Annotated in this window: 52 protein-coding genes and 2 pseudogenes (2 of these 54 running past the window's edge); 33 read left to right on the top strand and 21 right to left on the bottom strand. The window is 34.4% G+C overall.

From position 1 onward, the window contains the following. From OOK82_RS07260 to OOK82_RS07210, 11 genes and pseudogenes are all read right to left on the bottom strand, one after another. Positions 1–58 carry the 5' portion of a phage tail protein gene (locus OOK82_RS07260; RefSeq protein ID WP_262986492.1) on the bottom strand. 290 nt of this gene lie to the left of the window's left edge, so 58 of the gene's 348 nt are visible here — the first part of the coding sequence; it begins with the start codon at positions 56–58; the stop codon falls past the left edge of the window. After that, positions 58–2,361, bottom strand: coding sequence for a phage tail tape measure protein (locus OOK82_RS07255; protein WP_264704639.1), 2,304 nt, complete (start codon positions 2,359–2,361; stop codon positions 58–60). The genes OOK82_RS07260 and OOK82_RS07255 overlap by 1 nt, the downstream gene beginning before the upstream one ends. A 115-nt stretch (positions 2,362–2,476) precedes the next feature. Next, complete coding sequence (locus tag OOK82_RS07250; RefSeq protein WP_052264941.1) at positions 2,477–2,731, bottom strand: phage tail assembly protein; 255 nt, start codon at positions 2,729–2,731, stop codon at positions 2,477–2,479. 34 nt (positions 2,732–2,765) lie between these two features. Beyond that, positions 2,766–3,272, bottom strand: a complete 507-nt coding sequence (locus OOK82_RS07245; protein ID WP_052264942.1) for a phage major tail tube protein — start codon at positions 3,270–3,272, stop codon at positions 2,766–2,768. A 15-nt stretch (positions 3,273–3,287) separates the two neighbouring features. Continuing rightward, a pseudogene (locus OOK82_RS07240) lies at positions 3,288–4,468 on the bottom strand (phage tail sheath subtilisin-like domain-containing protein). A 9-nt stretch (positions 4,469–4,477) separates the two neighbouring features. After that, positions 4,478–5,035 (bottom strand): hypothetical protein, encoded by a 558-nt coding sequence (locus OOK82_RS07235; protein ID WP_230609035.1) that lies wholly within the window; start codon positions 5,033–5,035, stop codon positions 4,478–4,480. A gap of 6 nt (positions 5,036–5,041) precedes the next feature. After that, positions 5,042–6,313 (bottom strand): hypothetical protein, encoded by a 1,272-nt coding sequence (locus OOK82_RS07230; RefSeq protein WP_230609034.1) that lies wholly within the window; start codon positions 6,311–6,313, stop codon positions 5,042–5,044. Next, a complete protein-coding gene (locus tag OOK82_RS07225) occupies positions 6,310–6,513 on the bottom strand; it encodes a hypothetical protein (RefSeq protein WP_230609283.1) in 204 nt (67 codons plus the stop codon). The genes OOK82_RS07230 and OOK82_RS07225 overlap by 4 nt, the downstream gene beginning before the upstream one ends. 4 nt (positions 6,514–6,517) lie before the next feature. Further along, positions 6,518–7,699 (bottom strand): hypothetical protein, encoded by a 1,182-nt coding sequence (locus OOK82_RS07220; RefSeq protein WP_230609033.1) that lies wholly within the window; start codon positions 7,697–7,699, stop codon positions 6,518–6,520. A gap of 11 nt (positions 7,700–7,710) precedes the next feature. Next, positions 7,711–9,642, bottom strand: a complete 1,932-nt coding sequence (locus tag OOK82_RS07215; protein WP_052265016.1) for a DUF4815 domain-containing protein — start codon at positions 9,640–9,642, stop codon at positions 7,711–7,713. Between the two features lie 15 nt (positions 9,643–9,657). Further along, on the bottom strand, positions 9,658–10,341 hold the full coding sequence (locus OOK82_RS07210; protein ID WP_230609032.1) for a hypothetical protein: 684 nt from the start codon (positions 10,339–10,341) through the stop codon (positions 9,658–9,660). A gap of 251 nt (positions 10,342–10,592) precedes the next feature. Here OOK82_RS07210 and OOK82_RS07205 point away from each other — a divergent pair, with 251 nt between their 5' ends. The 7 genes from OOK82_RS07205 to OOK82_RS07175 all read left to right on the top strand — a co-directional run bounded on the left by OOK82_RS07205 (position 10,593) and on the right by OOK82_RS07175 (position 19,171). Beyond that, positions 10,593–11,081, top strand: a complete 489-nt coding sequence (locus OOK82_RS07205; RefSeq protein ID WP_017532023.1) for a sigma-70 family RNA polymerase sigma factor — start codon at positions 10,593–10,595, stop codon at positions 11,079–11,081. A gap of 52 nt (positions 11,082–11,133) precedes the next feature. After that, the gene (locus OOK82_RS07200) at positions 11,134–11,937 is read left to right on the top strand and encodes an ATP-binding protein (protein ID WP_230609031.1); all 804 of its coding nucleotides are present in this window, start codon (positions 11,134–11,136) and stop codon (positions 11,935–11,937) included. A 16-nt stretch (positions 11,938–11,953) separates the two neighbouring features. Then, on the top strand, positions 11,954–12,763 hold the full coding sequence (locus tag OOK82_RS07195; RefSeq protein ID WP_230609030.1) for an AAA family ATPase: 810 nt from the start codon (positions 11,954–11,956) through the stop codon (positions 12,761–12,763). A gap of 27 nt (positions 12,764–12,790) precedes the next feature. Next, positions 12,791–13,294, top strand: coding sequence for a hypothetical protein (locus tag OOK82_RS07190; RefSeq protein WP_230609029.1), 504 nt, complete (start codon positions 12,791–12,793; stop codon positions 13,292–13,294). Beyond that, entirely contained in the window at positions 13,291–14,475 is a 1,185-nt protein-coding gene (locus OOK82_RS07185) for a helicase RepA family protein (RefSeq protein ID WP_264704638.1), read from the top strand. Before OOK82_RS07190 ends, OOK82_RS07185 begins: the two co-directional genes overlap by 4 nt. Positions 14,476–14,510: 35 nt before the next feature. Next, positions 14,511–16,601, top strand: coding sequence for an AAA family ATPase (locus OOK82_RS07180; RefSeq protein WP_264374873.1), 2,091 nt, complete (start codon positions 14,511–14,513; stop codon positions 16,599–16,601). An 899-nt stretch (positions 16,602–17,500) separates the two neighbouring features. Next, on the top strand, positions 17,501–19,171 hold the full coding sequence (locus OOK82_RS07175; RefSeq protein ID WP_264704636.1) for a hypothetical protein: 1,671 nt from the start codon (positions 17,501–17,503) through the stop codon (positions 19,169–19,171). A gap of 963 nt (positions 19,172–20,134) precedes the next feature. Here the strand turns inward: OOK82_RS07175 and OOK82_RS07170 are convergent. Next, the gene (locus tag OOK82_RS07170; protein ID WP_264374875.1) at positions 20,135–20,584 is read right to left on the bottom strand and encodes a hypothetical protein; all 450 of its coding nucleotides are present in this window, start codon (positions 20,582–20,584) and stop codon (positions 20,135–20,137) included. 133 nt (positions 20,585–20,717) lie between these two features. Between OOK82_RS07170 and OOK82_RS07165 the strand changes: the two genes are divergently transcribed. The 24 genes from OOK82_RS07165 to OOK82_RS07050 all read left to right on the top strand — a co-directional run bounded on the left by OOK82_RS07165 (position 20,718) and on the right by OOK82_RS07050 (position 39,002). After that, positions 20,718–21,185, top strand: coding sequence for a crossover junction endodeoxyribonuclease RuvC (locus OOK82_RS07165; protein WP_264704635.1), 468 nt, complete (start codon positions 20,718–20,720; stop codon positions 21,183–21,185). 102 nt (positions 21,186–21,287) lie between these two features. Further along, positions 21,288–22,505 carry a DNA modification methylase gene (locus OOK82_RS07160; RefSeq protein ID WP_264704634.1) on the top strand — a complete coding sequence of 406 codons (1,218 nt, stop codon included), beginning with the start codon at positions 21,288–21,290 and terminating at the stop codon, positions 22,503–22,505. 13 nt (positions 22,506–22,518) lie between these two features. After that, positions 22,519–23,004, top strand: coding sequence for a hypothetical protein (locus OOK82_RS07155; RefSeq protein ID WP_264376378.1), 486 nt, complete (start codon positions 22,519–22,521; stop codon positions 23,002–23,004). A 14-nt stretch (positions 23,005–23,018) separates the two neighbouring features. Continuing rightward, positions 23,019–24,500: an ankyrin repeat domain-containing protein gene (locus OOK82_RS07150; RefSeq protein WP_406721605.1), complete on the top strand. Its 1,482-nt coding sequence runs from the start codon at positions 23,019–23,021 to the stop codon at positions 24,498–24,500. Continuing rightward, complete coding sequence (locus OOK82_RS07145; protein WP_264704632.1) at positions 24,497–26,323, top strand: phage terminase large subunit family protein; 1,827 nt, start codon at positions 24,497–24,499, stop codon at positions 26,321–26,323. Before OOK82_RS07150 ends, OOK82_RS07145 begins: the two co-directional genes overlap by 4 nt. Then, positions 26,316–26,540, top strand: coding sequence for a gpW family protein (locus OOK82_RS07140; RefSeq protein ID WP_264704631.1), 225 nt, complete (start codon positions 26,316–26,318; stop codon positions 26,538–26,540). The genes OOK82_RS07145 and OOK82_RS07140 overlap by 8 nt, the downstream gene beginning before the upstream one ends. Further along, positions 26,537–27,250 carry a glycoside hydrolase family 25 protein gene (locus tag OOK82_RS07135; protein WP_264687114.1) on the top strand — a complete coding sequence of 238 codons (714 nt, stop codon included), beginning with the start codon at positions 26,537–26,539 and terminating at the stop codon, positions 27,248–27,250. The genes OOK82_RS07140 and OOK82_RS07135 overlap by 4 nt, the downstream gene beginning before the upstream one ends. Next, positions 27,244–28,659 carry a phage portal protein gene (locus tag OOK82_RS07130; RefSeq protein WP_264704630.1) on the top strand — a complete coding sequence of 472 codons (1,416 nt, stop codon included), beginning with the start codon at positions 27,244–27,246 and terminating at the stop codon, positions 28,657–28,659. Before OOK82_RS07135 ends, OOK82_RS07130 begins: the two co-directional genes overlap by 7 nt. Continuing rightward, the gene (locus OOK82_RS07125; RefSeq protein WP_264704664.1) at positions 28,659–29,702 is read left to right on the top strand and encodes a S49 family peptidase; all 1,044 of its coding nucleotides are present in this window, start codon (positions 28,659–28,661) and stop codon (positions 29,700–29,702) included. Before OOK82_RS07130 ends, OOK82_RS07125 begins: the two co-directional genes overlap by 1 nt. A 74-nt stretch (positions 29,703–29,776) precedes the next feature. Continuing rightward, positions 29,777–30,145, top strand: coding sequence for a head decoration protein (locus OOK82_RS07120; protein WP_096097249.1), 369 nt, complete (start codon positions 29,777–29,779; stop codon positions 30,143–30,145). A 37-nt stretch (positions 30,146–30,182) separates the two neighbouring features. Further along, the gene (locus OOK82_RS07115) at positions 30,183–31,187 is read left to right on the top strand and encodes a major capsid protein (protein WP_264704629.1); all 1,005 of its coding nucleotides are present in this window, start codon (positions 30,183–30,185) and stop codon (positions 31,185–31,187) included. Beyond that, entirely contained in the window at positions 31,187–31,507 is a 321-nt protein-coding gene (locus OOK82_RS07110) for a head-tail joining protein (protein WP_264336602.1), read from the top strand. Before OOK82_RS07115 ends, OOK82_RS07110 begins: the two co-directional genes overlap by 1 nt. After that, on the top strand, positions 31,497–31,994 hold the full coding sequence (locus OOK82_RS07105) for a phage tail protein (RefSeq protein WP_264704628.1): 498 nt from the start codon (positions 31,497–31,499) through the stop codon (positions 31,992–31,994). The genes OOK82_RS07110 and OOK82_RS07105 overlap by 11 nt, the downstream gene beginning before the upstream one ends. After that, entirely contained in the window at positions 31,991–32,464 is a 474-nt protein-coding gene (locus tag OOK82_RS07100) for a hypothetical protein (protein ID WP_264704626.1), read from the top strand. Before OOK82_RS07105 ends, OOK82_RS07100 begins: the two co-directional genes overlap by 4 nt. Continuing rightward, positions 32,451–32,915, top strand: coding sequence for a phage baseplate assembly protein V (locus OOK82_RS07095; RefSeq protein WP_230609229.1), 465 nt, complete (start codon positions 32,451–32,453; stop codon positions 32,913–32,915). The genes OOK82_RS07100 and OOK82_RS07095 overlap by 14 nt, the downstream gene beginning before the upstream one ends. After that, a complete protein-coding gene (locus OOK82_RS07090) occupies positions 32,912–33,166 on the top strand; it encodes a PAAR domain-containing protein (RefSeq protein ID WP_012481797.1) in 255 nt (84 codons plus the stop codon). The genes OOK82_RS07095 and OOK82_RS07090 overlap by 4 nt, the downstream gene beginning before the upstream one ends. A gap of 2 nt (positions 33,167–33,168) precedes the next feature. After that, entirely contained in the window at positions 33,169–33,504 is a 336-nt protein-coding gene (locus OOK82_RS07085; RefSeq protein ID WP_264704625.1) for a GPW/gp25 family protein, read from the top strand. A 2-nt stretch (positions 33,505–33,506) separates the two neighbouring features. After that, complete coding sequence (locus tag OOK82_RS07080) at positions 33,507–34,292, top strand: baseplate assembly protein (protein ID WP_264704624.1); 786 nt, start codon at positions 33,507–33,509, stop codon at positions 34,290–34,292. Then, positions 34,292–35,452: a phage tail protein gene (locus tag OOK82_RS07075; RefSeq protein ID WP_264704623.1), complete on the top strand. Its 1,161-nt coding sequence runs from the start codon at positions 34,292–34,294 to the stop codon at positions 35,450–35,452. Before OOK82_RS07080 ends, OOK82_RS07075 begins: the two co-directional genes overlap by 1 nt. A gap of 168 nt (positions 35,453–35,620) precedes the next feature. Then, positions 35,621–36,316, top strand: a complete 696-nt coding sequence (locus OOK82_RS07070) for an ankyrin repeat domain-containing protein (protein ID WP_264704622.1) — start codon at positions 35,621–35,623, stop codon at positions 36,314–36,316. Positions 36,317–36,354: 38 nt separating this feature from the next. Continuing rightward, positions 36,355–36,819, top strand: a complete 465-nt coding sequence (locus OOK82_RS07065; RefSeq protein WP_264704621.1) for an ankyrin repeat domain-containing protein — start codon at positions 36,355–36,357, stop codon at positions 36,817–36,819. 4 nt (positions 36,820–36,823) lie between these two features. After that, on the top strand, positions 36,824–37,255 hold the full coding sequence (locus tag OOK82_RS07060; protein WP_264704620.1) for a DUF2924 domain-containing protein: 432 nt from the start codon (positions 36,824–36,826) through the stop codon (positions 37,253–37,255). 2 nt (positions 37,256–37,257) lie between these two features. Next, positions 37,258–38,745 carry a recombinase family protein gene (locus tag OOK82_RS07055; RefSeq protein WP_264704619.1) on the top strand — a complete coding sequence of 496 codons (1,488 nt, stop codon included), beginning with the start codon at positions 37,258–37,260 and terminating at the stop codon, positions 38,743–38,745. 131 nt (positions 38,746–38,876) lie between these two features. Next, the gene (locus OOK82_RS07050; protein WP_010405125.1) at positions 38,877–39,002 is read left to right on the top strand and encodes a hypothetical protein; all 126 of its coding nucleotides are present in this window, start codon (positions 38,877–38,879) and stop codon (positions 39,000–39,002) included. A 147-nt stretch (positions 39,003–39,149) separates the two neighbouring features. Here the strand turns inward: OOK82_RS07050 and OOK82_RS07045 are convergent, their stop codons facing one another. From OOK82_RS07045 to OOK82_RS07030, 4 genes are all read right to left on the bottom strand, one after another. Then, positions 39,150–41,108: an ankyrin repeat domain-containing protein gene (locus OOK82_RS07045; RefSeq protein ID WP_264704618.1), complete on the bottom strand. Its 1,959-nt coding sequence runs from the start codon at positions 41,106–41,108 to the stop codon at positions 39,150–39,152. Between the two features lie 657 nt (positions 41,109–41,765). After that, positions 41,766–42,107, bottom strand: a complete 342-nt coding sequence (locus OOK82_RS07040) for a hypothetical protein (protein WP_264376949.1) — start codon at positions 42,105–42,107, stop codon at positions 41,766–41,768. Next, positions 42,049–43,965 carry a hypothetical protein gene (locus OOK82_RS07035; RefSeq protein WP_264686240.1) on the bottom strand — a complete coding sequence of 639 codons (1,917 nt, stop codon included), beginning with the start codon at positions 43,963–43,965 and terminating at the stop codon, positions 42,049–42,051. The genes OOK82_RS07040 and OOK82_RS07035 overlap by 59 nt, the downstream gene beginning before the upstream one ends. Before the next feature lie 9 nt (positions 43,966–43,974). Next, positions 43,975–45,312: a hypothetical protein gene (locus tag OOK82_RS07030; RefSeq protein ID WP_264376947.1), complete on the bottom strand. Its 1,338-nt coding sequence runs from the start codon at positions 45,310–45,312 to the stop codon at positions 43,975–43,977. Between the two features lie 641 nt (positions 45,313–45,953). On the opposite strand from OOK82_RS07030, the gene OOK82_RS07025 reads away from it, so the two are divergent. Both OOK82_RS07025 and OOK82_RS07020 read left to right on the top strand, forming a co-directional pair. Next, positions 45,954–46,979, top strand: a complete 1,026-nt coding sequence (locus OOK82_RS07025; protein WP_264687122.1) for an ankyrin repeat domain-containing protein — start codon at positions 45,954–45,956, stop codon at positions 46,977–46,979. Between the two features lie 476 nt (positions 46,980–47,455). Beyond that, complete coding sequence (locus tag OOK82_RS07020) at positions 47,456–48,949, top strand: ankyrin repeat domain-containing protein (protein ID WP_264704617.1); 1,494 nt, start codon at positions 47,456–47,458, stop codon at positions 48,947–48,949. 500 nt (positions 48,950–49,449) lie between these two features. On the opposite strand, the gene ubiA is transcribed toward OOK82_RS07020, so the two are convergent. The 5 genes and pseudogenes from ubiA to OOK82_RS06995 all read right to left on the bottom strand — a co-directional run. Beyond that, complete coding sequence (gene ubiA, locus OOK82_RS07015; protein ID WP_007302787.1) at positions 49,450–50,337, bottom strand: 4-hydroxybenzoate octaprenyltransferase; 888 nt, start codon at positions 50,335–50,337, stop codon at positions 49,450–49,452. 3 nt (positions 50,338–50,340) lie between these two features. Further along, entirely contained in the window at positions 50,341–50,691 is a 351-nt protein-coding gene (locus OOK82_RS07010) for a ribosome-binding factor A (RefSeq protein ID WP_264704616.1), read from the bottom strand. Positions 50,692–50,700: 9 nt separating this feature from the next. Continuing rightward, positions 50,701–53,022, bottom strand: a complete 2,322-nt coding sequence (gene infB / locus OOK82_RS07005; RefSeq protein WP_264704615.1) for a translation initiation factor IF-2 — start codon at positions 53,020–53,022, stop codon at positions 50,701–50,703. A 7-nt stretch (positions 53,023–53,029) separates the two neighbouring features. Next, positions 53,030–54,583, bottom strand: a complete 1,554-nt coding sequence (nusA, locus tag OOK82_RS07000) for a transcription termination factor NusA (RefSeq protein WP_264687125.1) — start codon at positions 54,581–54,583, stop codon at positions 53,030–53,032. Positions 54,584–54,670: 87 nt separating this feature from the next. Then, positions 54,671–57,671, bottom strand: a pseudogene (locus tag OOK82_RS06995) (efflux RND transporter permease subunit); it runs 73 nt beyond the window's last position.

The raw sequence follows: 57,671 nt of genomic DNA, 5'->3' as shown, positions 1-57,671 counted from the left end.
TTTTTTCTTTACTGTATCTTAGGCTTATTGGTTCAAGCTTACATTTTCCAAGCAACATCAATGTAACTCTTCAACTATATCAAAAAGTGCCCCACGTGCTTGTTCTCTAAATCGTTCTATTACTGCATCAGCAACGCTGCGGACATCTTCAGACTTAATGTTGATATTAAACGTTTGATAGAATGCTTGGTTATATACTTTAGATTCCCTATTTTCATATCTACTTTTCTTGAATGCTTTCTCAATTTCTTCTTGTTCTATAGCTCTTTTTTCTTCTATAACACCTTTAACTTTAAAACTCTCAAAATTGCCTTTACTATTTTCTGAAAATTGTTTAATAGCACTATTACTTGTCAATGGGTTTCCGTTACTGAAAATGCTATTTTTAGAAAGCTTATTAACAAAATTTCCATTATTTTCAAATTTTCTAATCGGGTTATTCTCAGCAAATATGCTACTAACTGTATTTCCCATCCATGAAAAAGCTTTTCCTATAGGTTCAATGAGTGATTTCCAAAAGCTAGAGAAAAAGTCTTTCACTTTTTGCCAGTTAGTTAGAACATAAGCTGCACCAGAAACAAGACTCGCTATTAAAAGTCCAATTGGGTTAGTCATTACAGCTAGTGTTATTGCTCTTAGCCCTGTTATTACTGCAGGGAAAACTATAGCTGATAAAAATGAAAATGTTGCCAATATCGTTGCTTTAAGACCAAAAATTGTACTTCCTAATAAAGTAATTCCATAGCCTACTCCCACTACTAAGACTTTCAAACTTATCAAAGCTGCTAAAGTACTCATGATTACTGTAGTTAAAGTTGGATATTTTTCTGCAAAAGAAGCTATACGCTCTGTTATTGCTTTCAAACTTCCAGCTACATAATTTAAAGTAGGCAACATCACTGACCCTAGATTCATTCCAGCTTCAAATACTGCATTTTTAAGTAATTGTAATTTATTAGCTGTAGTGTTTGCCCGATTTTCAAATTCTTTCTGCATTGAGGAGCGGTACTTTCCTTTATCAGCTACCTGTTCAATAGCTTTCTTATAAATGTCTAAGCTTCCTACTAAAAGAGCAATGTCATCTTGAAACCCAGCGCCAAATAGATTCATAAGAATACCGGCACGCTCTTGATCGTCTATTCTTTTTAAAGTTTCAAGGAATTGTAATATTGCCTCTTGAGGATTTTTTTTAATGGTTTGTTCGAGCTCTTCTATACTTGTTCCCATCTCATCTAATGCATCGTGAAATTCAGGACTTTGCTCTCTTGCAGTCTGTAGTTTACTAAGAAAGTTATTTATAGCAGTTGCTGCTTTTTCAGGTTGTTTACCTAAACTTATGAACGTACTTGCTAAGCTACTTGCTTGATCAACTTCTAAACCAAACTGTTTAGCATTACCACCAATTCTATTTAATGTAAGAACCACTTCTTGTGCTTTAGCAGCGGTATTGTCTGAGAGATGGTTTATTATGTTACCTACATTTTCCATACCATCAACTTTAATTCCATAGACGTTGGATATTTTCGCAATAGCATTACCAGCTTCTTCTGCCGACATATCAAACGCTGTGGTCATTTTGGCAACTACTGTTGTAAACTTAATAAGATCATTTTTGTCAATACCAAGTTGACCACCACTTGCAGCTATTTGTGCTAATTCTGCAGCTGACAAGGGTATCTCCCGAGATAATTTCTTTAACTCTTTAGCAAACTTTAATGCTTCATCTTTAGTGTCATTTTGCACAAATTTTACTACTTTCTTTACATCAGCCATAGCCGATTCAAAATCAACAGCAACTTTAATTGGCGCTGCAAGCGTTAGCCCTAGCCCAATAGTCTCTATAATTTGTGATCTATAATGCGCTTTTTTTGCCAAAGCATTTTGCTGTTTTTGTATTACAGATCCTAATTTATTGTATTTCCCTTTGAGTACTTCAATAGATGAACCAAGTTTAGTTTGATCCCTCACTAAAGATTTAATATCCTTTCCACTTTTCCTTATTTCTTCATTTAATGTGTGAAGTGTATCTCTCTTTTTGATATAAGCCTCTTTTGCCTTTGATGCCGATGCTTTCAATTTTTCGAATTCATTTCTCAGTGCTTTGCTTGGTTCTTTTTTTTCCTTCTTCTCTTTAGCAATTACTGCAGCTGATTCTTTTGCTTTCTTCTCCGCTTCCTTCCAATTCTTCATGGCTTCAAGGGCATCATGATTTAGTTGCTTAAATTTGGAAACAGATTTCATTGACGAATCAAGCTGCTTTATACTATCACCCAACTTAGAAAGCTTTGCTGTACTACCTGTCATTGCACTATTAAAACTGCCATCTAACGTTGCACCGATCTTTATTGAAAGCATTGACATTTTTTTGTTACTCCTTCACTTACTTCTAACCACTTTAGAAACTCTTTTATACTCATATTAATAATTTGCTCAATTCCACTTCCTGTTGTTGAGCTAAGTTTTAAAATATTGAATCTTAACTCCTCTGTTCCAGCGGCGACAAAAAATCTTTTAGTACCTTTTGTATTTCTACATAATCTTTAATACATAAATCTTCAACTACTTCTTTTGGCACAGATGCTAGATTAGCAATTAAAGCTACCTCTTTCAAAGCTTCGCCTTCTATGCGTTCTATAGTAAGTAAATCTCTTACTTTAGGTTCACGCATCGATAACTCTGAGACAGAAATTCCATCAACTGTAATTGGGTTGTTTAGTGTTATAGTGTGCATTATTGCCTCCTTAAAATAAAATTTCGAAATCTTTTCATATGCCTAAAACCGTTTGTAGCAAAGCCATCTGATCAACACCATTTATCTTTCTAATCATATTTTCAGCATCGATTTCTATTAATTCATTACCACCTATAGTAAGTTTGTAGTAATGGGCAGCTACAGTACACTTTAGAGTTGCTTTTTCAGCAGGTTTCCAGCTACCAAAGTCAAATTCTTTAAAAATGCCTCTTAAATTGATTATTACTGCTTCAATATCATTACTTCCACTACCTTGCATTCCACCACGGAGCGTCAAAGCTACTGAATTTCCATTTATCAACCCAAATAGCCGAAAGAGCTCTGTATCGTATTCAGAAAAAGTAAAGTCTGCTTCTAACTTTTCCATACCCATGTCAATATTTATTGGGATATCCATACCACCAGCACGATATTCTTCGGTTTTTATGGTGAGCTTTGGTAACGTTATCTCATCAATTTTTCCTGCATAACCCCGACCATCTACGAATACATTAAAATTCTTTAAAATCTTCGGTAACATCTCTTTCTCCCATTTTTATAATATTGTACCACTCACAAGATGTGACCTGAAAGTAATCTGCTCTGCCGGATACGGTGGTGTAAATTCAAAGTCAAAATATACTTTTCCACTTGCAATATTTATTGGCGTATTGAGTTCAGTGTTGCATAACATTTTCCGCTGATAATAGCTCCTTGCGCTTTTAAATTGGCCAAATAAGAATTCACCCCCTCAATCACATCATCTATGTAAGTTTTGGTAATATTGCGATCAACTGCCCATAGATGAGCTCGAAGTAAACTATCGTTGATTAAATCTGCAGTTCTTCTTACTGATAGAAAAGCCCATTTTGAGTCATTTGAACATGTTCTATTTCCCCAAAGCCTATAGCCATTTTGATGAATTATCGTTGTTACTTCATTTTCATTTAAGTGGTTTGCTCTGCAATTTGTATTACCGAGCGTAAAATCAATAGGCCTGCTTGTTCCAACAATACCATTTATCTCTTTATTTGAAGGTGAGTGCCAAAATCCTTGTTCGCTATCTACTTTTGCTATTAAACCAGCTACAAATGGGCTTGCTGGCAAGGTTCCTTCTTTTCCTTCAATAAATACCTTAACCCATGGGTCAATCACGTAAACTCTTGAGCTGCCTACACTTTTTCTCCATTTTATTACTTCTTCATCATTAGTATTTGGTCCATCTGCTACTATTATGCTTCTCAGCTTTTCTGCTATAGGAATTAATGCTGCAACCACTGGATTTTTGCCATCTTCTGGTAGTTGATGAGTAAACTGAGGTGCAATTAATATTCTTGGAGCAACATGAATTATACTTTCACTGCTGAGGAATGCCTCTATCCCTTGATACTCTCCAGTTTCTTTATCAACACCGCCAATTATATTCTTCAGCGTCTCTTCTTCTTTTAATTTTGGATCGCTGTTTTCACTTTCCTCAACTCGAATAACTACTACTGTTGCACCAATCTGGGAAAATATTCCGTTTACTGCAGAAGGTAAACTGCCACTCTTTCCAAGTTTTGCTACTTCTTTTAAGCTTCCTTCTATCAGTACTGGTTTATTCAGTGGAAATTTTTGCTCATTGGCTTCAGGTGCATTACCAATTACACCTATCACTGATGATTTAGCTGTATGTACTGTTCTTGCCCCTGAGGTTATCTCAATAACATTTACTCCGTGTAAAAATTCTTCTGGCATTTTTTCTTTTTAACTTTCTTGCATTCTTTGTTTAAAATCATTGAGCAAAGCCTCTAGCTCTCCTTCGCTTTTGGCTTCTTTAATTTTCTTTTTGACCAAATCTTCAAGCTCTTCACATTTAATTATTTCTTTTACTGCTTTTTTTACTTTTTCTTCAATTATTCTTGCCATTTCAATAACTGTAATACCACGTACTTTTGCTAATGGCTCTATAATTTCCGCATCCTTTTCATTCATAGATTCTGGTGCTGCTAAAATGTTCTCTGCGGCTTTCGCTTGAATCTCATAAGATTTAGCTTTTTGGTGAGAATGCCCTGCGTATTGGTGAGTATAGTTATCATAATAAGCACGAAGATTAGAAAGTGCAGAAAACTTCGCATTTTGCAGTAACTCCAATTCAATGTCTTCTTGATTTCGCTGAGCAATTTTGCCTCCTTCTGTTAAACAATAGCTTTTTTGCCAATCAAAATCTTTTGGCGCTTCATACCAATTTTTACCTTTTGGCTTGCTTTCAAGTATTGTTGTTTCTACTTGTTTATCATTTTCAAATCTAATGTAGATAGACATTGTTTGTTACCTCCAAATCTCATGCGTGTTAGATAATCCTGGACATTGCCAAGCTTTTAGCGTTCTTTCCACATCTATCTCAAGCCCTGTAGTTAAAAAATTGCTCCGAAAGTTATAAATACTCCACCTCATAAACCAACTGTAATGGTGATAATCAGATGTGTAAAAATATGGCGATGCGTAAAATAAAATTGCTATTGTCTTATTTGCTGGCACAGTAATATTATTTGAACTACTAAATACTGCAGAATTAGTTGAGTAGTTGTAAATATTTGTCCAAGTTATTCCTGAGATTGCCGATTTATTAGTATTAACGTGACTAGGTGTTCCTACGAATAACCCTGCTCCTTCATATCCTGAACTCCAACGTGATGAACCACTAAAATGAAGCGTTCGCGTTTTATCGCTGTTTGTAGTGTTTTTTACAAATATTACTCCAAGTAGTGCATATGGGTAACTGTATTGATCTGAGCTGTGACTACGACGTAAAAATGCTTTTCTGTACAGAAATTTACCGTTACTTCCTTGTAAGAAGTACAACTGTGGTGGATGATAAAAACTAGAATACGTACAATCATAAGTATTACTACCTGCAAGGAGCTGCAGCATATAGTCGGTTTTTGCTGTATCTTTATACCACTGCCCTAATTCTGTTTTGAAATAGCCATTATCATCAGACCAACCATAGTCATTATATCGATTAAGAATGCCGAACAGAAAAGGTAATGATTCAGGTTCAACCATATTGCGCTTTCTTATCTCTTTTATAATTGATGACCCATTTGGCACATCATTAATCGAGTTAAATTTAGTTGTGAGTGTTTTTAATTGGTCTTCTCTGGTTTTTATTTCCTTCATAATTGATGAACCAGTTGGTATATCGCTTATGGCTTTAAGGCTATTTAATGTGTTTCTTATGCTATTTAAGTCTCCGGCATTATTGATGGTGGCAACATGTGAATCTTTTCTGCTATCAAGTAGTGATAAGTTTGTAATTCCTTTTTCATCTATTTTCTTTAACGACTTTCCCTCCAATTCAGAGATTGCCGCTAATGCATTGTTTTTACTACTATCTAATTTATTTAAATGACTTGTGCTACTGTCAAGAAGCTCTTTTAATTTTGCATCAGTCATCTGTACAATATCAAGTACTGTACTTTGCCCAGCAATAGACTCTAGAGATTTTGCAAGATAGGCAAGTTGATCAGGGGTAGCATTTACAGATAAATCTTTTAGTCTCTGATGCAATGCATAAACTACTTCTTTGGCGATAGTCACCTGTTATTACTCCAAAAATTCAAAAAATTCTCAAAACTGAGCTTATCAAATGCTTTTTTAAGCTGATTGTGCTCATTCTCTCTTTTAGCGATATCTTCATCTATTTTCTCAATTGTAGTACGGATACGTACCACATCTTGAACTGCAATATTTTCTGGATGAGGCAGTGGATATCCTCGTTTGGTTTGGTCATTTGGCATTGGTTTATGTGACAATAATTCTCAAATTTTTGACTTTAGGACGATAAACAACCGTTCCACTTAAAACTAATTTTATCCTCGTCTCATTAGCACTAAAATTTGATAGTACATGAGTTCTCTCCACCCAGCTTTCTCCAATTGGTTTTCCTGATGTTAAATTTACTAATTGCCAATCCACGTTTTTTTGTACATATGCTTTAACATCTGCAGTGCCAGGTATTAGCGCATCATATGTTATGGTGATCTTGGTGTTAGCTCCTGCTGTAATACTTCTTGTAACATAATCTCCTTTTTCCCCTATATTACCCATAACTAGCTGTAACCCAGGATATAGCACTGGACTTTTTTCTTTTGACCCTTTTAAATTTGCCTTTACTGTTAGCTTTCCAGATAATCTTTCACGCAGTGCGAGTGGTAAATTATCAGACAGAAAGTTTTCTTTTCCCTCTTCATCTGTTAAGATAAATTCCACATTGGTATCAAATGCTACTTTTTCGACGTTCGTCAAAACAATTAAATCTGAAGTATTGGTTGCTGTAACTTTGCCAAGATCAATAACATGAGAATTTTCGCTAAATTTTGCAGCTAGTAGTCGAAACGTTAAATCTAAATTTTGATGCGGTGTCCACGTACTTGCATTGCTTGATGAGAGTAATACTCCTACTTGATATGGTTGACTTGTTACCCAACGGCTATTTACTGCATCATATTTGCCAAGTTTTGCTATTTTTACTGCAGTATCTGCATCATCAGTAAGTAGTACTATTGCATACTCCTCTTCTGCATGGCAAAACACTGGTGACCACTCTATACGTGTTGCTGTGCCATCTATCTTTATATCTTTTGGCTCAATATAACTTTCAGCAATGACAGTTTGTGAGGGCATTCCCACTGCTGTTTCTCTAATCTGCACAACAACACGTTTTTTGCCGTTATTTACAAACCATAGTTCCACGCCTCCTATGTGCCTACTTTCATTTAGAGTAAATGTTTGCGCTAAAGGATCAACTCTTCTTGCTGCGATAACTCTTCTTCTTTCCTCTATGGTAATTGTTTTTTTACCAGTATAAGTTGTTTCTCCATAGCTTCCTTTATCGCCATAAAACTGTACTAATTTAGTACCCGCTGGAATGTTTGCCGGCACTTTCACCTTTCCTTTTAATTTTCCCTGATTGTTAGCTTCCACTTTTTTTTCCTCTATGCCATAGGTATAATAGAAATGCCATCAAATTTTACTTCTTTAATTTTTTCATTTGGCTCAAAACCTTCGATCTCAAAATTCTGTACTGCTTCTCTCATAAATTCAGTTTCATATGAAGTACTTGACAGCAGCTCTGTTGTTTCTTTAACATTAAATACTCTGGTTACTGGACTTTTCCAATTAGTGGTAACCTCTGTCCAGTGGTCAATGTTTTTATTTAGAGTAATTTGTGCCGGTACTGGATCAAAAGCTTGATATGGATTAATCTTTTCTCCTTTAGTCTGTAAAAGCTGCTCCAGTACCGGTTCAAGTTCATATGGCAAAAGATATCTTTCCCCACCTTTTTCAATATCTGCAACTTCTACATCTATTGGCAGAACTAGCTCTCTATTTACTATTGCTGCAAACTGCGAAATTCCTTGATCGCGCATATCATCATCAAAGAACGGATCTACAAATACTCCTTTTTTGCTGGTAGGTTCTCTTGAATTTGCATCATTGCGTAGACGTTCCTGTGCAACCAGCGCATAAAGATCATTTATTCCCTTCTTCATTGCTTCAAGCTCATTCATCGGTACAGCATGAATAGCATTATTCACTATTTTCACCCCTTCTTTTTCTCCGTTTTTCCATGTCTGATGAATGTAGCAGAGCAAAAGTTGTCCGCTAGGTGCTTTAGGCATTGATGGTTGCCAAGAATGGGAAATTCCTTTTATTCTCCTTACCACCCCTTTGCTATCGATAGTAATTAAATCATAGCGTGGCATTTTCCAGGTGTAATCAATCAGAACCAAGCTGTTATCAACTGCTCCTTTTACTTTACATCCCTCTTCGCTTATATCTTCAGGGCTTATATGAGTGCGGCAGCGATAAGTTATTTGGTAACTACTTCCAGGAGCTGGTTCTTTACCAGGTAATGACCAATCAACGTTTCCTGCGTTTAGTTTGTAATCTATACTATTTTCATAAATAACATTGCCTTGTTTAACTTGAATAATCTCAAGTACTGCAGAGTCAGGTATCGGATCAATAGCTCCAGAATATGAACCGTGAGTAACAGTAATGGTTTTTTGAACAGTTATATCTACTTTTTTAATTTCACTTATTGGAAAATCATTAACCTTCAGTTCCATTACTCTTTGGCTATTTGGCTGAAAAGTATGTGGTTCTGATTCAACTGATTTTATATCCGGATCTTCATCAAAAGAAACACGAATACTGTGAGGAAGTTCAATCTCATAGCCATCAACATGAGCTTTGCCCTCATTAATCACAAATATTTTTTTTCCTCCTTCTCTCTCTTCCTTTTGCAGGAACATTACTTCAAGACCATTTACGACGTAGGAACCATTTGCTTCTTTATCATAACGAGCAAGAGCTGTAGTTACTATGTTTGCTTGTGGTGGCGGTGAATTTTCTATTAATACTCCATTTTCAATGTTATAAATTGGATAAAATTCTCCTGAAGCATTAGTAGTCACACCCTCAGCTTGATAACTCCAAGTGGTGGAAACTTTAAGCCTTGCAGCGCCTACTTCTTGATAATTACGTGTACCAACAGCAGGATCACGAAGGTTTTCATCCTCAAGTTCTGTAATCGTAGATTCTACATAATAAACACCTATGCGAACTGTGGTACTCAGTGGAATAACAAATTCTTCTTTTTCGACTTTTCTAACTGCACCGCGCAGATAGATTTTTCCTCCCTCAAGTGTAGCTTTACCAGTGTCTCTATCTATAATACAGTTGCTTCCTGTTATAACATCACCATCACGAAATATTGCATCACCTATGCCTTTAAGCTTAGAGAGAGCATACTCCTGAGTCTCATTTAATTCTGCTGACTGTAGACCTCTTCCTGCAAGAAACAAGCTTTTTTCGTATTCTTTATCAGGATTAAAGCGGTTATAATAACTATTTAAGGTCATCTTTTTTCTCTTTTTCTAAAATGTCACTACAAACGAAAAAGTTTCCCGAGTTGCTGCAGTTCTGATAAGTGGTACGGTGTGTTCTAAAACTAACAAAATTCCCGGATTTTCCACGTCTTTTGGTTCAAAATATCTCTGTCCTCTAGGTAATTCTTTTTTTACTTTAGTACCAACTATAACCCCAAGCTCCCTGATAACTTGATTTGCTGCATCCGTGAAATCGAAAGTAAATTTAAGGTACAAATTATTGGTTGGTACATTTGAGGGCCTAAACCTTCCAGAAGGAGTTATAAGTTCGCCGTTTTCATCACCTGTGCAGAATAGCACTTCATCTGCAGTACGTCTGCCAAGCTCATTGAACAGTTTTTGAGATGTAATGGACTCTGGTGGTGTGTCTTGAACGTATTCTATAGTTACTGTACTATTCTCTACAATAGAGCTGTTTTTCGTACGTTTTATTATACCACTACTGCTCTCAACTATATAGTCAATACTGGATTGATACACTGTTTGTCCTGTAAAAACCCTTACATCTTTAATAGTGTGGTAATCTAGAGCTATTTCACCCTCAACAAAAACTTTTTCGACCTGATGGCTACTTCCAGAGCTTGAATCACCACTTCCCCAAGCAAGATGTAGAGATTGCTCTTTTATGTTGGCTGCTATTGCTGCTCTTCCTGACTGTGTAAGAATTGACACCTGTGATGAGTTTGAAAGGCTTATATAATATATATTCAGGATTTGGAAAATTTTTGTCCAAAAAAAATGAATTTTTGCCTAATTTTTTGTTGCAGTATTATTTAAAAATCGAACTATATTATTCTCGAAAAAAAACAATAGAATATCAATAGGTTAAAAATTGCATCTGTATTATTTATTTTTGCTCCTGTCCTACAAAGTGCACCTATAAGTTCTCATCCTTAAAGCATTAATTGTTTTAGGGAAAAGTTATGAAACTAAAAACTGCCATAGTTGTTCAAAATATACGGTATCAAGCTAAGAGATTAAAACTTTTTGAATGCTTTGCTCATGAAACTCATGAAGATCTTGAGCAAGAACTTTTCTGTGAAATTTGGACTTATCTTGATAGATATGATGAAAGTAAAGGTAGCTTTAACACTTTTGTAGCAAGATTAACTGAACGTCGTGCCAATAACTTATTGGAGAAACAACTATGTATGAAGCGCAATATTAATAACTATGTCAATATTGAGAAAACAGAAGCTTTTGAAGATGAAGTAGCGAAACGTACTGATGTAGATTACATGATTTCAACGCTACCAAGAAAGATGCAAAAGATATGCGAACAACTCAAGTACTTTAACTTATATGAAGTTGCTAAGATGAACAACATATCAAGAACTACTTTAAATACTATGGTAAGAAAAATACGTATAAAACTCTCTTCCATCTACTACAAGAGCAAAAAGAAAAATTGAACATAAATTCTACCTTTCCTGAATATATAACATATACCATTGAGGTGAATAAATGACTTTTAAAATTTTAAACAATAATGAAAGATTGAAAACAACTACAGGCATAAAAGTAGTAATTTTTGGTCCTTACGGTATTGGTAAAACCAGTCTCTTAAAGACTATAAGTGAACCAACACTATGTCTTGACTTTGAAGCAGGTCTGCTTGCTGTTCAAGATTGGCAGGGAGATTCAATTAGTGTTCGTACTTGGAATCAAGCTCGGGATATTGCCTGCCTAATTGGTGGTCCGAACCCTGCACTAAAATCTGATCAAGCGTATAGCCAAAGACACTATGAGCACGTATCAAGTAAATACAATGAAGAGTTTTCTAAATATCGATGTATTTTTATTGATAGCATTACTGTAGCATCACGTCTTTGTCTCTTATGGGCAAAAATGCAACCGGAAGCTTTTTCTGAGAGAAGTGGAAAGCAAGACATGAGAGCTGCTTACGGAATACTTGCGCAAGAGATGATGGCATGGCTCAATCAATTTCAACACATCGGAGATAAAGACATCATCATAGTTGGCACATTAGGCCAATATCTTGATGATTGCAATCGCTCAACCTGGCTTCCTCAATGTGAAGGAGCAAAAACTGCTAGTGAAATTCCAGGTATTGTTGATGAAGTAATTAGTATGGTTGGAATCAAGAAAGATGATGGTACAGAGAAACGTTCATTTGTCTGTCAGACTATTAATACTTGGGGATATCCAGCTAAAGATCGCAGTGGCTGCCTGAATATGGTTGAAGAACCGCATTTAGGTAAATTACTTGCGAAAATTAAAGCCAAAACCTTGGCTTCTGTTGCCTAATTTTAAAAGGAGTAATATGGAACAAAGCTTTTTCAATATCGGTCAAAAAATTCCCTTTTTCAGTGTGAAAGAATACTTGAATGATCAATCGCCAATACCAGAAGATATCATCTGCCCTAGAATTTTAACGAAAAGAGGTTTATTGGTACTAGGTGGCCCACCTAAAATCGGCAAAAGTGACTTTTTGATCTCTTGGCTTGTTCACATGGCTGCTGGAGTTTCATTTTTGGGTATGACTCCAAGCAAACCTATGAAAATTTTCTATCTGCAAACTGAAATTGAATATGAATATATGAAAGAACGTTTGCAACAACTTCAACTGGATAACGAACTTTTGAATATAGCTGCCAATAACTTAATCATTACACCAAGAGTACAATTATCTTTCAGCAGTGAAGAAATAGATGAAATTAAAAATGTTATCAAAGAGCGTTTCAAACCTGATATTATTGCCGTCGATCCTCTTCGTAACATTTTTAACTCAAGTGAATATGGCAATGAAAACGACAATAGCGCTATGTTATTCTTCTTGCAAAAAACACTTGAAAGACTGAGAAATGTTATCAATCCAGATTCGGGCATAATACTCACTCACCATACAAAAAAACTATCCAAAAAAATGTTAGAAGAAGATCCATTTCAAGGCCTAAGTGGTGCTGGATCTTTACGTGGATTTTATAGCACTGGCATGGTGATGTTTGCTCATGATGAGGAAAGCACTGCCCGCCAAATAGTATTTGAGCTTCGTAATGGTGAACGTGTAGCAAATAAGCTTGTTGATAAGATAGATGGTCACTGGGAGCTTGTAGACCAATGGAGTAACTGATTTTTACTTAATTTATAGGAGGACAATATGTTATCAGATTTTTTAACTGATTTTAATAACGCAAAACTGCAGAGCAATTTAATACCAAAAGGTACAATAGTCAAGGTAAAAATGGCAATAAAGCCTGGAGGTTATGAAAATTGGTTCACTAAAAGCTATGCTACCGGCAGCATCTATTTAAACGCTGAATTTACCGTCACTGAAGGTCAATATGCAAAACGTAAGATTTTTCAAGTAATTGGTATTAAAAGTGGCAAAGCAAGCGTTGAAGGAGAAGATACTTGGGGAGAATCTGGACGTTCTATGCTTAGAAGTATTTTAGAGTCAGCACGGAACATTCATGCAAATGACACTTCAGAAAAAGCAGTGATTGCTAGAAAAATCAACTCTATAGCTGATTTTAACGGGTTAGAGTTTACTGCAAAAGTTGGTATTGAAGCCGACAGTAGATACGGAGATAGAAACAGAATTGCTACAGTTGTTACTCCAGAACAAAACAATGGTATTGAATCTGATTGGTTGCCATTTTGAAGTACGACGAAGAGAAGCTCTGGATTGCTGTAATTGAGAGAGCTATCAAAGATGCAGCAGGAAAAAATCTAGAGCTAAAGAAAGAAGCAATAAAATGGTTTGATTCAGAGTCTTTTGAAACTGTTTGTGAGCTAGCTAATCTCAGCTCTAAACGTATGAAGAGTATGTATGGGGGTTTTATGCAGAGAAAGGAAATAAAAGGATTATTGATTGATAATATTAAGAAGTGTGTACCTTACCTAATTCCAAACGGTAATTTTTATCGAGAGAGGACTTATGTTGGCAATTGTGATGGGGATACGATTACAGTTAAAATAGTGGGTAAAGAAGCTGGAAATTGGCGTAATTTTACTAAAGGAATCAGTGGTGATATCATTGATCTTTGGACTTTAGTGAAAGGTGATATAAATTCCGCTAAGAAGTGGTTAAATACTAAAGAAAACACAACAGAATATAAAATTACATCGTTTTCAGCAAGGCATTACTTAAATGATAAATCACCAATGCCAAAAGATATAATAGGCCCAAGAATTTTAACTCCAGGCGGTCTTTTGGTTATAGGCGGAACTCCCAAAATAGGAAAAAGTAATTTTCTACTTTCCATGTTAGTACATTTAGCTGCTGGAGTATCATTTCTTGGTATGAAGCCTGCAAAGCCACTTAAGATATTCTATCTACAGAATGAAATGGAATATGATTACATAAGAGAGCGCTTACAGAAGCTAAGAATCAGCAAGAAAACCCTTGATGCAGGAACAGAAAACTTAGTTATTACTAAAAAAGTACAGTTAACTTTGAATGTGGAAAAAATAAAGGAAATTATGTCGGAAAATCTCGATGTAAAAACAGTTGATCTTATAGTGATAGACTCTCTTTTTGATTATAGGAGTATGATCTCTTTTCTGCAAAATAGTATTGATGAACTACGCTCTATAACTAATCCTGCTGCTGGAGTAATAGTTACACATTACACAAAAAAAATGTCAACAACCACGTTAAAAAAGAATCCATTTCAAGCATTGAGTGGTGCTAATGTTTTAAGAAGTTTATATACATCTGGAGTAATGATATTTAGGCCAGAAAGGAATACTCTGCAATTGATGTACGAACTTAAAAACGGCAAACCAATACCAACAAAATTCATAAACATGGTTAACGGACGCTGGATAGCCACAGCTTAACCAAATTTCTAAACTTTAAATATATTGGAGATTTTATGGGTATCTATTGTGATTTTAATACTGCAGCTCCACGAAAAAATGCATCATTAGTAGAAAAAGAACAGCTTAAAGCTCAGCTTCTGTTAAATATCAGATCATGCCTTTCTTATCTATTGCCAAGAGGGATTTTTCGTGGTGATAAGTTTTATGTAGGCAATGTACAAGGTGATAAAGGAAAGAGTCTAGTAGTAGAATTAAGTGGCAGTGAAGCTGGCCTATGGCATGATTTTGCAACAGGAGAAGGTGGTGACATTATCGACCTTTGGGCAGAAGTGCATAGAAAAAGTACTAGAACAGAGTTTACTGAAGTAATGGACTCTATAGCTGAATCGCTTGGTCATTTTAAAAAGATCAAAACTGACAAAACTGCAGGTAATCCAACTGCATATTGGGATTATTACGATGAAAAAGGCCAAGCTCTTGTTAGAGTATATCGTTATGATGATGATAGTGGAAAGAGATATCTTCCTTTTGATATCAAAAAATCCACCTTTAGTGTACCAGAGATAAGGCCACTATATAATATTCCAGGTATTTTAAAGTCCGATAAAATTCTTCTTGTAGAAGGGGAAAAGTGTGCAAATGCTCTCATAGAGCAAGGTATTACTGCCACAACTGCAATGTCTGGAGCAAATGCAGACCCAAATAAAACAGATTGGACACCACTCAAAGGTAAACATGTTATTATTTGGCCAGATAATGATGAACCAGGTAAAAAGTATGCTGAAAATGCTACTACAAAACTTATTAGTTTAGGTATTGCATCACTTTCTATGATTAAAATTCCAGAGAATAAACCGAAAGGCTGGGATGCTGCTGACTATTTACAAGAAAGCATAAACGTCTCTGATTTTATCAAGAACAACGCAAAAAAAGTAATGATTAAACCGCCACTAAAGATTTTAGACTGGAGTGCAGAACGCTTTGTAGGTCCGGTACCAGAGCAAAAGTTTCTTGTTGAGGGAGTATTTCCTTTAGGAGTTACTTCAATAGTGGCTGCTATGGGAGATACAGGTAAAGGCATGCTTCTTCTTGATCTAGCACTTAAAGTTATAAGTGATAAAGATCAGATATGTAGTTTTGGTTCATTTGTTACTGAGCATGGATCAGTGGTAATTTTTTCAGCAGAAGATGATGCAAGTGAGATACACCGCCGCTTAGAACGACTTGACCCTAAGTGCGAAAGGTTAAAACATAAAGATAAATTATTTATTGTACCACTGCCAAATGTCAGAGGATCACTTACAATACTCAGAAATGTTCGTGGTAAAATCGTTGAAATTTCTCCTGAATTTGAATCAATCATGAAGCAGCTCGAGGAAATAAAAGATCTAAAACTGATAGTATTTGATCCACTTGCTTCATTTATTCATGCAGATATAAATGCTGATCCTGCTGTAGGAGATTATCTGATGTGTTTGCTATCTGATCTAGCGTGTAGTACTGGAGCTTCAATTATTACTGCTCACCACATGAGAAAACCAAAAGGAGAAAAACCTATACTAACTGTTGAGCAAGCAAGAGATGCAATTAGAGGTACCTCTGCCCTTGTTAATGGTGTTAGATGTTCATATGCTTTTTGGCCAATAGAAGATACAGCTAAGCAAGAAATCTTTAGGTCAATGGGGGAAACTCCAAGACAAAATGCTTTATTTAACGGGGCAGTTGTTAAGGCAAATGGGTTAGCTGATCGCACTGTACGTACTTACCTAAGAAATCAAGAAACAGGACTACTAGAAGATATAACAGCGCAATTAAAAGTTAAAGATGTTAGTGATAAAAGTCTTAAGATATACCTTATCAATGCAATTAAACGATCTGCTATTGCAGGACATCCATTTACTCATACAGGAAGCACAGGAGTATATAAACAACGGCATAGGCTACCTGAAATTTTTTACAATATGGGAAGAGACAAACTAGAACGTATGGTACAGGAACTTTTACAGGCGAAGCAGTTAGTAAAAGGAATGTCTAAAGGTTCAAGAGAGGATAAGTGGCTTGACGTTACAACAGGACCATTTGCTTGTGGTGTAGGAAAATTCACTCCTGGAGCTGAGGATTTTAGCTGTAGAGAAAACTTATAAATCTCTACTTTGGTATCTAAGTGAGAAAAGTCGCCTTTCCCCACTCGACTTCAAAACCGGACTTGTGACTTTCACCACATCCGGCTTCTCTCTAATTTGGTGTTTGTCATACATACTTCTCCATGTAATCAACATTTCAAAGCTTGGTAAATTTGTTTTTGTAGCTTAAATACAGCGTTCTCTATACTACTAGAGAGGTCGTATTCATTCATACCTAACACTTAATGTTGGCTCATAACATATTAACCACTACTTACAACTTTACCCTCCAAATTACAGTGTCCACGTCAGCATATCCTAAACATTACTTTAGGCCTTAGCTTTTTAGACAATCCCTCCAACATAAATGCTTGCGGCTGGCTACCTACTTATTCCATAGGAATAAGAGCATATATGAGGTTACCCCGTTCCATGGTTTCGTTTCGCGTTAGACTTAGGTTTTTACTATTTGCCGGAAGCTGAGAACATCTATAATCAAGAATAAATAATCTTGATTCCTCTTTTGCTTCATACTATTTTGGTCTATGCGTATCAACCTTGTTTCGCATATTGGTACTAACGACAATTCAAACATAAATTTCTCTCGTAACCATATCTAACTCTGCTTGCAGGGATTTACCATAAGGTTTAGTATTACCTGCTTTTGTCTCATGCTTGCACCCCAGAGGTTGCCACTCTCTGAAATGTGAAACATACATTATCTCCGATGTCTAGAGAAGGTGGAATTTAACCATCACAAAACCACGACTATTCGGATCGCACATTTATAAATCCCTCATACAGGTTTAAAGTACTATAAATGGGATTCGAAAATATACTATCAGTTTTCTTAATATCTTATCAAATTATTTATCATTATATGATACAACTTACAGCATATTTATAGTAAGGTGTTAATTATGAAAGAGGCAAAGGAGAATCCAGTAGTTAGATTAAAGGCTACAGCTAAAGAATTCAATTTTAGTAAATTAAGAGTAGATCAAGCTAATAAATTGGCGAATTCCGGTGAAACAATGTTCTTAGATTTTCAAAGGATGAATTTTATTATTAACGGAAAAGAAATAGATAAAAATTTTATTATTGCATTTAAGGAAGGAGCTAAGTACCGCAGAAGCGAACTTTTTAATAGTGATGATATATATAATGACGAAATATTTAACAAAAAAGGAACAAGAGAAATAGATACGGATCATGGCAAAGCATTTGTTGCTTCAGTACTTAAAGATATTGAGAAAGAGATTGTACAAGATGCATTTGGCGAGTTGTGGAAGGATCATTGCGAAAATCCTGAAACTGCTGATAATCAAAAAACTGATTCATATAAGAAAGAATTTAAAGAATTTTACAATGCTGGTCAAGAGTATACCGATCTACTACCTATAGAGAGAGATGAAAACAAGGATTACCGTTCCTTTGCAAAAAAAGTTTTCAAAAAAATGTTTAGATACGCTGGGGCAGAAGTTCCAAGTGATGCTATTTTAGAAGAGCTAGTCACCAATTGTAATCAAGCCGGGTATGAGGCTGCTCCATTTATACAAACCCAACTTGCACTTGGACAGTCGTTCATAGTAGAAAATCCTAAAAAAGTAATAAACATTGATTGTGCTAACCAAAATAATGTAAGAATTAGATCTAACATGAAGCTACCAATACTTTCTGTCAAAGATCATATGCATGGAGATAAAATATGTAATCTGTCCAGTTCATTGGAATTTATAATTGAATCTTGTGATGATAAAGACTTTGTAACATACAGAGATGGTAAATTATCACTTACTATTCCTAAAGAGTTGGAAAACTATAAAGATAATGGCAAGACCTTGTTTGACATTATTAAAGAATATTTTCAGAAATTCTGTGCAGAATTAGGGTTTAAATATGAGACAAAAATACAAATAGAGCATGTCTTAGGTACTCAAATTAAAGTAAGTAACCATTTAGATGGTACGATATCAACCACAGGATCAGATGCAAATGAAGAGTTCATCAATCTTTTAAGGAAAAATCTCAGAGGGAGGTTATTGGGACCAGGAGTTACTCTAGGGGGTGAAGATGTTGATGATATTATTGAAGTCAGAGTATCTGCAGTTATGGATCTATTAAGTGATTATGCTAAATTGGAAGATAATAAAGAAAATAGAGAGTTATTAATAAGTGAAGTAGCAGATAATTTAGGGCTTTTCTTTCAAGGTAAAATAGCACCAGAAGTATTGAAAGAGTTTGATGATAAAATAATAAAGTTGATGAATAGCGAAGGTATAGAAAGTAATATAGATCAACATGTAATGGAATTAGAATCTTTACCTTCTTTGATAAAAGGTGAGGTTGATCATAATCAAGTCCAGTGTGTTGTAAATATTTTTACCAATTTAATTATTGAAGGGAAAAGAGAAATATGCGAAAAAAAAGGTGCGATTAATGCAATTGATGCAATTCATAAGAAGGTAGATAAGGCAATTATTGAACAAGAAAAACAAGCAACCAATAAACAAGATATAGAAAATGATAAATGGACAGATAGAATCAAAAAACAGAGATTATCTATGGAACCACATGAACATTTACATTAAAAACACTGGTATGCTCTTTAAATATCTTAGAGTTTAATCTATTTTTTTATTCAATCTACTTAATCAAAAATATTAACTTTGGAGCCAGAAACTACAACCTATTATAAGCTATGATTTCAATTAAAAAGGGATAAGACATCAAATGGTTGAATTACATTCCTGATTCCTGGGTTATTCACTAAACAGTTAGAAATCAAGGAAGCTAAAACCTGCATAAAACCTAGACTTTTTGACCTACATTCCTAAAAGCATTCCTAGTAACTACATACTTAAAGTGAGCTAATATGGCTGATTTTACCATTCCTAAAACCCTTATATATTATATATATATAATAACAATAGTAATAAATAATAAATAAAATAAATATATAAACTACAAATAAAAATTATCAAAAAGAAGGAAGATCAAAAAGACCACTGCAAAACATTACTTAGATTTTATGAAAAAGATACAATTTAGAGATAATTGCAATTAGTGCGGTTTTAAAGGGATTTTACGACTTCATGGTAACAATTGATCACTGAGACCTAAGTTGCTCGTGTAGGATAGCTTAAAACTCAATTACGAGGCATTTCTTTTGCTTTAAACTTTTATCTTTGTAGAAGAAACCCTTGCCTAGCTTATCACGTTTTTTATTCGTTGTAAAATATTTTTTCAAAATAATAAACCAGATGAACGGCAAAGAACAGAAGCGACTGCGAGACGGAATGCTTTGTGTTGAAGGCCTTGTTTTCCTTTTCTACCTTACTATAAACTACTGATTAAAGATACAAAAATAAAAAGAAGCAAATACAGTATTTTAAAGCATTTTATGAGTTTAGGTTTGTGTGTTTCTATCTTATACTAAAGAGCCTCTATAATACCGCTAAAAACGCGAATAAAAGGCATACAAACTCTATATGAATGTAATCCATTATAAGAGATGAATAAGTTAGAGTTTTGAGATTAACTCAAGTAAATTGCTACAAAAAACGTCCTGTAGACTTAGCAGCACCTAAAGAAAGTATAAAAGGATTGAGACGATAACCATGGTCTTTGCAAGAATATCCTGGCCAGCCAATGTTTTCAATAACGTCGTTACAATTTGCACCAAGCTCTTTGGATAAAATTTCTTTTATTGCTTTAATCATTCTATTTAGTGGCCTTCTAATCTTGTACTCTAAATTGTGAATTTCTGAATTAAAACCCAAGAGCTCTCCTAGTTGATTGATATTAAGGAACTTATATTTTTCTGCTGGCAATCCGCTTTTGAAATCCTGCCAAAACTGAGCTAACAAAACGTGCATAATACCAAGGCGTGCTACTGAATGCTTACTGATAATTTGAATGTTATTTATGTAGATTGAGTTATTTATAATATGCAAATGTAGTATCTTAGGCTGAGATAGCTCAGTGGATGGAACGAGCAACATTTATTAACTTATTATGTTTAATAAACTTATTATAGTATATTTTCAATAAAAAAATAGAATTTTTTGGACGAATTTTGAAGTTACCGTGTATATATATTATGTACACACTACAACGTACCTCTAATTTCTAGTAATGTCAATCTTAACACTCGACCTCGGCAAACAAACGGGCTGGGCAATTCTAACAGATGGAATAATTGAAAGTGGAAGCAAAGGCTTTCATGGTAGTCGTTTTAGCGGAGGTGGCATGTGCTTCTTGAATTTTCGTAATTGGCTTAATTCTTTGAAACATGAGTTCACTGCAGTGTATTTTGAAGAAGTGAGAAGACATCTAGGAACTGATGCAGCGCATTGCTACGGTGGTTTTCTTGCCGTTCTATCTGCTTGGTGTGAAGAGAACAATATTCCCTACCAAGGTGTTAATGTTAAAACTATAAAACGCTTTATAGCAGGCAAAGGTAATGCAAGTAAGAGTGAAGTTATTGAAGCGATACGTGAAAAAGGTTTTTCACCTAGAGATGATAATCAAGCAGATGCTTTGGCATTAATGTTCTACGTTATGAATCTTAGTAAAGATTTTAACACATTAAAAATACCGTAAAAGTGGGTCCTTTCGGCCATAATGGCGGGTTTGGTGGGTTCAACCCCAGGCCTTCTCTAGCGTCAGATATATTTTGAATATTAACTTTTTAATTATTAAGATATGAATTTAGCAATCCACTACTATCCTACTCGAAATCTGGTCGAATATGAGCGTAATCCACGTAAAAATGACGATGTAGTCAACAGAATGTGTGCTTCTATTCGAGAATTCGGCTTTCGTATTCCAATAGTTGCAAAAAGCGATGGTACTGTGGTTGATGGTCATTTAAGACTTAAAGCAGCAAGAAAACTCGGTATGGAGAGTATTCCAGTGGTCTTAAGTGATAATTTAAACGAACCACAAACCAAAGCTTTTCGATTACTTGCCAATCAATCAGCTAATTGGGCAAAGTGGGATGATGATCTTTTAAAAGTGGAAATTCAAGAGCTAGAAGATTTGCAGTTTGACCTTAAAATGACAGGATTTGAATTAGAAAAAGTTCAACATTTCCTTGATGATTTAGATAGTGAAAAAGAAGATTTTTCTGACTTAGCTATTGATGACAAAAAGGTAACAAAACCAGGTGATCTTTGGATTTTAGGTGATCATAGAATCTATTGTGGTGATAGCTCTGTAGTTGAATCATATAAAGCGGTATTAGACGATAAAATGGCAGATATTACCGTATGTGATCCTCCATATAACGTTGATTACGGTAGCAGTCAGGAAAGAGAAGATAAAAAAATATTAAATGATAATCAAGGTGAAAAGTATGAGCTTTTTCTCTACGACATCTGTTCCCACATTTTAGCATATACGAAAGGTGCAATTTACATCTGCATATCATCATCAGAGTTTTCAACGTTGCAAAAAGCATTTGAGGAGGCAGGAGGAAAATGGTCAACATTTATCATTTGGGCAAAGAATCACTTTACGCTAGGAAGATCAGATTATCAAAGACAATACGAAGCAATGCTCTATGGATGGAAAAGCGGCAATAAACGTGAGTGGCATGGAGGTAGAAATCAAAGTGATCTGTGGTTTTATGATAAGCCAACGCACAATACACTACATCCAACGATGAAGCCAGTAGAGCTAATGGAGAGAGCAATAGTAAACAGCAGCAGACCAGGAGACATAGTACTTGATCCATTTAGTGGTTCTGGTAGCACACTAATTGCATGTGAAAGAACAGGAAGAATTTGCAGAACAATAGAGCTAGATTCAAAATTTGTAGATGTAACCATAAAACGTTGGCAAATATACACAGGTAGGAAGGCAATTCTTTCTGGTACTGACAAAACTTTTGCACAAATTCAAGAAGAAAAACAGCAATAAAGGGGCAAAAAAAGTGGAAAAGATTACACAAACGGAATGGGCAAAAGAACTAGGAGTTTCAAAGCAATATGTCTGTTATTTAGTAAAAAAAGGAATAGTTGAGTTGGAGGATGGTTTGATCAATAGAGAACAAGCAAATGAAGCAGTAGCGGCAATAAGAGATCCAAGTCAGCCACTGAGGAGGAAAAATCCAGAAAACGAAAATACAAGTAACCTTTCCACGATGTTGCTAAAAACTAGAATAAAAAATGAAATGGAACGAGGTAAACTTCTTGAGGCAAAAGCTAAGGCTGAGATAGGAGAACTTGTCTCAGTAGAAGAAGTAGAAACTGAAGCATTTAATGTAGCAAGAGTTGTCCGTAATAATTTGCTTAATATTCCAAATAGGGTTTCAGCGCTACTTGCATCACTGAGTGATACTGAAAAGATTCATATGGCGCTAACTGAAGAGATTACAAACTCATTACAAGAATTATCTAATACTAAATTTCAAATATAAAAAAGATTTTGAATATAAAATGGCTAAGTTTAGAGTTAATAAAGTGTCTAATCAATCAACCAGGATTAGATGTTAATGTTAGAGGATTAAATGGAAAAACCCCACTACATTGCGCTATAGAATTTGACGAATTAAGTATGGTAGATCTGTTACTCACGAAAAAGAACATTAATCCTTTTATAGAAGATAATGATGGTAAAACATCTCTTGATTACGCCAAAGAAGGGAAAAAAGCAGAAATATTACAAGCGCTAATCAACAATAAATATGGATCAGAGCAAGATAGTTTACTTCATTTAGCTGCAATGATAGGTGAAATTAATGCAGTGAGATATTTGATAGGAAAAGGTATTGACGTTAATGTACGAAATGCTTTGCATCATACGCCATTACATCTAGCAGCAGGGATAGGACATGGAAATGTTGTCAAAATTTTAGTAAAAGAAGGAAAAGCTGAAATAGATGTCTTTGATGCACGAAATCAGACACCAATGCACTATGCAGTTAATAATAAAAAGTTGGAGATAGTAAAGTTACTGCTGAAGCTAGGAGCAGATGTAAATAGCGCACGCATGGGACAAAACTCAATGAAATTGTCGCCTGTTCATATAGCTGTAAGTAATACTAATTACGATGAAAGAGACTTATGTCTTGATATCCTCAAATGCTTAATAAAGGAGCCTAATGCTCAAGTCAATTTGCAAGACTACGAAAATAAAACACCACTACATTACGCTGAAAGACTTAAAACAATAGAAGTTTTACTAACACGAGAAGATATAGATCCATTGGTAAAAGACGATAGCGGCAAGACACCATTTGATTACGCTAAACCTGAGATAAAGAAGGCTTTGATGAGTAATAAATACGGTTCTGAAAAGAATAGTCTACTCCATTTAGCTGCACAAAGAGGAGAAATTGAGCTTGTAGATGCAATCTTAAAGGAAGAAATCGATATTGATATTGTAAATAATAAAGGTTTATCACCGATTTACCTCGCTGCAGAAAAAGGGCATTTACATGTAGTAAAGTTATTGCTGAAAAAAGGAGCAAATTATACACCTGTTTTGCACTTAGCAATCAAATCAAACAATTTAGAGTTACTTAAAGTTTTGTTTACTGAAAAAAATGGGGCATTGCTCTGCAGAGATACCGTTGTTAATTTTCCAACCCTTCATAATAAATATATAGCACAGAGAGAAATAGCAGATAAAAGGACGAAAAAACATAATAATATTATCTGCATCTATACTACAGTCAGCGCAATAGCAGTAGCAGTATATATAGGGTTGATAACAACAACAATAAGCAGTGCAATCATTTTTGCAACAATAACAGGGATATTTGCGCTTGTTATAGCAATAATGATAAGTGAGGTGAGCAAAAGATATATAGAAAACGAATTTCAGAAAAAGATGTTTATGGAATTGGAGGAGTGTAGTTCTACTGTTAATGATGTTGAGATAGAACCAGTTATGAGTAGATGCAGACAATGATATACGCTAGAGCTTTTTCTGAAGGTTTAAGGCCAGATCCGCAGCTTAAAGTATCAGAGTGGGCGAATGAGTATCGAGTTTTAGCAGCAACTGCAGCATCAGAGCCAGGTAAATGGAGAACGGAAAGAACTCCTTATTTAAAAGAAATCATGGATTCACTTTCTCCGTCTTCACCTGCAGAAAAAATAGTATTCATGAAAGGAGCACAGATTGGGGGAACAGAAGCAGGAAATAATTGGATTGGCTATATCATCGATCAAACGCCAGGGCCAATGCTAGTTGTGCAGCCAACAGTTGAAATGGGAAAGCGTTGGTCAAAGGGAAGATTTGCGCCGTTAATAGAGAGTACGCCATGTTTAAAGAGTAAAGTAAAAGACCCAAGATCAAGAGACTCAGGCAATACTGTACAAAGTAAGGAATTTCCAGGTGGAATAGTAGTAATAACCGGAGCAAATAGCAGTGTAGCACTGAGATCTATGCCAGTAAAATATCTCTTTCTTGATGAAATAGATGCCTACCCAGGAGATTCAGGAGGAGAAGGAGATCCAGTACTGCTCAGTATTGCTCGAACTAATACATTTGCAAGGCGAAAGATTTTTTTAGTATCGACACCAACGATTCATGGAATAAGCAGAATTGAGAAAGAATTTGAAGCAACAGATAAGAGATATTTTTTTGTTCCCTGTCCGTATTGTAATTACTATCAAGTTCTAAAATGGTCACAAATAAAATGGGAAGATAAAAATCCAAGTACAGCACACTATATATGTATAGAATGTGGTGAAAAGATAGAAAATCATCAAAAGACAGAGATGCTTGAGCGTGGAGAAAGGAGGCCTACTGATAGAGTAAAAGGTGAGAAAAAAGGATTTCATCTTTCAAGTCTTTATAGTCCAGTTGGCTGGTATAGCTGGACTCAAGCAGTAGAAGATTTTCTCCATGCAAAAGAAAGTGAACAATTACTGAAAGTTTGGATAAATACTACGCTTGGAGAAACCTGGGTAGATAAGGGAGAAGTACCAGACTGGAAGCAATTATTTAACAGGAGAGAATTTTTTCCCGTAGGCACAGTACCAAAAGGTGAAGTGGTTTTGACAGCAGGAGTAGATGTACAAAAAGATCGGTTAGAAGTAGAAGTTGTAGCATGGGGAAAAAGCCGTGAAAATTGGTCAATAGACTACCGAGTATTTGAAGGTGATACTGGAGGAGGAGAAGTATGGGGAAAACTTTCGGAGCTCCTCAATCATCATTTTATCGGTGAAAATGGTCTTGAATACATGATAAGTATGATGGCGGTTGATGCTGGGTATGCGACACAAGAAGTATACAATTGGGTAAGAGGTCATCAAGGATCTGGAAGAGTAATGGCAGTCAAAGGTGTAAACAAAGCGCTAGTACCACTTAGCAGCCCAAGTAGAGTAGATATAACAGTTGGTGGCCAAAAGCTAAAGAGAGGAATAAAGCTATGGCCAGTAGGAGTATCGATATTAAAGTCAGAGCTTTTTCAATTACTTAATGTTTTAAAAGAAGGTGAAGAAGTTCCAGCAGGATATTGTCATTTTCCGGAGTATGCACCTGAATATTTTAAGCAGCTAACGGCAGAGCAATTAGTCAGTAAAGTAGTGAAAGGATATACCAAACAAGAGTGGCAGAAGGTAAGAGAAAGAAATGAAGTACTAGATTGCCGAATTTACGCAAGAGCAGCATCAATAGCACTGGGAATAGACAGATGGCCAGAGAGTAAATGGAATAGTTTGAGTGGAAAAATGGAAAGCAAAAAGCCCAAAAAAGTAAGACAGAGTAAGTGGTTGAAAAATGTATAACGAAGAGTATTTGTCTCAAATTGAACAAGCAATAAAGAAGCTTCAGAGTGGCGAAAGAGTGGTATCAATTGCATATGGTGATCATGTTGTGAGATATGCTGAAGTTCAGATAAATGACCTGCTAAGCTTAAGACAACGTATTAAAGCTGAGCTAAAGATTGCTGGAGTGGAGCCAAAGAGGAAAATTGTTTTTGCTACTAATAAGGGAATTATATGAGAGAATATCAAAATTTTCTGAAACAATTAAAGTATGTAATAGTCAATAGTGGTGTATTAGAAAAAGAAGAGAAATGTAAGAAAATAGCTGATTTATCAAATAAAGTATATGCGAATGCAGTAGTAGACCTATCACATTGGAATGCAGATGTAAATTTTAAGCTAGTCAAAGAAGATGGAATATTGGGTGTAGTACATAAGGCAACTCAAGGATTAAAATTTGTAGATCTAAAGTACGCAGAGAGAAGAAAAGTTGCTGAAGAAGAAGGACTTCTGTATGGTGCATACCATTTTGGAGTAGGAGAAAACGGAAAAGACCAAGCTGAGCATTTTTTAGAGACAGTAGGAGATAGTTCTAAAGTTCTACTTGCTCTAGATATAGAAGAAAACAAAAATGGAGAAAACATAACACCAAAACAGGCGGAAGATTTTGTAACTAGAGTTCAAGAAAGAACTAATCGCTTACCATTGATTTGCGGAGGAGCTTATTTTCTAAAAGATTTTGCTACACCAATTTTAACTAAGTGTCCACTGTGGAAAATAAGATGGTCTAAACTACCAAAAGGATGGAATAAGTGGGTTTTGTGGCAATACACTAATGGTCAAATGGGACCTAAACCGCATTCAGTAAGAGGAATAGGACCATGTGATAGAAGTAAATTTAATGGAACAATAGAAGAATTAAAGAATTTTTGGTTATCAGGATGTTAAAGACCTTAAAACAACTATTTAGTAAGCCAAAAATCAAAAGTTCTGCATGGGATGCGTCAGGCTCAGGAAGAAGAGTGATGTATTGGCAAGGAGAAACAGGAAGCATAAATAATTTACTTTCTCAGAGCCTTGGGCACTTACGTAGCCGCTCTCGGGATATGGTAAGAAAAAATCCATATGCAGCCAATATCATTGATACAATAGTAAGTAACTCTATTGGAACAGGAATAAAACCGCAATCAAAAGCAAGAGATGGAGAATTTCGAAAGAAAGTGCAAGAATTATGGCTAAAATGGACAGATGAAGCAGATAGCTGTGGAATAAGTGATTTTTATGGATTACAAGCTCTAGTATGCAGAAGTATGATAGAGGGAGGAGAATGTTTTGTACGTTTAAGAACGAGAAAGCTGGAAGATAGATTTTCTGTACCACTACAACTGCAAGTACTTGAGTCTGAACATTTAGATAATAAAACAAATCAAACTTTAGGAAATGGTAATGTAATAAGAAACGGGATTGAGTTCAATAGACTTGGGCAAAGAGAGGCATATTACTTATTTAGAGAACATCCAGGAGAAGGCTCATTTGGAGAATCAGTGAGAGTACCAGCAAATGATGTTTTACATATTTATAGACCTTTAAGACCTGGGCAAATCAGAGGGGAGCCTTGGCTTTCTAATATACTGTTAAAGCTCTATGAACTTGATCAATACGATGATGCAGAATTAGTGAGAAAAAAGACAGCAGCAATGTTTGCAGGGTTTATTACAAGACTTGATCCTGAGGCAAATATTTTAGGAGAAGGCGAAGCGAATGAGCAAGGAGTAGCATTATCTGGCCTAGAACCTGGAACAATGCAGCTTTTAGACCCAGGAGAAGATATAAAATTTTCAGAGCCGTCTGATGTTGGAGGAAGTTATGAAGCATTCATGAGACAGCAGCTAAGGGCAATAGCAATAGGCACAGGGATAACATATGAGCAACTAACAGGAGATTTAACGGGCGTTAATTATTCATCAATCAGAGCTGGATTAATAGAGTTTCGTCGTCGATGTGCTATGCTGCAACACAACATTATAGTATTTCAATTTTGCAGACCAGTATGGAGTAGATGGCTAGAATTAGCAGTGCTTTGTGGAGAACTGAGTATAGATGAAAAAGTAGTAAAAGCAGCGAAAGAAGAAGTAAAATGGATACCGCAGGGATTTGATTGGGTGGATCCGCTAAAAGATCAGCAAGCACAGCAAATGGCAGTAAGGAATGGCTTCAAAAGTCGAGCAGAGGTAGTATCAGAAATGGGTTACGATGTAGAAGAAATAGACCAAGAAATAGCAGAAGATCAAAAGCGTGCTAATTCTTTTGGACTTTGTTTCGATTCTGACGTTAACCATAAAAGGGAAGGAAGGTGATGTGGATAAATAAGCCAATAATGGTAGAGAGAAGAAGCTTTGAACTACTATCATTATATAACAGCAAACAACCTATCTTTAAAAACGTAAAACACTATGTAAAGAACAATATAGAAAAGACAGCAATAATACCAATACATGGAATTTTAACCAAAAAACCAGGAGCTTTTGATGATTTTCTAGGCATGACATCGTATGAGAAAATTCAAGAAGAGATAGAGAGTGCTTTAGAAGATAAAAGCATAGAGACGATTCTACTTGACATAGACAGTCCAGGAGGGGAAGTAAACGGTGTCTTTGACCTAGCTGATTTTATTTATGAGTCAAGAGCAAAAAAGAGAATTATTGCAATAGCAAATGATGATGCATATTCTGCTGCGTACGCTATAGCCTCTAGCGCTGAAAAGATTTTTCTCACCCGCACTTCAGGAATTGGGAGTATAGGAGTAATAGCAAGTCATATAGATCAAAGTGGATTTGACGAAAAACAGGGAATAAAATATACCACAATATTTGCTGGTAGTCGGAAGAATGATTTAAATCCGCATGAGCCAATGACGTCTGAAAGTTTAGAAAGCTTACAAAAAGAAGTAGGAAGACTATATGAAATGTTTTTGCAGCTAATAGCAAGAAACAGAGGTCTTTCAATTGAAAAGATTCGATCAACAGAAGCAGGTCTATATTTTGGCGAGAAAGCAGTAGAAATAGGTCTTGCAGATGGAGTTACAACATTTTTTGAATTTATCAATAATCATAAAAGTAGGAGTGTTAGTATGACAACTAATGAGTTAACTGATGAAGGCTACGAAAACTGTCGTAGAGAAATTTTAGAGATAATAAGATTATGTAATATATCAAAGATGCCAGAAAAGATAGGAGAATTTATTGAGCAAGGCGTAAGTATTGAGCAAGCCAGGGAAGTTTTAATGGAGTTACTTGCAGAGCAAACGAAGAAGACAGAAATACTAAGTGCAATACCACAGAATTCAGGAGAAGAGTTGATGATGCAGGTAGCGAAAAGTCGTGCGCAATCAAACATTTAAAGTATGTGTATAACCGCCGTGTATAACAACCACAAATATGGCGGTAAAAAAATAAAAAAAGGAGAAAAGGAAATATGACATGTATAACCGAACAAAATAATCTGGGTGACTTATTAAAGTATGAGGCATCAAGTCTATATTCAAGAGATCAGATAACAGTAGCCAAGGGGGAAAATCTGAAGCTAGGAACAGTTGTTAGTCGTGATAAAGACAACATGATTAGGATAATCAATCCAACTGCCACAGATGGGACACAAACGGCGATAGGAGTGATAGCAAGCGATGTAAACGCAAAGGAAAATAGTAAAGGAGTAATTGTTACTCGTGGTGCAATGCTAGCAGATCATGCAGTTGTATGGCCAGCAAATATCACTGAAGAGCAGAAAGCTGCAGCAATAAAGCAACTTGAAGCACAAGGGATCATTATCCGCAAGGGAGTTTAAAAAACTATTAAAATATATATAAGGGGGAAAAGAAAGAATGCAAAATCCATTTACAAATACAGCATTTAGTATGACGGCACTAACAAATGCGATGAATATATTGCCGATAAATTATGGACGAGTTGAAAATTTAAATTTGTTTCCAAATAGGTCAGTAAGATTTAGACATATTACCATAGAAGAACATAATGGAGTTTTAAGTTTACTACCAACGCAAGTTCCAGGAGCACCAGCAACAGTAGGAAAAAGAGGAAAAAGAAAGGTAAGAACGTTTACGATTCCGCATATTCCACATGATGATGTAGTGTTACCAGAGGAAGTACAAGGAATAAGGGCATTTGGATCAGAGAGTGAACTTAAAGCGCTGGCAGATGTAATAACTGACCATTTACAGCTAATGAGGAACAAACACGCAATAACATTAGAGCATTTACGAATGGGAGCGCTGAAGGGAATTATTCTTGATGCTGACGGGTCAGAATTATTAAATCTGTACAACGAATTTGAAATAACACCAAAAGTAGTAAATTTTGCCCTTGGAACAGCAACAACAGATGTCAAGCGTAAGTGTATGGAAGTACTCCGGCATATAGAAGATAATCTAAGTGGTGAATATATGACAGGAGTACATGCCTTGGTAAGCCCTGAATTTTTTGATGCATTAACTTCGCATAGTAAAGTGAAAGAAGCATATGAAAGATGGCAAGAAGGAGCAGCGCTAAGAAACGATATGAGATCAGGATTTACGTTCTGTGGCATAACATTTGAGGAGTATAGAGGGCAAGCAACTGGCCCTGAAGGAACTGTGAGAAGATTTATTGAGAAAGATACAGGGCACTGTTTTCCACTAGGAACAGCGAGCACATTTACAACATATTTTGCACCAGCAGATTTTAATGAGACAGTAAATACTCTTGGACAGCCACTCTATGGAAAACAAGAACCAAGGAGATTTGATAGAGGAACTGATTTACATACGCAGTCAAACCCTCTGCCAATGTGTCACAGACCTGGGGTATTAATCAAAATTACTGCAAGTTAATGAGTATAGAGAGGTTGTTGGAGGATTGTTTTGAGCATCTAGGAGTGGAAGCCACATATTGTAATAAAAATAAGGAGGGTATTCATAAAATAAAAGTGCTAATGAAACGTCCTGAGACTACGTACTCTTTAGGTACAGATGGAGCATTAACTCAGCAAATTGCTTCTATAGAAATACGTGATCAGGACGTTACTTCCTTTAGCATAGGTGATTATATCAAGATTGAAAAAAGGTTCTACAAGATTTTTGAACCACCATTGAAAGATTCTTCAAGTAAAATATGGAAAATTCAAGCTGTAGGAGAAGGAAGTGTTTCATAATGTAAACCAGGTAATAAGTGATATCAGAGGAAAAGAAGCTCAAATCAAATTAGTAGTAGCAAAAGCACTGAATAAAACAGCAATATGGTTAAAGGGACAAGCAGCTAAGGAAATCAGTGAGGAAAAGAAGATAAAATTAACGGTAATGAGAAAAAGGTTGCGAATCTTTAAAGCGAAAGTAGGTAGGTTAGAGGTTTTAATAAGAGCAAACTTGTATGATGTAAGGGCTTCATCTATTGGCAGTATGAGAGAAACAAAAAGAGGTACGAAAACAGGAAATCATGAGTTTATAGGAGCATTTACTGCAACAATGCCAAGAGGTTATAAAGGAGCTTTTAAACGTGAAGGAAGAGCAGCATTGCCAATAAAGGAAGTTAAATTGCCACTCGAACCTGAGGCTTCAAGGATAATAGGAAATCTTGTTAATTATGAGGTTGAGAAAGTCTTTACAAAGTTTTTTGAACGTGAATTGAGCTATAAAGGATGAATTTGAAAGATTTACATGATAAAATTTGTACCACGCTGAAGAGAGAAATACCAGCAATTCAAACTTGTGAAATTTATCCATCGATAAGAAAAGAATTATTAGCGCCAGCGGTGTTTGTGGAACTAGCAAGTTTAGAACCAGGTAAAGATCCAGGTACTGAACAATTAGCTCTAAAAGCAAGATTTGAAGCTAGAATAGTAGTTGATAGCACAATAGAAAATGCTCCTCTCATTGTCAGATCATTAGCTGCTGAGGTTGCAAGAGTAGTGAACAAGAATACCTGGGAAAAGAATGTATCTCCGGCTGAATTTCTTTCTGCAGAGCCTGATGGATTTAGACCCGAATTAGATGCATATTTGGTGTGGATGGTTGATTGGAGTCATCAGCTTCATTTAGGTAAATCAGTATGGGAAGAAGGAAAAATTAAGCCACATACCATAAACGTAGGAAATATAAATGTTGGATCATAGTTTTGCGATTTCAGAGCTGAATAGGAAGCTAGCAAACATTGTACGAATAGGGCTTGTAAAAGAGGTAGATTATGACAAAGCAAAAGTAAGAGTAAAAATAGGAGAACTTTTAACAGATTATTTACCTTGGATAACGAGCAAAGCAGGAAAAGATAGAGATTGGTCTCCGCCAGATATCGATGAACAAGTAATGGTATTTTCTCCTCTTGGTGAACTATCATTAGGAGTAGTGTTAGCAGGAATATATCAGGAAAAATACCCTGCACCAGAGAATAAAAAAGAAATAAATAGTGTAAAATTTCAAGATGGGACAAGATTATTATATGATAAAGAGAAGCATAATTTAGAGATTGAAGTAGTAGACAAAATAACACTTAAGGCTGGGGGATCAAGTATAGAAATGACAAAAAGTGGAATAAAACTGAAAGCAGAAAGGATCGACTTAAATTGAACAAAGGAATAGTGAGGTTAGGAGACTACTGTGGAGAAGCTATACCACATTTCTGCATTAGTGGGAGTAACAATGTTTTTGTAAACGGTAAGTCAATATGTAGACAAGGAGAAAGTTTTAGTGAAGGAAAAGTAATGATTCAAGGATCAAAAACAGTGTTTGCAAATGGTCTTAGTGTAGGAAGAGTAGGAGATATAGTTTCATGTGGGTTTAAAGTAATAAAAGGCAGTGAAAGCGTTTTTGCAAAATAGAAATGAAGGGTATGGATGCTAAAACAGGAAAAGCGTTAGAAGGAATAGAGCACTTAAAGCAGTCGATAATTGATATACTGACCACTCCTATTAACAGTAGAGTAATGAGAAGAGATTATGGTTCAAGATTATTTGAATTAGTAGATAAGCCAATAAATAGAGATTTAACTTTGGAAATCTATGCAGCAACAGCAGAAGCACTGGGGAAATTTGAGAAGAGATTTAAGTTAGAAAAAGTAAAAGTTGAAGGAGTAAAAGAAGGGAGGGTAACATTGAATTTAGAAGGTGTCTATCTTTCAGAAGGTAAGTTCATAAATATTAATGGAGTAGTTGTTTAAAAATGCAGCAGCCAAATATTATCGAACCACTGAACTTTGAAGAGATTTTTTCTCGGATGAAGGAAGAGTTAGTAAATAGAGATGAAACCTTTTCAGCATTAGTAGAAAGTGATCCAGCGATAAAGATTCTGGAGGTAGCAGCCTGGCGAGAACTTTTGCTCAGACAAAGGATGAACGAAGCAGTAAAGAGTAATTTACTGAAATTTGCAAGGGGAGAAGATCTTGATAATTTGGCTGAATTTTATGGAGTAGAGAGAGAAAAAGAAGAAGATGACGAACGATTTAGAAAGAGGGTAAAAGCAAAAGTAAAAGGCTGGAGCACATGTGGGAGCAAGGAGTATTATAGGTATTATGCACTGTCAGCAGATAGTAGAGTAAAAGATGCACTAGTAGAATCACCTATACCAGGAAAAGTACAAATTTCAATCTTATCAACACAAACTGGCATATTGTCAGAAGAGCTACTTGAAATTGTAAGAAAGCAGGTTACTAGAGATGATATAAGAGTTTTAACAGATACAGTAACAGTGATAGGTTGCAATATTACGGAAATAGATATTCACAGCAGAATGAGTATAAGTCCTATAATATCAAAGGAGGAAATCAAGAAGCAGTTTATTGAGAAGTTTGAAGCAAGTAGAAGGTTGGGATGGAATGTTACAAAATCATGGATAATAGCAAACCTATTTGTAGATGGTGTAGAAAATGTGGAATTGATCGAGCCAAGAGAGGATGTTGTGGTGCTAGGTAACGAATGTGCAAATTTGCGAAATTTAAAGATTGAGTAATGCTATTACCCCCAAACGCAACAAAGCAAGAGCAAGCACTGGTTGATGCAACAGATTATAAGGTTGATCCGAGCTGTATCAGAGGATTTAAGTTTAGTCTTAAAGAAGAAACATTGCCTTGGATAATAGAAGAATATGGTTTAGAAGAAATACTGCGCTGGGTAAAAGATAGAAGAAAAGCCGTAATAGAAGGAGTAAAATTTCAAAGACTGAGAGGAACTCCAGCATCACTAAAAATAGCACTAAAATGGGCAAATATAGAAGATATTACAATTATCGAAGAACCACCTGGAAAACATTTTTTTGAGCTGCAAATTGGAATAAAGGATGTGCCAAATGACTTTTTTGTAGATGCAGTTGTAGAATTGGCAAAGCTGTCATTACCAGCAAGATCGCGACTAATGAGAATTTTTAATGACTATTACAATGCTCAAAGATTCATATTAGACGAAAGTTTTTTCGGAGATCTTCTATCAGACTATTCAGGGGTGAAAGTTGAAAAAGAAGGGCCAATGTTGTCTTTTGGTCGGAAAAATTCATTTAAACTAAAAATAGCAAATGCAACTTTCAATTTTAGTACATTTCGAAATCATTATGAGAGAAGTTTTAGCAATGATTTATATCGCCTAGATGTTGCAATACTTGAAGAAACAGAGCCACATACCAAAAACTACAGTGGAATATATGAACGAAGTCACCTGTGGTATAATGTCAAAGCACTATATCCTCTATCACAGAGCTTATTACCAGAAATAAAGTTTGCCAAAGCACAGATTGTACTGTCAGATAGCTGGAAGTTAGGAGAAATAAATGGGTGCTTTTCAGTAAGTAGCATAGAAGAAGAAGGAAATAAATTTCTATTGGGAAGCGATAAACTTTCAGGGCAATATTGGAATCTAAAACACAAGCCAATTTTAGAAAGATTTAGCATTACCCATGCTTATAAAGCAGAAAACTATACTGATCAAAAGATTACAAAATACGCTTTAGCAGAGCACAATATTCATTTTGAAAGTGAATTAGATTCAGAGCAAAAAGACTCAATACACGAATTAGAAAAGCACATTTTAGTATTTTATCCAGGAGTACTGAAGTGGCACGAACATCGACATTTGCACAGAAGTTGGAAAAATAGTCAAGTAATATCTCTAATAAGTTAAGTACTTATATTTAGATCCTCATATATTATATTAATAACAGGTTAAAGTATATGAAATAAAAAGAAAAAGACTTGCTTTTTCATGCTAAAAAGGACATGACTTGAATAGCAGCAGGTAAATATAAGAAATTTGTCTGGCGCTAGAAAAGCTAATTTTGTGAGGTATGAAATGAGTTTTAGCAAGAGTAAGTTTTTTAAAGAAATATCAAGTAACGATATTAATAAAAGAAATGAAGAAGGAGAGACGATCTTGCATCAAGCAGTAGAAATCTCCGATTACAAAACAGTGAGGTTCTTAATAAAGAAAGGAGCAGAGGTTAATGCAAGAGACAAAAATGGTTATACACCTCTGCACTGTGCAGTATTCGCAAAAAGTTTAGAAAATGTAAAAGTGCTGCTAAGAGAAGGAGCGGAAGTAAATGCCACTCAATATGTCAGTGGATGTACGCCACTCCACTCTGCATGCAAAATAGGAGGAGTTGAAATAATAAAAGAGCTAGTAAAAGCGGGAGCTGAAGTTAATCAACTGAATAAATATGGTGCAACACCAATGTATTACATTTGGGAAAGTGAAAAGTATTCTCTGTGTGATAGCAAAGAAAGTGAAAAGGCAAGTAAATTTTTGAGAGAAAAAGGAGGAATAACAAAAAGTAGAGAACTGACGTGTTATGGAATAGAGGGGCTAGTGGGAGAAATAGCAGACATGTTGAATGGGAGTTATTTACCGGAGCTAAAAATAATAGAGATAGGAGAAATAAGGAAGAAAGATAAGTCACTAATAAAGAAAGAATGTCAAAATTTAGCAAGCAAGATAATGAGCCAAGTGAACGAAATGATAGATGAGGTAGCGAAAAGGAAGGTTTAAAAGAGGGATTTAAATTTAAAGAAAAGGTGAGGTGGATTATGTTAAAGCTTGGCAAATTTAATAAGTCAGCAAAAGAATTATTAGAGAACTCATATGAAAATATTTATGCAAGAGACAGAATAGCTCTGCATTATGCGGTAGACGCAAAAACAGTGAAGTTATTAGTCGAAAAAGGAGCGAATGTGAATGCTAAAGATATAGAAGGACACACAGCACTGCACCTAGCGGTAACGGAGAAACGTCTAGAAATCGTGAGGGAATTGATAAAATCAGGAGCAGACGTAAATGCTGAGGAATATGGAAATAAATGCATACCTCTACACCTTGCGTGCATGGTAGGTGAAAAAGAAATAGTGGAGGAGCTAGTGAAAGCTGGAGGAGAAATAGAGCAAGCGGATAAATTTGGAATGACAGCGATGGATTATGCGAAAAATAGCAAAAAGATAACCGAGGTATTAAAGAAAGAAACAGACAGAATTGAGAAGCTATTTATGAAGGGCTAAAAATATGGAGAAAGAAATAGAAAAGAAAGTAATGAATTTAGAGAAAAAACCTTTGAATGAGCTGAGAAAAATATGGAAGAAGGTATTTGTGGAAGAAGCACCTAGATACTCAAAGAAATATCTGATACCAAGATTAGCTTATAGAATGCAGGAAAAAGCGTATGGAGAAATGTCAAGAAAGGGGACAAAAAGACTAGAGTATCTGGCAGATCGGCTAGAGAAGGGAAAAAGAATAAGTAGCGATAAATTACCAGTAGAAGGAACAGAATTAATACTAGAGAGAGGAGAAGAGACGCATGCGGTAATGGTGACAGATAAGGGTTTAATCTACCGAGAAGAATTTTTCACATCATTATCAGCAGTAGCCGGGAAAATAATGGGAATGAGCTACAACGGACCTTTATTATTCGGTATGCGTGATAAAAATGAAAATTGAAAATGCTAAAAGAAGTAAGGTGTGCGATATATACAAGAAAATCAAATGAGGATGGGCTAGAACAAAAGTTTAACAGTCTTGATGCGCAGCGAGTAGCATGTGAAAAGTACATAAAGAGCAGAGAAGGCTGGGCAGCATTGGCCAAAAGGTATGATGATGGAGGCTATTCAGGAAAAAATTTAGAAAGACCAGCGATAAAGGAATTATTTGAAGATGTTAAAGGAGGAGAAGTAGATTGTGTAGTAGTATATACACTAGATAGGTTATCAAGGGAAACAAAAGACAGCATTGAAGTAACATCATTTTTTAGAAGGCATCGAGTAAATTTTGTAGCAGTAACGCAGATATTTGACAATAATACGCCAATGGGAAAGTTTGTACAAACGGTATTGTCAGGAGCAGCACAACTAGAAAGAGAGATGATAGTAGAGAGAGTAAAAAATAAAATAGCAACATCAAAGGAGCAGGGATTGTGGATGGGGGGAACTTTGCCGCTTGGATATGATGTAAAGGATAAAGAATTAATAATAAATGAGAAAGAAGCAAAGACAGTAAAGCATATATTTGAAAGGTATGTAGAGCTGAAGTCAATGGCAGAATTGGCAAGGGAGCTAAATAGTCAAGGTTACAGAACAAAATCAGATATCTTTAAAAAAGCGACGGTAAGGAGAATAATAACAAATCCAATATATATGGGAAAAATACGGCATTATGAGAAAGAGTATGAAGGAAAACATGAAGCAATAATAGAGGAAGAAAAATGGCAAAAAGCGCAGGAATTGATAAGGAATCAACCATATAGAAAAGCAAGATATGAAGAGGCGCTACTAAAGGGAATAATTAAGTGCAAAAGCTGTGATGTAAATATGACTTTGACGTACTCAAAAAAAGAGAATAAAAGGTACCGATATTATGTGTGCAATAACCATTTAAGGGGAAAAGGTTGTGAATCAGAAAAACGAAATGTAATAGCTGGAGAAGTCGAAAAAGAAGTGATGAAGAAAGCTGAACAGCTATATGAAAATTGGAGAGAAAAGACCGAAGAAAAATGGAAAAATTTAAGTTTTGGAAAGCAGAAAGAAGTAGTGAAAAAGTTAATAAAGGGAGTAATGGTAAAAGAAGATGGAATAGAGGTGAGTTTAGAGGATAAGGTGAAATTTATACCAATAAAAAAGAAAGGAAAGAAATGCACAGTAACTGAGCCAGAAGGCAAAACAAACAATGCACTACTGAAAGCAGTGGTAAGAGCCCATCTGTGGAAACGGCAACTAGAAGAGGGAAAATACGAAAGTGTGAAGGAGCTGAGTGCCAAAATTAATATAGGTACAAGACGTATACAGCAAATTTTAAGGTTAAATTATTTAGCTCCGAAGATTAAGGAAGACATAGTAAATGGGAGACAGCCAAGGGGTTTGAAGTTAGTTGATTTGAGAGAAATACCGATGCTGTGGAGTGAACAATTAGAGAAGTTTTACGGCTCAGCGTCGTAACGTTTATAAAAACAACATGAAAAAACATCGAAAAAAGTATGTGCCAGAAAATTAAAAAAGGTTATTGCAAAAGGAGCTACTACAAAGGGCCACACAAAAAGATGTTGAAATCGATATAGAAGAGCAAATAAATGTTACAAAATCAATTATGTAAAAATATCAATACAAGTGATGAAGATTTTAGCATATTAGGTGCAACAATGGTAGAAAATGATCCAATTTTAGCTGCATATTTTAATAGTAGACCTGGAGTGTAAAAGGCAGCTCAGCCAATTGTATGTCCCATATCCTCATTTTGTAGCCAGCTTAAAAACAATATAAAAGAGTATTCTTAGAAGACATTGGTACAATTTCCTTAATCTATAAATTATAGTAGTTTGTATTTAAATAATAATCTTCAACTTTTATGGCAAACTAGCAATTTTTCCCCTAGAATCAGAAGCCCTTCTTAGCTCTTCACGTCCTACCCATGAATCTTTGTTCTTGTTAGACTCGCTTATTACTTCAGGACGCATTAATCCACCAGATCTAGCAAAAACACCTTGATCTATAGCTTCAATAACCGATAAACCTCCCAATAAGCAATTTTGCCCTATTTCTTCATGACTTGCTATTTCTTCAAATAGATCTTCATCGCTCACTTCTACTCTTATCAATTTTTTATTGTTCTCATCAGGATATAATCTAACTTCTAATTCTCCCAAACTAGTATAGAAAGTTAATACTATACTGCTGCCTTCTGTAAGATCTGTATAATTCCTTATGCCGTTTTCAGTTTTAATTTCTACTTCACTTTTACCGATCTTTACTATATTTCTTCCACAGTTTACCTCTCCATCGGTTAGACCTAAACCCCTTACCCCATCTGTTATCTTTATAATGTCTATTTTACTATCTTTAGAATATTCTAAGTAAAAAACGGAGTTGTCTACTCTTGCATCTTTTAGCTCTCTATTGGTTGCACTTTTTGCGATTTCAATAAACTTATGAGAATTGCTAATATAATCTCTATAAGCTTTTTTTAGGTTAGTTTTATGCTCTTTAAATTCTGATGTCAGTGTGTTAGCATCAACTGTATTACCAAACACTGCCCCTTTTGATACTAATTGACATATTATATTACTAGCAACTTTAGGATTTTTTTCTAATTCACTGATTTTTTTCATCACATAATCGGTAAAAGTGTACTCATTACCTGAAAAGAAATCTTGTGAAAGAGAATAGTTTAATCGTACACCAGACTTTATAGCATCGTTTACAATCTTTTCAAGTTCAGCCATATTTTGAGCTTGAAATACCTTATCAGAAAACCTATTTAACTTCTCCTTTTGATTTGAAGTTAAATTAACGAGTAATTTACTGACCTGTCCTTTCTTTTGCTGACGATAAATAATATTTTTATCATAATCTAATGCTCCTGCTTCTAGAAATATTTTTCTTAACTCTTGAGCAAGATCTTCATTATCCCAAGCAAAACGATCAACATACGAAAACACTTTTGATTCACCCATTCCTTGCCGAATATTTAGCACTACTTTTAGGTCTGAGTCTCTTTTATGCTTACTTAAAAACTCCTTTAAATTTTTAGTGCAGTCTGAATCTAGTACAAGTAAGTCATACAATTCCTTATTCATCTTTTTCTGTTTATCAGTTAAAAATAATTCTTCAATATCATAGCAGAGGTTATTAGTTGCTATTCGTTGTGGAGTTTTGCCCTTTCTACTTGTTATATTAGGGTTAGCTCCTTTCAGGAGAAGAGAGTTTGCATTATCGTAATGACCTTTAGCAGCAGCAAGGTATAGTGGTGTTTTTCCTTTATTATCTTGTATGTTAGGATCTGCGCCTGCTTCTAAGAGTAAATCTATAGCCTGATTTCCTATGCGACGAAATCCACCAATATTTGCTCCTGCAATTGCATGCAATACTGTTGATTGAGATTCTCCTCTTCTTAGGTTAAGAATTACTTTTAAATCTTTATTGTTTCTATTATCATATAAAAATTCTTCAAGGGGCTCAGTATTATCAAATGAACCACAGTTAGAAGCTAAACATTTTAGAGCACTAAGTAACTTTTTGTTTAAATTTTTTTGACTTGGTGTAAGGTCATGATCTAGAGCAAACCAAACACAAATTTGTTCACTTAATCCAAGTTTGCTATCTATCAAAGATAATGGTTCATTATAGTTTCTGACTGATGGTAAGTCTCCTGAGTACCACATATCATTCATCAGCTCATTTAATAAATGCTCTTTAGATAATAGATGTTCTATAATTGATTCATATTCAAAATCAGATGGTTCTGGTTTGGATTTTGGTTTTAGTAGATTGATAATAGATTTTACTATCCCAGTAGACTCACCCATACTTATCCCTCTAAGCTAAGATATATGATATATTGTATGCGATATGTAACATTAAGTCAATAACCATAATCTTTTTACTACTCACGTCGTTAAGCTTTTGTGAAGTTTTTATGGTGAGTAACAATGGAGTATATAGAGAGGTTAAAAGTTGCTTATGACTGCAAATTTGGGCTAATTTTACTATAAATCAACATGGTTAAGACCTATACTTGATATCACTACTATAAGAGCATGATGAATTATACTTTAAAGGAGTACGGAAACTGCTGAAGCTTATACAGTAACCTGCGGAGCCACTTCAGCAGAATAAACAAACATATGCCAGTATTAGTAGAGAATTATTTATAAGTCAACTAACTTTTTCAAAAATATTTTAGCAAGAACATCAGTGTTGTGAAAAAAAGTTCAAAACCTTCCAGCCTTGGTAACTATTTACACAATACATACTTTTAGCTCTTAGCTATCTAAGGAATTCACTGGAGATTGATTACTATAAATGTAATTCATATTATGCTTAGTAATAAATGTATCAGAAAACGAACTTTTAACAGCACTCCATGTACTCGTATCAGGATCATTTTGTTTTCCTTCTATAACTTTGTCACAAAACTTCTCGACAGCATAACCTACTTAAGATGACTATTTCTTAAGACTAGATCACTGATTAACTGCTCGAGATAGACCTGCTTGTTGAACATAAGGTTGTTGGAGACTACCTGGCTGTTGACCAAAAGCAACCACAGAGCTATGTCTTACATCTACCTCTACAAACTCATTACCAATTTTTATAAGGGAACCTTCATCTGTTGCACCTTTATTAAAAACAGCATATATCAGTTTCACTTTGCCAGCATCAGTAATTACCTTATACGCTTCACCTTCTTTATATCTTTTCAACTGGTCCTTAGCATCTTTTTCTTTTTTATCCAATTCTCCTTTCTTAGCAAATTTTAGCTCTATTCCAACTGGGGGGTATTCTTTTTTTTTGATCAGTAGCATTTATAACCAACATAACATCCAACTTCTCTCCACCACCTATTTGAAATTCAGTAATAACTTTTATATTATCTTCTCCGTAGCTACTAAATAAACCATGCAATACAGCTTGAAATGTAGCCTCATTGCTTATTAATGATTTGAAAGGATGTAGTATATGAGAAATTTCTTCAAATAGTTTTTTGTAATCATCATATTTACCAGATTCTATAGCTTTGCTCAAAGCTGCTTTAAATTTTTTATTTTCCACAATTCGAGTAAAATTACCTTGTAAAATTTCTTTACCTCTTTTGTATTTGTCCAATGAGTCATACGTATTTACTGTAATTCCCTTATTCTTATTACAGTACTGATCAAATGGATTCTTATTACTAGGTGTACTGTATAAGTTACAGGTTATTTCTTGTATCTTTATGTCATTGACGTTTTGAATTCCCCTAATATTTTCAATAGGAATTCCTTTATTATCTGGCACTCTCAATGCAAATTCATTTTTTTCATTTATGTTGAGTATAAGCACCTTCTTACCTAAAGTTAGCACTATAGTTGTAACACAATCCTCAATACTTTCTTTTGCTGCTTCTGGGCGTTTCTGTGATCCAGTAACCATTTTATCATTTTGATCATAAATAAAAATATGTTTACCTAACTTTTCACGCTTAATAATATTAGAAATAAGTACTAGCTGACCTAAGATCATTCTGCTGACATAATTAATATTATCACTTCCACCATTGCTCCAAACAATTCCATAGTAAAGATACTCTAGCTGTGTTCTTATCACCTCAGCATTCGCTGCTTCAGTGCCAAGTAACTTTTCTATTACAGAATTACCTTCTCGACTAAGAAAATTTTCTACATCAATTTTAACATTTTCGTGATGAACCATGTCAAAATTTAATCCTACACAAATAGCTTCATTAGCTATAGTAATCATTCTTATAGAGTTAGAAAAAGAGCCCTTAACATAATCTTGTGCTTGCTTCAATGCTTTTATCACTGTACTTATCTCACCAGTACCTGCTTTAAGCTCAATAATAATAGGAATAGAGCTTAGCGACTTATCAGAACCGCGCACAAGTAAAATAATGTCTGCGTAACCTTTTCCAGCAAATAATTCGAGATAAAGTTTTAGGTGAAAACGATACTTAAAATTTATCAAAAACCCAGCTAAAAACCCATGATGACTTGATTCTTTACCGCTAAATAGAGTTTCTTTTTCATATTTCTTATAGACATTTGTAATATAATTAAACATTCTTCTAGCGTTCTTTTTTACTTCTTCAAAATTTTGATTACTCAATTTTGAAATTAAGCTCTCTAGGTCTTGTTGGTCACGATCTTTTTCTATTTCTGTAAAACCTTTTTGTGAATAATCAGTCTTTTTACTAAAAGCTGGATCAACCTTTCCGTACTTTACTTCTTTTCCTGTAATTGTTATTTCATGCTCTTCTTTTTCTAGTTTATCAAACTCTGCTCCCATTTTCCATTTCTGTGCTATTTTTTCTAACTCTCCTTGAGAGAACTTTAGATGCATGTTACCATCAACTTGATCAGACACCGTTATACACTTAAGTCCCTCATTAGTTAATATAGCTATTTTTAAAGTTCTATTATCATCAAAACGAAAATGAAGTTTTTTGATACCAATTTTAGTAGCAAGTTCTGTGTCTAATACAGTAGCAAACATACCAAAAAAGAAACTAGGGAAAAAGCCTGGCTTTCCAACTGAATGCAAAAAAGAAGGAGATTGATTGATAAACGATTGGAACCTTTTTTGAAAATCTAGGAACTCGTCTTTTGATTTATTTCTCATTAACAGAAGCTGTACCAACTCAAGCGGCTTGACATTACTTGGCATATTACTCTCCTATTTGCTATGGCCTAAAGATTTTATATTATATGGGGTATCAGTCGTACTGAGACTTGACTGTGGCAAAGTATCACCAGCTTCACGCAAAATTGATTCTTTAGAAGCTTCTTGAGCTAATTTAGAAAATACTTGTTCTCCTAATTGCAATTTTTTACCCCCATGAAATAACTGAATTTTACTTAATACAGAATCTTTAACCTTTATCATCTCTTCACCACTCATTTCTTTTACGTGCTTTAATATCTTCCCTAATATTTCTTCTTTACTTACCCCTTGTCTACTTGGATCCACAATTAAATTTGCTATTGTATATGTAACTGAATAGTCTACAAAAATAGAGGAAATAGATTGCTCCCCGCGGTCTTGAGTTTTTAATTTTATTATACGTTCCCAAACATTCATCATACATTTTTTTGTTTCTTCAGACAGATCTGGATTCTTCAGTACTTGATCTGATAATGAAGATAAAAAAGTTGTGTAACGTTCACATTCAATCTGACTACACAATCGGCTTAATTCCATAAAAGAATCAAAGTAATACTGACCTACTAGCACATTCAACACTGCATAATAAGTATTTTCCTTATAATCTCTATTTAGTAATTTTTTCTTTTGTTCATCATCCATTTTAGACAGGCAAAACTCTATGGTGTCTACTTCTTTGTAACCCTTTACTGCAGATAAAGCTGCTTCAATTAACAAATTATTTTTATCTTGACTAGAAATACTGGAATCATTGTGCAATTTATTATAGAAGAACTCTATACCTTCTTCCCAGTTTTTATTAGAATTTATCTGTATGGATTTTTGCAAACCTTCAACTGATTTATATTCGTTTAGTTTTCCAATCTGCTTATCAATAAGAAAAGACCAGAAAGCTTCTATAGGGCTAGTTTCTTCGATATTTTCCAATAATTCTCTTCTCAGATCATCATCAGATCCATCCTCTTCAAAGGCACTTCTCTTAAATCTCATAAATACTTGTTCAAACAATCCAGGAATCTTATCTTCTAGACAATATTTACATGCCAAGTAATATCTATCTGCAAGATCAAGCGGATTTTCTTTTCCATTTTTATTTTTTTCTTCAGTTAACCTTTCACCAACAGCTTTATTTTTTAATTTTATTCCATCCCAACAAGAATTATCAGAGAATATATCAGAGAAAAATTTTAATTTTCCCTCATCAAAATCTTCAATTAATTGAATATAAACCCTCAACCATCTTTCTACTCTAAGATGTTTTCTTGCTTTAACTTGATTATCGTCGCCTTTAATAGCACCTTTTAATATATCAAGTATTTTATTGTAATTGTGATCCAAACCAGATTCCATACCCGCAACCCCATTTTGTATTTTAATATAAACTTTAGTCTAGTAAATTATCGTTGCCAAGCCAATCTTTTTCTCCAAACCTTACCACTGCACAACAGGAAATTTCTTGAGAGCCAAGTATGATATTTTCATTCTAATAATTAATTATTATAAAACATTTTTATTTACGAAAAAATAGACCTTGTTGTAACTAAAGAAACGTCTATTTTAGTGCTGCAAAAATTTGAATTATTGACTCTTTCTAAAATTGCAAAAAAGGTCGTATATTTGCGAGAACAAGCCGCATAGAAATAAGGTTATAAAAATAGAAGGTTTAAATTATTTTCATAAGCTTAGGCAAAACAGTTCGTACGTAGGTTTAGTAAAAGTGAGCCAATATAGCTGATTTCAGCGTATAATGAAATTATTATCTAGAAAAGTTCGTATGTATCGTTTGGTAGACCATAAGATCCAAAAACAAACACTTCTCACATTTGCTGGTTTTTGTTGCTGAAAGTAGATATATCGTTTAAATTCTTAACAAGAAGATATATTAAATTAATAATAATTTATTTAGGAATAGTAAAGAAAAGTCAAGCAAACTTATTGACATTTATTATTAATATATTAATACTAAATATTAATCATTTTAGAGGTAATTTATGCCACAACTAGAAGAAACGAAATCAACAGAACTTTTGGATGCTGTTAGAAAACGAGATATGAAGGAATTTGTGAGATTGATAAAAGCTGGAGCAGATATTAATGCAAAAGATAAGGATGAACGAACTCCTTTGCATCATGCTGCTCAAAGATTATCTACAGAGGAAGTAAAAGTTCTAATAGAAGCTGGAGCTGATGTGAATTCAGTAGACAGATGTGGATGGACTCCTTTGATTACTTCTATTATGTGTTTCTATGGAGAATTTACAGATATAATAAAAGTTCTAATAGACTTAGGAGCAGATATTAATGCAAAAGATAAGAGTAAAAAAACTCCTTTGCATTGGGCTACTGAAATGGGCTTTACAGATATTTGTGAGGTTATACTAAATCACATAGCAAGACTAGAAGTTGCTGGCTTATATGTAAGTGAGGAAAATTTACAAAAGAAAAATGAATTTATAACCACTTCAACCGAGAGGTATAACAATTATTTACAGCATCTTAAAAATTGTGAAGAAGAAGTTAAAAAGATTAAAGAAAGAAATAAGTCACTATATGACTTTTTGAGGGAAAATGACGTTAATAAAATGGCTGGCATATGGGAGCAAAATGAAAACGTACGTAATGAATTTGATAATGAAGAGAATTTAAAAAAGCTATATCCAGAATATGCACATATTTTAATTAATAAGGCTGATGAATTGAAAAAAGAAATTTTCCTTCATAACCATAGACCATTGATTGATGTTTTATCAGAAAATTATAAAGGAGATTTTCAAAAAATGTCATTTGCTGGCATAAAAAACTCTCTTATGTTTCATAATAATGATTATAGTTATATTCAACAAGAAACGGGAGTAACTTTGATTAATTGTTTAGATTTTGAAGATGTGAAAGAAAGGCATGTGCCTAAGCTTAAAGTAAGGGTATTTGCAGAAATGATTCAAAACAAAGGTATAAATAGTAATATTGAGTTTTCAAGCACTGAACAAACTCAAGGAGCTAGTCAGTCTCTTAATTAAAGAGGGATACATGGAGACCTGCTGCAAAAACAAAAAGAGGTGTTTCTCACTTCTATAAAGTATTTTTAAACGTGATTTTTTAATATCATAATTACCATAAAAACTGGGGCTTTCCTTTTGCAGCAGTTCTTGAGTTCCAGCAACAGACCAATCCATCCCAAAACGAACTCTTCTCTCACTAGCCGGTTTTAGTTGTTGGGAATGGTTGTTTTATTTAAATTTTTAGTAATATATACTATTAAGTCAGTATTAATTCGTTAAGAACTTTCATTAAAGATTATCAAAAAAACTTCTAAATAGGGATTGACAAGTTTTAGAGATGGAGTATTTTATGAAAAGTATATTGAGCTATTAATTTTTTATGTATAATAAATATGATAGTGAAAATATTTTTCTTTATATTATGAGGTAGCTGTTTTATTCAGAAAAAGATTTTTTTCTTACTTTGAAATTGAGTGGTTTTTATCGAGGGTTAAATGATTAATGAATTATTTGCTGCTGTACGTAGTGGAGATGCTAATCAAGTTGCGGATCTTATCAATAAAGGGGATGATGTTAATGCCAGGGACAATAGAGGCAATACTCCTCTACATTTAGCTGTTCTTGCAGATAAATTACAGGTAGTAGAAAAGCTTATAGAGAGAGGAGCTGATATTAATGCTAAGAATAATCATGGCGCTACTCCTCTGCACTGGGCTGCTCTTAATCAGAATGTCAGTATAGTAGAAAAGCTTATAGAGAAAGGGGCTAATGTTAATGAGAAGAATAAATATGACAATGTCCCTCTGCACTATGCTGCTTTTTTTAATGGTTGCTTAGGTACAGCAGAAAAGCTTATAGAGAAAGGAGCCAATGTTAATGCTAAGAACAATGATGGCGCTACTCCTCTGCACTGGGCTGCTCTTCATGATAATTTACAAGTAGCTGGTCTTTTTATAAATAAGCGTGCTAATGTTAACGCTAAAGATGAGAATGGTTGGACACCTTTGCATACTGCAGCTGCTCGTGGCAATTTGGGTGTAGTTAAGCTCATTCTTGATAAAAGTGATTATGTTGATGCTAGAGGAGCTTTAGCCGTAGCAAATACGCTTAATGAAGAAAACAGCTTAGAAATACGAAACCTTCTAGAAGAAAGAATAAGAAGAAATGAAGAAATCACCCAACATCTTAACTTGCAAGAAGAAAGCAGCTCCCTATCAACACGTGTCCATAATCGCCTCAGTATTGCACAAGAAGATGAAAATTCGTTGCAAAATGATAAGATAGGTCCTGATAAAATAGGAGTTACAAGCGGAACAAGTAAGCCATCTTCATTTATCAATATTTTTGCTTACACTACGGTAGATACTATTAAAGGTATTTTTCAGTTTGTTTCTTCTCCTTTTAAGGCAGCTATAAGTATGGAACCTTCTAAAGCTATTACAGTTCAAGGTATTGATAACAACGGTATACTTCTTTTATTAGATGTATTTATAAGGAAAATCACAGGTCAGAAGTATATTTCCACAGTAGTTCAGTCTATATCACCATTAGAAGCACAGGGCTATGCATTAAATATTATAGAGGAATTTGAGAAAGTAGTAGAGCAAGCTGCATTAAAAAGTGGGATATCAATGCATCGGTTAAATATTGATTGTGTAGAAATGCAGAAAGAGGTTACTGCAAAAATCACGGGTGGTAAGTTTAATGACATTTCAGGAGTTTTAAACTCATATGTAGAGCAAGCATGCCACGATAGAGAAACAGGTAAGTTAAGTCCAAAGAAGTTTAACAAATTTATGGTTATATTTAATAAGGAACTAGATTTAATAGTAAATCAATCAATGCAACAGATATTACACAATAGAGATAGTACATTAGAAGTTGAAGAACAGCAAATAAACTTAGAGCCTCAAAGTTATTTAAGTAATACTTCTGTTCAAGGTCATTTAATTCAGGATAGAGGTTTAATAAATCAAGGTAAGGCTTAATTCCTTAGCTTTTTGATTTCATCTAGTAAAAGGTTGGTAATTTGATCTTATAACATCAATGGGCACACCAGCCTTTGTTTTGTATGCATTCAAGCAATGTGTGACTATTACGCCACCTAAAAAAATAATCATACACTGTCTTCCATAGAGGAAAATCTTTTGCTCTACTGGCAAATACCTTTCATTATGTATTGTATAACATTAATAATTGTTCTTATTTTGTGCTTTCTTGGCCACACCTTGTGCAACTCTTGGCTCAAGAAATTTCCATTCTTTGTCACTTACATCACCTGGATATATTTTTTACTGATCCTATCATATTATCTTCCTGATTTCCTTTCAAGATATGTTCTAAAAAGTAGAATCCGTTCAGCAGGGTGACAAAATAAGATAGAAAAGACAGCCATAGAAATAAATGGTGTCATTTCAATATGATGCTTTCTCTGTCATCCCAGTACTTGACACTGGAATGACACCATTTTTGCTTCGATATTTACACATTAGCCATGCATCTGAACGGATACAAAAGTAGAATTTAGAATTCTATCTAAAAGGATACCGAAAAAGAGCAGGAGTCCTATCTGGGAATTATTTTTAAATATGGACATGCATTGATTAGAATCGTCTGGATTGAAATTTTTGTGTTGGTGGTGAAATATGAATCCTATGGCAAGTAAAGCAATATAAAAGATGTTATTTAATGATGATAGTATACCAGCGTACAACCATGCCATTAAGGATATTAAATAAAATCTTTTCAACCAAGATTTTGTTGTATTGCCAAAATATAATGCAGTAGATTTCATTCCTAATTTCTCATCATCTTTTTTATCTTGATGAGCGTATATAGTATCATAACTAAGCGTCCAAAAGACGCATCCTATATAAAATAGCAAGGATTCTATGCTAATCTGGTTTGTTATTGCTGCTGAACCCATGAGTGATCCCATGTTGAAAGTAAACCCTAAAAACAATTGTGGCCACCAAACGTAACGCTTTAGCAAGGGGTAGATAACTATCATGCACATTGAAATTATTCCAAGTATAAGAGTAGTTTTATTGGTTAATAATAAGATTACCAGGGCAATAGACAGTAACAGTGAAAGTAAAGCCAAAGCCTGCTTTATGTTTAATGCACCACTTGCAAGTGGCCTATATTTTGTTCGTTCAACGTGCGCATCTATTTCTCTATCGAAGATATCATTGATTATGCACCCTGCGGGTCTCATTAAAAATGCACCTATAGTAAACAAAACAAGGAGAAAAAGAGCCTGATACGATAGAGAAGTTGAGGCTAAAAGAATGCCGCTTAAGCTAGAAAATAGCACAAGCCATAAACCTGTTAAACTGTGTATTCTCATTAATGAGAAATAATGGTTGAAATACATTAATTAAGTGTGATTATGTAATATTTTGCTTACATTGACAAAATTATCGAATGCTAAATCAGGATTAAAAACTAACTCAGGTATAAATCGCAAATCAACATAACACAATATAGATTTACGTATTGACCATGCAGATTGGTTCATTTCATTAACAACAGTGCTGATATCATCATTATCATTTTGGGTGTTTAATGAAGATAACACAATATATACATCTGCTTTCTTCAAATCTTTGCTTAGCTTTACATCAGATACTACTACTTTTTCATTAAGAACATTACCTTCCATTAAGACTTTTGATATTGCCCTGTGTAATACCGATGCTACTTTTAGGTTTCTAATTTCCTTTTTCATATTCAACTACTATAACGTCCTTTCTTCTTGCACTAATTGATAAGCTTCCAAAATGTCTCCAACTTTAATATCGATATTACCCTCTAGCGATATTCCGCATTCAAAATTTACACCCACTTCTTTAACATCATCTTTAAATCTACGTAGTGCTTTTAACTTTCCTTCATGCACCAATTTGCTGCCACGTACTACCTTAATTAAAGAATCTTTTTTTATAACTCCATCAGTGACATAACATCCGATTATATTACCGGCTTTGGATGCATTAAATATTTGCCTTACAGATGCAGAACCAACACGAACCTCTCGTGTAACAGGCTTTAACATTTTAGTTAGATACATCCTCATGTCTTCAATAAGCTCATATATTATATTGTAAGTATGTATTTCTATACCTTTTTGTTTTGCTAATTCTCTTATTTTTGAATCCACTTTTACATTAAAAGCTAAAATTACTGCGCTTGATGCTTCTGCAAGCAGCACATCTGAATCTGTTACTCCTCCTACTGCTTTGTGTAGAATATTTAATTTCACTTGCTCTTTACCAAGCTTATCAATTGAGCTTGATATTGCTTCAATAGAACCAGTGACATCGCACTTTAAAACTACAGATAGTTCTTCTGTTTCACTATCATTACGACTGAATATATCTAAATTACTGTCGTCTAAATCTTCTTGCTTTTTCTTGATTAATTCTAACCTGTATTCAACAATTTCACGAGCCTGCCTTTCAGAGTTTACAACAACAAATTTATCTCCAGCATTTGGTACACCATTTAAACCAGTAACTTCAACTGGAGTAGAAGGTAGTGCCGCTTTTTCTCTTTGACCAAGGTGATTAACCATACTGCGTACTTTGCTGTATGTTGTACCAACTACCAATATGTCACCAATCTTTAATGTCCCTTCTTCAACTATTAATGTAGCTGATATTCCTTTAGCTTTATCTATTTTGGACTCTATTACCCATCCAAGTGCTCGACAATCCTCTATTCCTTCTAGCGTCATTAATTCAGCAATTAATAAAATTGCCTCTTCTAGTTTATCTAAGTTGATTTTCTTTTTTGCTGATACTGGCACAATTATAACATCACCACCAAGTTCTTCGGGGATGAGGTCATACTGAGGCAAACTATTAATTATTCTTTCTACATCGCCAGGTTGTGATTTATCAATTTTATTAATGGCAACTATAATAGAGACATTTGCTGCTTTTGCATGGTTTATTGCTTCAACTGTTTGTTTCATGATTCCATCATCAGCTGCAACTACTATCACAACTATATTAGTAATATTGGCACCACGTGCACGCATTGCAGTAAACGCCTCATGCCCTGGTGTATCAATGAAAGTAATTTTTTGCTTATTTTTTGTCGTTAATTGATAAGCACCTATATGTTGAGTGATGCCACCTGACTCTCTTTCTGCAACATTGGATTCACGAAATGCATCAAGCAATGATGTTTTACCATGATCCACATGTCCCATAAAAGTAACGATAGGTGGTTTTGGTCTTTTAGGTAAGTTTTCTCTGTTGCTTATGAAGAGTAAATTCTTTTCTTTATCAGCATCACTTACTCGTTTAGCCGTATGATTAAATTTTTTTGCTATTTCGCATGCTATATCTGGATCTACTAGATCATCTACTCTATAGCTCTCCCCAACTTCTTCTTTGAGCATTTTTAGCACACTCTTGCTATCTTCTGCCATACGAATAGATAACTCCCTGATAGTTATTTTGTCTGGTATAATAACTTCTCTTGCTATATTTTTACCCTTAGTAAACTTTGATTGTTTACTTCTTATACCAAATTTTTTCTTAAATACAGGGAGGTGTTCATTTCTTTCATCTATTGCCTGTGTAATTACTAGCTTAGAATGCTTAGAGTATATATCTTTGCTAGCTTTAAAAGACTTTTTATCATTGTTCTCATATTCAATACTATCTTCTTTTTGTTCAACTGAGTTAGTATTACTTAAAACTTCCTTATTTATTTCTTTAGGTACAGAGTGTGATTCATTTTTATCTTCAGCTTCTTGATTGCTTTCTTCTTTTTTTATTTTCTCTTCTTGTTCTCTCTGATTCCTTTCTTTCAGCAAAGTAGCATTCTGTACAGCATTAATGCGGGAAATTTGTTCTTTTTCAGTTAAAGAGCCTAATTTACTCTCGTCAAATAAACTATATTCTTCTGCAGAATGAATTTTTCTTCTTTTTTTTACTATTGTAGTACCAGTACTTTGACTATCTAAAGAGTTTAAATTAATGTCTAATTTAAGCTTGCTTAAGCCTTGTAGGGTTAATTTTTTATTACTGATATCTTCATTATTCATATTGTTTTTATATTAATCCAAGCTTTTTACGTGCTTCTATGATTATTAAATCTGCTGTATCTTTTAGATTGTCTTTATTATTAGTTGAGGAAGAGAGTATGCTATAAAACTCATAATTTGATAAATCTGCTATGTCCTCTAAAGTTTTAATATTATGTTTACTAAGAGCAATTTTATTATCTATTGATAAGGCTAAGTTGATTACATCGTCTTCCATACCTAAATTTTTTAGCTCTTCTATTTTTCTATCATTCTCTGCTTTCAGGTAATTATTTGCTCTATTATGAAGTTCATTTGCAATATCTTCATTGAAGCCCTCTATTGAAGCAAGTTCCTTAATTGAAGTGTTAGATATATCTTCTACACTTGAAAAACCTTCTGTTACCAATAATTGGCCCATAATCTCTTCTAAGTTTAAAGCTTCAGCAAATAAAACTGAACATTGACTAAATTCTTTGTTTCTTCTTTCTGATTCTTGCTGAGTGCTTAATATCTCAATTTTCCATCCAACAAGCTCTGAAGCTAATCTTACATTCTGACCCTTTTTTCCTATAGCTAAACTCAATTGATCTTCAGCAACTATTAACTCTATACAATTTTCATTTTCGTCAATAATGACCTTTGATACTTCTGCAGGAGTAATGGCTTTAATAACAAATTGACCCAAATCTGATGAGTAATGTATGACGTCGATTTTTTCACCGTTTAATTCGTGTATAATAGTTTTTATTCTATCTCCTTTAACTCCAACGCAAGCACCTACTGGATCGATATTCTTATCAGATGAAAAAACAGCAACTTTAGATCTTGAACCAGCGTCTCTAGCTATACCTTTAATTGTTATCAATCCGTCAGCAACTTCTGGTACTTCTTGATTCAACAATGCCTCTAAAAAGCCTTCATGAGTCCTAGAAAGAATGATTTGACGTCCATCGTCAGAGCGCTTAACAGCCTGTATGTAAGCTTTAACCTTATCGCCTTCACGAAATGACTCACCACCAATTAAGTTTCGTAAAGGGAGGTATGCTCCAATTCCGTTTATGTCTATAATAAGATCTGAATATTCTACTTGTTTAACGATGCCATACCTCATTTCTCCTACCTTATCTTTAAATTCCTCATATTGCTTTTTTAACTCTTCATTTTTGATTATTTCAGAAATCTTTTGCTGGGCAATTCTTGCTGAAACAAGATCAGTGTTAAGAGAAATCAACTCACTAATAGTATCTCCAACTTTTGCATCTTCTTTTATTAACTTAGCTTGTGTCAACTTAATTAAGTCACACTCATTTTCATTTGATTCATCATTAATGACTTTTAGTTGTCTATATGAGGTAACTTTGCCTGTGTTTCTATCTATATTAACTACAATTTTACTTTTGCTACCATACTTTTGTTGAGCTACTGCTTCGATAGCACTTTTAAGTGCATTTATTATAATATTAAAATCCAAACCTTTTTGAAGTGAGAGCTCTCCCGCTGTTTTTATTACATCAAGGCTCCCAACTATGTTATTCTTGTTGCTTTTCTGCTTAACACTGCTTTTACGATTAGCAATCATATAAATAAATCCAATTTAATTAGTTATAATTATAGCTTCAACAGGTAAAGAACGCTATCTTAAATGTTAAATGATTGCTAATTTAAGTCAAGTTTTTTCATGTCTTTGTATGACAAGCAACGCCGGAGTAAAGAGTAAAGTTAAGACCGTTGCAGCCAATATTCCACTTGCTATGGTTGCTGAAATATCAACCCACCACTGGCTTGATGGAGCATCATATGTGATTTGTAGCGTAAAAAAACTGATATTTAACCTAGTAATCATAGGTATTAAACCAAGAACTGTAGTTGCAACGGTAAGTAGTATTGGCCTGATGCGAGAAATTGAAGCGTTTATTATACATTGCTTAATGTTATTTTTGCGCACCTTAATTTGCTGATGAAAGGCATCAAGCAATAGTATATTATTATTCACTATAATTCCTGCTAAAGCAATTATCCCCACTCCACACATGACAACTACAAAAACTTTCTGAATAAGAAAGAAAATGAAAAATACACATGTTGTTGATAAAAACACTGCTGTCATTACGATAAATGTATAGTATATGTTGTTAAACTGTGCCACTAGCACCAATATCATCAATGTAATTGCTAATATAAAAGCCTTTAATAAAAATGCTCCTGATTTTTGTTGATCTTCCTTATCACCTTTGAAATCAATCTTTACTCCTTTACTACAGTCTTGAGTAATCGAATTTTGAATGAACTTAACTCTTTCATCAACAAGATAGCCAGTATCAACGTCAGCAGAGATTGTTACTGTGCGTGATCCATCAATCCTACTTAGTTTATTTGCCTTTTTTTCGGGAACGTATTTCACTATGCTACTCATAGAATATGGTCCATTTGCTGTATTAATAAAAAGGTTATCTATAGTTTTCATGTTGCGATTCTTTCTGGGAAAGCGTAGTACAATATCAATTTCTTCATCTGCGTTATTTGGTCTATATTTTCCAATTAATACTCCATTTGTAACCATTTTTATAAAATCACCGATGGTTGCAACACTTACTCCAGAGCTTGTAGCCTTACTCTTATCAATACTCATATTCCACTCTATTTCAGGTGCTGATCTACTATCTTGAATATTTATAAATCCAGATGAAGGTTGGTCCATAATTTTTAGGATTTTCTCTGCTACTGAATTCAAGTTGGATGCACTTCCGCTTAAGTTAATTTGTATTGGCTTGTCAGCTGATGGTCCTGACTTTTGTTCCTGTACATCAATTATTACTCCTTTTATGTTTTGTACACTACTCCTTATATCATTTAGTATTTGCGTAGCTTTGCGCCTGCAGCGCCAATCTACAAGTTCCAATTGAATTTTGGCAATAACGTTGTCTGAAAATTTTCCTGATCGAGCATAAAAAACATAAATTTCCTTTTCAACACCCAAAATACGTTCTTCTACTTTCTTAAGTATCAAATCTCGTTCTTTGGCTGATAAGCTTTCTTTTACTTTAACGCTGATTAAAATGTTATCTGAATCTACATTCGGAAAGAACTTTAATCCAGGACCAAAAGTAAAATATAATATACTAGACAAAAATAAAACAAACACAACAACACATACAAATTTTTTGGGGTGATCTAAGACTTTCTCTAACATACGTACATAAGTTCTTATTATAAGCCCAGTATTTTTTATCTCACCACTTTCTATAGCACTCATTCTTATTATTTCTTTTTTTGAAGTTATGGAAGGTTTACCAAATATTGCACCAAGTGTTGGTATAAAAACCAAAGCCATAATTAGCGATCCAGTTAAAGTTAGAATTATTGTAATTGGTATGTACTGCATAAATTTACCGACTGTATCGGGCCAGAGTAACAGAGGGAAAAACACTGCTAATTTAGTCAATGTTGATGATAAAACTGGATAGAACATATCATGAACTGAGGTGCAAAAGGCTTCTACTTTATCCATGCCACAAATCATCTTTCTATCAGCATATTCGCTGATTACAATTGCATCATCAACCAGCATGCCAACTGCCATAATTAAACTGAAGAGCACAACTATATTTAGAGTAATACCCATGAGGTAAAGAGCCATTATTCCTATTAGAAAGGAGCCAGGTATTGATAGTGCAACAAGAATAGCAGCCCTTGTTCCCATAAAGAGCATTATTATGGTTAATATTAGTAATACGGCAAATATTATACCATTTTCCAAGTCGTCAAGCACATCACGTACATTTTTTGACTGGTCATTCAAATAAACTACTTTTAAATTTTTAGGTAATTGATCTTTTGCTTTGTCCATTAAGTATTTTACTTGATTTACCGTGTCTATTATGTTTTTTCCATTACGTTTTGAAATTTCTAGTACAATGCTAGGTAGTCCATTAATACGAGCAAATCCTTGGTGATCCTCAAACCCAAGGTATACTTTTGCTATATCTTTGATTCTCAAAACTGCATCACTTTGAGATCTAATAGGAATATTCATAATATCTTCTATGTCTTTTAATAACCCTGATATTTTAATCGAATATTTACCGGTATCATTTTCTAGTGATCCGGCTCCTACCAATCTGTTGTTGTTTGATATAGCTTGAAATATCTCATTTGATTGAATGTTATATTTTGTTAGAACTGTGGGCTCAATTATAACTTCCACTGTTTCTTTACGCATACCTGCTACTTCAACTTTAAGAACATTTGGCAGAGATTCTATTTCTTTCTTTAGTTTGCGTGCTATTTCAGTTAAAGTTCTTTCCGGCAAATTACCAATCAAGCCAACGTTTAGTATCGGAAATAAGCTCAAGTCTATTTCATTGATTATCGGAGATTCTGCTTCAATAGGTAATTTTGATTTTATGTTTAAAAGCTTTGAACGGACATTATCGAGCACTTCTTTATTATTATACTCTGTTCTAAATTCGATTATCATGTGAGCACCATCATTAGTTGCAAAAGCTCTCAATTCTTTTACACCTTCGATGGATCTTAGTTCATTTTCTATAGGAAGCACTAATAGCTTTTCACTATCCTCGACAGAAATACCAGGAAACCCGACAAATACACTAATTATAGGAATCTGTATATCAGGATTGCTTTCTCTTGGCATCTTTATATAAGTG

This window comes from Wolbachia endosymbiont (group B) of Apotomis betuletana, assembly GCF_947250475.1.
GTDB lineage: Bacteria > Pseudomonadota > Alphaproteobacteria > Rickettsiales > Anaplasmataceae > Wolbachia.
This window is presented reverse-complemented; position numbering and strand designations above follow the sequence as displayed.

Bases quoted from the DNA above. Each gene is read 5' to 3' on its own strand.
- OOK82_RS07180 (WP_264374873.1), top strand. From the start codon at position 14,511: ATGGGTATCTATTGTGATTTTAATACTGCAGCTCCACGAAAAAATGCA.
- OOK82_RS07030 (WP_264376947.1), bottom strand. From the start codon at position 45,312: ATGGAATCTGGTTTGGATCACAATTACAATAAAATACTTGATATATTA.
- OOK82_RS07065 (WP_264704621.1), top strand. From the start codon at position 36,355: ATGTTAAAGCTTGGCAAATTTAATAAGTCAGCAAAAGAATTATTAGAG.
- OOK82_RS07140 (WP_264704631.1), top strand. From the start codon at position 26,316: ATGTATAACGAAGAGTATTTGTCTCAAATTGAACAAGCAATAAAGAAG.
- OOK82_RS07195 (WP_230609030.1), top strand. From the start codon at position 11,954: ATGGAACAAAGCTTTTTCAATATCGGTCAAAAAATTCCCTTTTTCAGT.
- OOK82_RS07050 (WP_010405125.1), top strand. From the start codon at position 38,877: ATGTTACAAAATCAATTATGTAAAAATATCAATACAAGTGATGAAGAT.
- OOK82_RS07135 (WP_264687114.1), top strand. From the start codon at position 26,537: ATGAGAGAATATCAAAATTTTCTGAAACAATTAAAGTATGTAATAGTC.
- OOK82_RS07215 (WP_052265016.1), bottom strand. From the start codon at position 9,642: ATGACCTTAAATAGTTATTATAACCGCTTTAATCCTGATAAAGAATAC.
- OOK82_RS07025 (WP_264687122.1), top strand. From the start codon at position 45,954: ATGCCACAACTAGAAGAAACGAAATCAACAGAACTTTTGGATGCTGTT.
- OOK82_RS07040 (WP_264376949.1), bottom strand. From the start codon at position 42,107: ATGCTACTGATCAAAAAAAAAGAATACCCCCCAGTTGGAATAGAGCTA.
- OOK82_RS07010 (WP_264704616.1), bottom strand. From the start codon at position 50,691: ATGAAAAAGGAAATTAGAAACCTAAAAGTAGCATCGGTATTACACAGG.
- OOK82_RS07255 (WP_264704639.1), bottom strand. From the start codon at position 2,361: ATGTCAATGCTTTCAATAAAGATCGGTGCAACGTTAGATGGCAGTTTT.
- OOK82_RS07125 (WP_264704664.1), top strand. From the start codon at position 28,659: ATGTGGATAAATAAGCCAATAATGGTAGAGAGAAGAAGCTTTGAACTA.
- OOK82_RS07120 (WP_096097249.1), top strand. From the start codon at position 29,777: ATGACATGTATAACCGAACAAAATAATCTGGGTGACTTATTAAAGTAT.
- OOK82_RS07205 (WP_017532023.1), top strand. From the start codon at position 10,593: ATGAAACTAAAAACTGCCATAGTTGTTCAAAATATACGGTATCAAGCT.
- OOK82_RS07170 (WP_264374875.1), bottom strand. From the start codon at position 20,584: ATGTTGCTCGTTCCATCCACTGAGCTATCTCAGCCTAAGATACTACAT.
- OOK82_RS07060 (WP_264704620.1), top strand. From the start codon at position 36,824: ATGGAGAAAGAAATAGAAAAGAAAGTAATGAATTTAGAGAAAAAACCT.
- OOK82_RS07075 (WP_264704623.1), top strand. From the start codon at position 34,292: ATGCTATTACCCCCAAACGCAACAAAGCAAGAGCAAGCACTGGTTGAT.
- OOK82_RS07085 (WP_264704625.1), top strand. From the start codon at position 33,169: ATGAAGGGTATGGATGCTAAAACAGGAAAAGCGTTAGAAGGAATAGAG.
- OOK82_RS07245 (WP_052264942.1), bottom strand. From the start codon at position 3,272: ATGTTACCGAAGATTTTAAAGAATTTTAATGTATTCGTAGATGGTCGG.
- infB (WP_264704615.1), bottom strand. From the start codon at position 53,022: ATGAATAATGAAGATATCAGTAATAAAAAATTAACCCTACAAGGCTTA.
- ubiA (WP_007302787.1), bottom strand. From the start codon at position 50,337: ATGTATTTCAACCATTATTTCTCATTAATGAGAATACACAGTTTAACA.
- OOK82_RS07200 (WP_230609031.1), top strand. From the start codon at position 11,134: ATGACTTTTAAAATTTTAAACAATAATGAAAGATTGAAAACAACTACA.
- OOK82_RS07225 (WP_230609283.1), bottom strand. From the start codon at position 6,513: ATGCCAAATGACCAAACCAAACGAGGATATCCACTGCCTCATCCAGAA.
- OOK82_RS07115 (WP_264704629.1), top strand. From the start codon at position 30,183: ATGCAAAATCCATTTACAAATACAGCATTTAGTATGACGGCACTAACA.
- OOK82_RS07080 (WP_264704624.1), top strand. From the start codon at position 33,507: ATGCAGCAGCCAAATATTATCGAACCACTGAACTTTGAAGAGATTTTT.
- OOK82_RS07045 (WP_264704618.1), bottom strand. From the start codon at position 41,108: ATGGGTGAGTCTACTGGGATAGTAAAATCTATTATCAATCTACTAAAA.
- OOK82_RS07190 (WP_230609029.1), top strand. From the start codon at position 12,791: ATGTTATCAGATTTTTTAACTGATTTTAATAACGCAAAACTGCAGAGC.
- OOK82_RS07160 (WP_264704634.1), top strand. From the start codon at position 21,288: ATGAATTTAGCAATCCACTACTATCCTACTCGAAATCTGGTCGAATAT.
- OOK82_RS07235 (WP_230609035.1), bottom strand. From the start codon at position 5,035: ATGTCTATCTACATTAGATTTGAAAATGATAAACAAGTAGAAACAACA.
- OOK82_RS07070 (WP_264704622.1), top strand. From the start codon at position 35,621: ATGAGTTTTAGCAAGAGTAAGTTTTTTAAAGAAATATCAAGTAACGAT.
- OOK82_RS07145 (WP_264704632.1), top strand. From the start codon at position 24,497: ATGATATACGCTAGAGCTTTTTCTGAAGGTTTAAGGCCAGATCCGCAG.
- OOK82_RS07130 (WP_264704630.1), top strand. From the start codon at position 27,244: ATGTTAAAGACCTTAAAACAACTATTTAGTAAGCCAAAAATCAAAAGT.
- OOK82_RS07250 (WP_052264941.1), bottom strand. From the start codon at position 2,731: ATGCACACTATAACACTAAACAACCCAATTACAGTTGATGGAATTTCT.
- OOK82_RS07020 (WP_264704617.1), top strand. From the start codon at position 47,456: ATGATTAATGAATTATTTGCTGCTGTACGTAGTGGAGATGCTAATCAA.
- OOK82_RS07165 (WP_264704635.1), top strand. From the start codon at position 20,718: ATGTCAATCTTAACACTCGACCTCGGCAAACAAACGGGCTGGGCAATT.
- nusA (WP_264687125.1), bottom strand. From the start codon at position 54,583: ATGATTGCTAATCGTAAAAGCAGTGTTAAGCAGAAAAGCAACAAGAAT.
- OOK82_RS07095 (WP_230609229.1), top strand. From the start codon at position 32,451: ATGTTGGATCATAGTTTTGCGATTTCAGAGCTGAATAGGAAGCTAGCA.
- OOK82_RS07110 (WP_264336602.1), top strand. From the start codon at position 31,187: ATGAGTATAGAGAGGTTGTTGGAGGATTGTTTTGAGCATCTAGGAGTG.
- OOK82_RS07055 (WP_264704619.1), top strand. From the start codon at position 37,258: ATGCTAAAAGAAGTAAGGTGTGCGATATATACAAGAAAATCAAATGAG.
- OOK82_RS07035 (WP_264686240.1), bottom strand. From the start codon at position 43,965: ATGCCAAGTAATGTCAAGCCGCTTGAGTTGGTACAGCTTCTGTTAATG.
- OOK82_RS07175 (WP_264704636.1), top strand. From the start codon at position 17,501: ATGAAAGAGGCAAAGGAGAATCCAGTAGTTAGATTAAAGGCTACAGCT.
- OOK82_RS07100 (WP_264704626.1), top strand. From the start codon at position 31,991: ATGAATTTGAAAGATTTACATGATAAAATTTGTACCACGCTGAAGAGA.